Origin of the sequence: Kitasatospora sp. NPDC048545 (genome assembly GCF_040651155.1) — a bacterium.
GTDB lineage: Bacteria > Actinomycetota > Actinomycetes > Streptomycetales > Streptomycetaceae > Kitasatospora.
Window position 1 is genome coordinate 57,672 of sequence record NZ_JBEZIQ010000008.1, and the last position, 56,851, is coordinate 114,522.

Below are 56,851 nucleotides of genomic sequence, written 5' to 3' on the forward strand. Positions count from 1 at the left end.
GCGAGGCGCAGGACGGCGACTCCCGCGAGTCGCGCCGCGACCGCCGCAACCGCCGCGAGCGCGCCGACCGCCCGGGCCAGCAGGGTCAGCAGGGCCAGCAGCAGGGCACCGGCCAGGGCGACCAGCAGGGCCGCCAGGGCCAGCAGACCCAGCAGCCGCCGGTCCAGCAGGGCGGTTACGACGACGACGAGTTCGGCGAGGGACGCCGCGGCCGTCGCGGCCGCTACCGTGACCGCCGGGGCCGTCGTGGCCGCGACGGTTTCGAGGCCGGCCCCGTCGAGACGCCGATCGGCGAGGACGACGTCCTGATCCCGGTCGCGGGCATCCTCGACATCCTCGACAACTACGCGTTCGTGCGGACCTCCGGCTACCTGCCGGGCCAGAACGACGTCTACGTCTCGCTCGCCCAGGTCCGCAAGAACGGCCTGCGCAAGGGTGACGCCATCACCGGTGCGGTGCGCCAGCCGCGCGACGGCGAGCGCCGCGAGAAGTTCAACGCGATGGTGCGCCTGGACTCCGTCAACGGCATGGACCCGGAGAGCGGCCGCGGCCGTCCCGAGTTCAACAAGCTCACCCCGCTCTACCCGCAGGAGCGGCTGCGCCTGGAGACCGACCCGGGCGTGCTGACCACCCGGATCATCGACCTCGTGTCGCCGATCGGCAAGGGCCAGCGCGGTCTGATCGTCGCGCCGCCGAAGACCGGCAAGACGATGGTGCTGCAGGCGGTCGCCAACGCGATCACCCACAACAACCCCGAGTGCCACCTGATGGTCGTCCTGGTCGACGAGCGTCCGGAAGAGGTCACCGACATGCAGCGGTCGGTGAAGGGCGAGGTCATCTCCTCGACCTTCGACCGCCCGGCCGAGGACCACACCACCGTCGCCGAGCTGGCCATCGAGCGCGCCAAGCGCCTGGTGGAGCTGGGCCACGACGTGGTCATCCTGCTGGACTCGATCACCCGCCTGGGCCGCGCCTACAACCTGGCGGCGCCGGCCTCCGGCCGCATCCTGTCCGGTGGTGTCGACTCGACCGCGCTCTACCCGCCGAAGAAGTTCTTCGGCGCCGCGCGCAACATCGAGAACGGCGGCTCGCTGACCATCCTGGCCACCGCGCTGGTCGAGACCGGCTCGCGCATGGACGAGGTGATCTTCGAGGAGTTCAAGGGCACCGGCAACATGGAGCTCAAGCTCGACCGCAAGCTCTCCGACAAGCGCATCTTCCCGGCCGTCGACGTGGACGCCTCCAGCACCCGCAAGGAGGAGATCCTGCTCGGCAGCGAGGAGTTGGCCATCGTCTGGAAGCTGCGCCGGGTGCTGCACGCGCTCGACTCGCAGCAGGCGATCGAGCTGCTCCTGGACAAGATGAAGCAGACCAAGAGCAATGCCGAGTTCCTGATGCAGATCGCCAAGACCACCCCCGGCTCCGGCGACTGACCGTAGCCGGACGGCTGTCGAAGCACGGAACCCCGGATCGCGCGAGCGGTCCGGGGTTCCGTGTGTTCGTGCCCGGGTTGTTCCAGAGTCGGGACAATTCGAGGTCTTTGGATCATGTTGTCCGATTTATTCTGGACCACATGGCCGAGTACAAGAGTGTCCCGAGTCGCCGCCGCACCGTGCTGCGGACGGCCGCCTGCGCGTTCGTCGCACTCGTCGTCCTCGGCGCCGGCGCGGCCGTCTACGCGTACGTGAAGCTCAACGACAACATCAAGAGCGTCGACATCGACGGCCGCCTCGGCGACGCCCGGCCGCCGGCCGCCACCGACGGCTCGTTCAACGTCCTCGTCCTGGGCTCCGACTCGCGCAACGGCGAGAACGGCGACCTGGCCGGCGGGGACACCGGCGACACCGCCCGCTCGGACACCGCGATGGTGCTGCACGTCAACCAGGACCACTCGCGCGCGCAGATCGTCTCGATACCCCGCGACACCCTGGTCGCCCGGCCCGACTGCGTCGACGCGAACGGCAGGACCGTCGCGGGCGCCAAGCGCGCGATGTACAACAGCGCGTTCGAGAGCGGCGGCGCGGCCTGCGCGGTCAAGGCCACCGAGCAGCTCACCGGGCTGCGGATGGACCACTACCTCCAGGTCGACTTCGCCGGCTTCGCCCGGGTCGTGGACGCGATAGGCGGGGCCACCGTGACCACCACGGTGGCCATCCACGACAAGGACAGCGGGCTCGACCTGCCGCCCGGGCAGCACCGCCTGGACGGCCGGCAGGCGCTGGCCTTCGTCCGCACCCGGCACGGCGTCGGTGACGGCAGCGACCTCGGCCGGATCGAGCTGCAGAAGCAGATGGTGAAGTCGCTGCTCCAGCAGGCCGGCGCGGCCGGACTGTTCACCGACCCGGTCAAGCTGTGGTCGCTCGGCGACACCGTGACCAAGAGCATCACCACCGACTCCGCGCTCGGCTCGGTGAACTCCCTGGTGGGACTCGTCCAGGAACTCAAGGGGATCGGGCCGGACCGGCTGGCCATGGTCACCCTGCCGGTGGTGACCGCCCCGGCCGACCCGAACCGGGTGGTCGAGCAGCAGCCGCAGGCCGACCAGCTCTGGGCGGCCCTCAAGGCCGACCGGGAGTTCCCGCAGGCGGTCGTCACCGCGCAGCCGGAGAACCCCGCCCAGGCGGCCCCCGCAGCCGCTCCGTCGGCCCCCGCACGGCCCGCGGGGAGGGCGACCGCCAAGGCCACTGCGGCGCACTGAGCAGGCCCGGAATATCCCGGAACGCGACCCGGTTTGGGAAGATGCGGCCGGTCCTGGCAGACTGGTCCGTCGGTCCCGGTTCACGTGCGGCGCCCCAGCCGCCGACCCGGTGCCCTCCCGAAACCTAGGAGAACCCCTTGAAGCCCAACGTTCACCCCGAGTACGTGGTCACCCGTGTGACCTGCACCTGCGGCGCCGAGTTCACCACCCGCTCGACCGAGACCAGTGGCGAGATCCGCGCCGAGGTCTGCTCGCAGTGCCACCCGTTCTACACCGGCAAGCAGAAGATCCTCGACACCGGTGGCCGCGTGGCCCGCTTCGAGGCCCGCTTCGGCAAGCAGCACAGCGCGAAGGCCTAGCGCTCCCTCGGCGCCGGTTCCCGGTGCCCCCGTACTCGTTGTCGGGGGCGCTGGGGGCCGGCGCCGTTCGCGTCCCCCCGCGCGTCACCAGTCCCACCCCGTTCCGAAACCCCCCAACACGTTCCGAGCCCCCGGGAAGAAGGCCACCCCATGTTCGAGGCAGTCGAAGAGCTCCTCGTCGAGCACGCCGACCTCGAAACGAGGCTGGCCGACCCGTCCGTCCACGCCGACCAGGCGAACGCCCGCAAGCTCGCCAAGCGGTACGCCGAGCTGACCCCGATCACCCGGGTCTACCGGCAGTGGCGGCAGGCCGGCGAGGACATCGAGGCCGCGCGCGAACTCGCCGCCGAGGAGCCGGAGTTCATCGCCGAGGTGAAGGACTCCGAGGCGCGCCGCGACGAGCTCACCGAGGAGCTGCGGCTGCTGCTGGTGCCGCGCGACCCGAGCGACGACAAGGACGTCATCCTGGAGATCAAGGCGGGCGAGGGCGGCGAGGAGTCCGCGCTGTTCGCCGGTGACCTGCTCCGGATGTACCTGCGCTACGCGGAGCGGGTCGGCTGGAAGACCGAGATCATCGACTCCAACGAGTCCGACCTCGGCGGCTACAAGGACGTCTCGGTGGCCGTGAAGACCAAGGGCAACACCGAGCCCGGCCAGGGCGTCTGGGCGCGGCTGAAGTACGAGGGCGGCGTGCACCGCGTGCAGCGCGTCCCCGCCACCGAGTCCCAGGGCCGCATCCACACCTCCGCGGCGGGCGTGCTGGTCACCCCCGAGGCGGAGGAGGTCGAGGTCGAGATCGTCGCCAACGACCTGCGGATCGACGTCTACCGCTCCTCCGGCCCCGGCGGCCAGTCGGTCAACACCACCGACTCCGCGGTCCGGATCACCCACCTGCCGACCGGTATCGTGGCGTCCTGCCAGAACGAGAAGAGCCAGCTGCAGAACAAGGAGCAGGCGATGCGCATCCTGCGTTCGCGGCTGCTGGCCGCCGCGCAGGAGGAGGCCGAGCGCGAGGCCTCGGACGCGCGCCGCAGCCAGGTCCGCACGGTGGACCGCTCCGAGCGGATCCGGACGTACAACTACCCCGAGAACCGCATCTCGGACCACCGCACGGGGTTCAAGTCGTACAACCTGGACCAGGTCCTGGACGGCGAGCTGACCGCGGTGATCCAGTCCTGCGTCGACAAGGACGCGGCGGCCAAGCTCGCCGCGGCCCAAGAGAACTGAGACCGGCGCGCCCCGGCCCACGCGCAGTCCGAGAGCCGGGGCGCAGAAACAAGAGGTCGTACGGATGAACCTGCTGCTCGCCGAGGTGGCCCAGGCCACCCAGCGGCTGGCCGCGGCCGGCGTTCCGTCGCCGCGCTTCGACGCGGAGGAGCTCGCCGCCCACGTCCACAACGTCAAGCGCAGCCAGCTGCACACGGTGAAGGACGCCGACTTCGACGCCCGCTACTGGGAGGCCGTCTCCCGTCGCGAGGCGCGCGAACCGCTGCAGCACATCACCGGCCGGGCGTTCTTCCGTTACCTCGAACTGGCGGTCGGCCCCGGGGTGTTCGTGCCCCGGCCGGAGACCGAGACAGTCGTCGAATGGGCCATAGACGCGGTGCGCGACATGGACGTGGCCGAGCCGCTGGTGGTGGACCTGTGCTCCGGCTCCGGCGCGATCGCGCTCGCCCTGGCCCAGGAGCTGCCGCGCTCGACCGTGCACGCCTTCGAACTGGACGAGGGAGCGCTGGAGTACACCCGGCGCAACATCGAGGCCAGCCCGGACCGCGCCCGCGTCACCCTGCACGCCGGCGACGCCACCAAGGCCTTCGAGGACGACCGCTCCTGGGACGGCCGCTTCGACCTGGTGATCTCCAACCCGCCGTACATCCCGCTCACCGAGTGGGAGTACGTCGCACCGGAGGCCCGCGACCACGACCCGCAGATGTCGCTGTTCTCCGGCGAGGACGGCCTGGACACCATCCGCGGCATCGAGCGGGTGGCCGCACGGCTGCTGCGCCCGGGCGGCGCGGTGGTGATCGAGCACGCCGACCAGCAGGGCGGCCAGGTGCCGTGGATCTTCAACGAGGAACGCGGCTGGACGGACACCGCCGACCACCGCGACCTGAACAACCGGCCGCGCTTCACGACCGCCCGAAGGGTGGGGTCGTGAACAGTCCAGCGCAGTACGACCGCCCGAAGGGTGGGGTCGTGAACAGTCCAGCGCAGTACGACCGCCCGAAGGGTGGGGTCGTGACCACCGAGCGCGGCTCCGCCGCCCGCACGGCCGCGCTGTGACGGCCGTGGTGACCGCCATGAGCCACTCCGGAAGGGGACCGCACCGATGAGCCGCCGCTACGACTGTGCCGATGCCGGGGACCGTGCCACCGGCCTGCGTGAGGCCGCCTCGGCCGTCCGCCGCGGCGAACTCGTCGTGCTGCCCACCGACACCCTGTACGGGGTCGGCGCGGACGCCTTCTCTCCGGAGGCCGTCGGCGAGCTGATGACCGCCCGGGGCCGCGGCCGCGGCACGCCGTCGCCGGTGTTGGTCGGCTCGCCGACCACGCTGCACGGCCTGGTCACGGACTTCTCCGAGCAGGCCTGGGAGCTGGTCGACGCCTTCTGGCCCGGCGGGCTGACCCTGGTCGCCCGGCACCAGCCCTCGCTGCGCTGGGACCTCGGCGAGACCCGCGGCACCGTCGCGGTCCGGATGCCGCTGCACCCGGTGGCCATCGAGCTGCTGAACGCCACCGGCCCGATGGCCGTCTCCAGCGCCAACCGGATCGGCGGCTCGTCGCCGCTGACCTGCGACGAGGCGCAGTCGCAGCTCGGCGACGCGATCTCGGTCTACCTGGACGGCGGGTCGGCCGACCACTCCGCCGCCTCGTCCATCGTCGACGTCACCGGCAAGGTCCCGGTCCTGCTGCGGGCCGGCGCGATCAGCGTCGAGCAGCTGAGGGAGGTCGTCCCCGACCTGGAGGCCGGCAGTTGACGCCCACCGCCTCGCTCCACTCCGGGCCCGGCATAGCGCCGTACCTGAGCGTGGGCCCCAGGCCGCTGGACCACTTCCGGATCCTGTTCGTCTGCACGGGGAACATCTGCCGCTCGCCGATCGCCGAGCGGCTCACCCGGCGTGAGCTGGACACCCGGCTGAGCCCCCGGGTGGCCGGGCGGATCCTGGTGGAGAGCGCCGGCACCTGGGGCCACGAGGGCGCGCCGATGGAGGACCACGCCGCGACCGTGCTCGACGAGTACGGGGCCGACAGCGGTGGTTTCACCGGCCGCGAGCTGCTGGACGAGCACGTGGTCGAGGCCGACCTGGTGCTGACCGCGACCCTGGACCACCGCGCCCAGGTGATCTCGATGGGCCACGAGGCGGGGCTGCGCACCTTCACGCTGAAGGAGTTCACCCGCCTGGTGCGGACGATAGACCCGGGCACGCTGCCCGACCCCCGGCGCGGTGCCGACGTCACCGAGCGGGCCCGGGCGCTGGTCCGGGCGGCCGCCGCGCTGCGCGGCTGGCTGCTGGCCGCCACCCCGGAGTCGGACGAGGTGGACGACCCGTACGGCGCACCGATCGGCATGTTCCGCAACTGCGGCGAGGAGATATTCCACGCGGTCGACCCGGTGGTCACCGCGCTCACGGGCGTGTCGGCGCGCCGCTGACGGCCGAACGGCCCCGTCCCGGCGGGCCGGGCGGCGGTGGCGGTCCTACGCTGGATCCACCTCCCCGGTGTCCGGCCGGAGGTGCCCCCACCCGCAGCGCCCGGGAGTCCCACGATGACCGTCACCGATGCCGCGACCGGCCCGACCGAGACGAAGGGGCGTCCACGGGCGTCCGAGGCCCTGCACCGGGCGGATCCGCAGCTGGCGGACCTGCTGGCCGCGGAGGCCGAGCGGCGGGCCGAGACGATCCAGCTGCTGGCGGGGGAGAACCTCACCACCGCGGCCGTCCTGGCGGCGCTCACCGGCCCGCTGATCGACAAGTACGCCGAGGGCTACCCGGGCCGCCGGCACCACACGGGCTGCGCGCTGGCGGACGCCGCCGAGCTGCTGGCGATCGACCGGGCCCGCGAGCTGTTCGCCGCCCCGCACGCCAACGTCCAGCCCCGGTCGGCGACTTCGGGGATGCTGGCGGCGTACGCGGCGCTGCTGCGGCCCGGTGACGGGGTGCTGGCGATGTCGCTGGAGCACGGCGGCCACCTCAGCTGCGGCTCGCGCGCCAACTTCTCCGGCCGCTGGTTCGCCTTCACCGGCTACGGCGTGCGCGAGGACGACGGCCTGATCGACCTCGACCAGGTGCGCGACCTGGCCCGGCAGCACCGCCCCAAGGCGATCGTGGCGGGCTCGATCTCCCACCCCCGGCACCCGGACTGGGCGGCGTTCCGGGAGATCGCCGACGAGGTGGATGCCTACCTGATCGCCTCCGCCGCGCAGACCACGGGCCTGATCGCGGCCGGGGTGGCGCCGTCCCCGGTGCCGTACGCGGACGTCACCGTCGCGGCGACCCACAAGCTGCTGCGCGGCCCGCGTGGCGGGCTGCTGCTGTGCACGGCGGAGCTGGCCGAGCGGATCGACCGCGCGGTGTTCCCGTTCAGCCAGGGCGGCGCGGCGATGAACGAGGTGGCCGGCAAGGCGGTGGCCCTGGCGGAGGCCTCGACGCCCGCCTACCGGGCGTACGCGGAGCGGACGGTGTCCGGGGCGCGGATGCTCGCCGCGGGGCTCGCAGAGGCCGGTGCGCGCCCTCTGACAGGCGGTACCGACACCCACCTGGTGACGGCCGACGTGAGTCCGCTCGGCGTGACCGGGGCGGAGGCCGAGCGGCGCTGCGCGGCCGCCGGACTGCTGCTCGGCAAGTGCGCACTGCCGTTCGACCCTGCGCCGCCGGCCGAGGCCTCCGGGATCCGGCTCGGGACGGGCACCGTGACCAGCCAGGGGATGGGCGAGGCGGAGCTGTCGGAGATCGCCGCGTTGATCGCACGGGTGCTCGCCGGGGGCGCGGTGGCGCCCGCCGCGGCGCGCGTGCGGGAACTCGCGCTGGCCTTCGCCGAGCGGGGCTGACCGCGATCGGTCCCCGGGCATCGGGACCTCCTACCCGGGAGAGCGAACCGCGATGCACGTACCCGGCGTCCGACTCAATAAGGTGTGTGCCGTGGCGACGCACCTCGAACCCCGGGAAGACAGGGGAGTACCTTCGGTATCTCCCCGTTCGACAGTGATGCAGGAGGCCAGTGGTGCGTGAGTATCTGCTGGTGCTGTTCTGCACCGCCGCCGTCACCTACCTGCTCACCGGCCCGGTCCGGAAGTTCGCCATCGCGGCCGGCGCCATGCCGCCGGTGCGCGCCCGCGACGTGCACCGCGAGCCCACGCCGCGGCTCGGCGGCATCGCGATGTTCGGCGGGCTCTGCGCGGGCATCCTGGTCGCCTCGCAACTCGACAACCTGAGCAAGGTGTTCAACCAGAGCACCGACATCCGCGCGCTGCTGTCCGGCGCCGGGATCATGTGGCTGCTCGGCGTCCTCGACGACAAGTGGGGCGTGGACGCCCTGGTGAAGCTCGGCGGCCAGATGATCGCCGCCGGTGTGATGGTCTGGCAGGGCGTCACGGTGATCACCCTTCCGGTGCCCGGCGTCGGCGCGGTCGCCGTGAGCCCGACCCAGGGCATGGTCATCTCGGTCACCCTGGTCGTCGTCATGGTCAACGCGGTGAACTTCATCGACGGCCTGGACGGCCTGGCCGGCGGCATGGTCTGCATCGCCGCGATCGCGTTCTTCCTGTACAGCTACCGGCTCTGGTACGGCTACGCGATCACCGACGCGGCCCCCGCCGTGCTGTTCAGCGTGCTGCTGATCGGCATGTGCCTGGGCTTCCTGGCGCACAACATGCACCCCGCGCGGATCTTCATGGGCGACTCCGGCTCGATGATGCTGGGCCTGATGCTGGCCGTCGCCGCGATCTCCATCACCGGCCGGGTCGACCCGGACCTGATCAACAACGAGACCGGTTCGCAGACCGCCACGGTGCACGCCCTGGTGCCGATCTACATCCCGCTGCTGCTGCCGCTGACGGTCATCGCGCTGCCGCTGGCCGACCTGCTGCTCGCCGTGGTGCGCCGCACCTGGGCCGGCCAGTCGCCGTTTGCCGCGGACAAGCGCCACCTGCACCACCGCTTGCTGCAGGTCGGCCACTCGCACAGCCGGGCCGTGCTGATCATGTACTTCTGGGCCGCGCTGATCGCCTTCGGCTCGGTGGCCTTCTCGGTCACCAACACCGGCCGCGCCGTGGTCCTGACGCTCGCCGGGCTCTGCCTGCTCGGCCTGGTGGTGCTGCTCACCCCGCGGTTCCGGCCGCGCGCCCCGCGGGCGGTGCAGTCCTTCGTCCCGCCGCGGTACCGCCGCCGTCCCACCGGTCCGATGGCCGAACTGTCGGCGAAGGACAAGCAACTTCTGGGTGAAGCGAGTCGGGACTCCTCCGAGCGTGCCGACCACGGCCCCACCACCGGCGGCCGTCGCTGACAGGGGAGTTGACGATCCGTCAAATGGCCTCACCCATACGGGTGGATTCGCTGCGCCGCTGGTGTGACAGGTGCCACACATTCATGGTAAAGCTCTCATCAAATAGTTTGTGATACCGTTCACGAGTACCGAGAACACGCCGAAAGACCTGACAGGTGGATGACTTCCGTCCCTGTCGGTCTCCCTCGACGGGCCCGCCGTTCCAGCGGGCGGCCCGACGGCGATGCCTCGGTCGGTGTCACTCACCACCGTCTGTGCCCGTCCCCCCGCCACTCGACATGCCGCCGGAGCTGCCGACATGCCGTCCACCGACGCCCGGATCCTCCGAGGCGCCGCGATTCCCACTGCGGCCGCCGGGATCATCGCCATGGCGATCTCGTTCGCCGTCGCCGGTGGGAAGGGGCTGCTCGGCGCCCTCTTCGGCGCTCTGCTCGTGATGGCGTTCTTCAGCTCGGGCCAGGTCGCGCTCGACCGGCTGACCAGGTCGAACCCGCACATCATGATGGCCGCGGCGCTCCTGGTGTACACCACTCAGATCCTGCTGGTCGGCATCGTCCTGGCGGTCTTCAAGGACACCGACCTGTTCAACCGGCAGGCGTTCGCCTTCACGCTGCTGGGCTGCGCGCTGATCTGGACGGGCTTCCAGGTGCGCGGTGCACTCAAGGCCAAGACCTTCTACGTCGACCCCGACGCCTCGGAAAAGAAGGGCGACAAGCCCTCCGACTCTGGACGTCAACAGTGACGAGGCCCGACTGTCCCCCCAACGAGGGGGGCGGTGTTTATGCCGCACTGACGGCCTGCTATCGTCCGTCGCAACAACGGAGTACGGGAAGAGGCCTGGTCTGTCCGGACAGCGGACCGATCGCCCCCCGGACCCGCGCAGTCTTCGATGATCCCGCAGCAGCGCAGCGCGCAGCCGTGCGGGGTCGGCGAGAAACCCATCAAGTTCCAGTGCCGCTCCGTGGCCGCAGGCCACGCCGACACACCGAGGTTGCCGTATCCATGCGTCACGACGAAGGAGTCCGTGGTGAGTGCTGAACTCACGTCCCTCGCCTCAGGCAGTTGCCACTTCGGGGACGCTGGCTGCGGCTTCCCGGCCCCGGGTCTGAACGAATTCGACTTCAAGCCGATCTTCACCATCGGCAGCTTCTACTTCAACAAGCCGATGCTGCTGTCGATGGTCGTCGCGGTGCTGGTGATCGTCTTCTTCTGGGCCGCCTTCGCCAAGCCGCGCCTGGTCCCCGGCAAGCTGCAGCTGGTCGGTGAGATCGGCTACGACTTCGTCAAGCGCTCCATCGTGCTCGAGACGATCGGCAAGAAGGGCGAGAAGTACGTCCCGATGCTGGTCTCGATGTTCTTCTTCATCTGGTTGATGAACATCATGTCGGTCATTCCGTTCGCGCAGTTCCCGGTGACGGCGGCGATCGCGTTCCCGGCCGGCCTCGCGGCGGTCGTGTGGGTCACCTACATGACGCTGACCTTCAAGAAGCACGGCTTCGTCGGCGGTTTCAAGAACCTCTGCTGGCCGTCGGGCATCCCCGGCTGGGTCATGTTCATCCTGGTGCCGATCGAGTTCTTCTCGAACATCTTCGTGCGCCCCTTCACGCTCGCGGTCCGAGCCTTCGCGAACATGTTCGCCGGCCACCTGCTGATCGTGATGTTCTCCATCGCCTCCTGGTACCTGCTCAGCCCGACCCTGGGCGCGCTGTACGGCTCGGCCTCGTTCGTCGTCGCCGTCGCGCTGACCGCCTTCGAGCTGCTGGTCCAGTTCCTGCAGGCCTACATCTTCGTGATGCTGGCCAGCAGCTACATCGCCGGTGCCCTCGAAGAGTCGCACTGAGCCAGGGGGCCCCGGCCCCTCCTGAACCAACCTCCCGGATCGCCCGGTGGCCAATCACCACCGGTTCACCACCCTGCAAAGGACAACGTCAATGAGCATCCTCGCTGAGGGCACTGTCTACGGTTCCGTCGCCTCCATCGGCTACGGCCTCGCCGCCATCGGCCCCGGCATCGGCGTCGGTCTGATCTTCGGCAACGGTGTCCAGGCGATGGCCCGTCAGCCCGAGGCTGCCGGCCTCATCCGTTCCAACATGTTCATCGGCTTCGCGCTGACCGAGGCGCTCGCCCTCATCGGCATCGTCATGCCGTTCGTCTTCGGCAACAAGTAATCCTGCCGCAGACCCTTTCGAGGAAGGTCCAGATATGAGCATCGTGGCTCAGCTCGCGGCCGAGGAGAAGATGAACCCTCTCCTCCCCAACTGGCCCGAGATCATCATCGGCCTGCTCTGCTTCTTCATCGTCTTCGGTCTGCTCGGCAAGAAGCTCCTTCCCAGCATCGAGAAGGTGCTGTCGGAGCGCCGGGACGCCATCGAGGGCGGCATGGAGCGTGCCGAGGCCACTCAGGCCGAGGCCCAGGCCGTGCTTGAGCAGTACCGTGCCGAGCTTTCCGAGGCGCGCCACGAGGCCGCCCGCATCGTCGAGCAGGCTCGCGAGCAGGGCGCTGCCCAGCTGGCGGAGATGCGCGAGGAGGGCCAGCGTCAGCGCGAGGCCATCGTCGCCGCCGGTCACGCCCAGATCGAGGCTGACAAGAAGCAGGCGACTGCCGCCCTGCGCCAGGACGTGGGCTCGCTGGCCACCCAGCTGGCGTCCCGCATCGTGGGTGAGTCCCTGGAGGACCACGCCCGGCAGAGCGGTGTGATCGACCGCTTCCTGGATGAGCTGGAGGCCAAGGCCGCCGTTGCTCAGGGTGCGGCCAAGTGATCGGCGCCAGCCGTGAGGCCCTCGCCGCCGGCCGGCAGAACCTGGAGAGCCTGACCGACTCCACCTCGGTGGACGCGGCCAAGCTCGCCGAGGAGCTCACCGCCGTCACGGCCGTGCTGGACCGTGAGGTGTCGCTGCGCCGCGTCCTGACCGACCCGTCCCGGTCGGGCCAGGACAAGGCCCAGCTGGTCAGCTCGCTGCTGACCGGCCAGGTCTCCGGCGAGGCCGTGGACCTGGTCTCCGGACTGGTCCGCTCCCGCTGGTCGGGCTCGCGCGACCTGGTGGACGCGACCGAGCAGCTCGCCGCGTACGCCGAGATCATCGCCGCGGACCGGACCGGCGCCCTGGACGACGTCGAGGACGAGCTCTTCCGCTTCGGTCGGGTGGTGAGCGGCTCGCACGAGCTGCGCGCCGCGCTGACCGAGCCGAAGGCCGGTGCCGTCGCGAAGGCCGAGCTGATCAAGAAGCTGCTCGGCGGCCGCGCCAACGCCGGCACCGTCCGGCTGGTCACCGCCCTCGTCAACGCGCCGCGTGGCCGTAGCCTGGAGCAGGGCCTCGAGTCCTACTCGAAGCTCGCCGCCGCTCGCCGTGGCCGCGTGGTGGCCCTGGTCACCACCGCGGTGCCGCTGTCGGACACCCAGAAGGAGCGCCTGTCCGGTGCTCTGGGCCGGATGTACGGCCGCCAGGTCCACCTGAACATCGACGTCGACCCCGAGGTCGTCGGCGGCGTCCGGGTGCAGATCGGCGACGAGATCATCAACGGCACCGTGTCGAGCCGCCTTGAGGGCGCTCGCCAGTCGCTCGAAGGCTGAGCACCGAAGCAGCACATCCGACCCTCGGTCGGGAAACCGGCTCCCCAAGGAGCCGGCACATCGTACGGCCGGTTCGGAAGACCCGGCCGAGAGTCGAATACTTGCGGCCCTCAATGGCGGGCCGAGGATCGCAAACTAGGAGAGCAGGGAAGCCTGATGGCGGAGCTTACGATCCGTCCGGAGGAGATCCGGGACGCGCTGGCCGACTTTGTCCAGTCGTACCAGCCGGACGCCGCTTCTGTGGAAGAGGTCGGCACGGTCACTGACGCGGCGGACGGCATCGCGCATGTCGAGGGCCTGCCCTCGGTCATGGCGAACGAGCTGCTGAAGTTCGAGGACGGCACGCTCGGCCTCGCGCTGAACCTCGACACCCGCGAGATCGGTGTCGTCGTCCTCGGTGAGTTCGGCGGCATCGAAGAGGGCCAGACCGTGCGCCGCACCGGCGAGGTCCTCTCGGTTCCGGTCGGCGACGGCTACCTCGGCCGCGTCGTGGACCCGCTGGGCAACCCGATCGACGGCCTCGGCGACATCGCCGCCAGCGGTCGCCGCGCCCTGGAGCTGCAGGCCCCCGGCGTCATGGCCCGCAAGTCGGTCAAGCAGCCGCTGCAGACCGGCATCAAGGCCATCGACGCGATGACCCCGATCGGCCGCGGCCAGCGCCAGCTGATCATCGGCGACCGCCAGACCGGCAAGACCGCGGTGGCCGTCGACACGATCATCAACCAGCGTGACAACTGGCGCTCGGGCGACCCGGAGAAGCAGGTCCGCTGCATCTACGTCGCCGTGGGCCAGAAGGGCTCCACCATCGCGTCCGTCCGCGGCGCCCTGGAGGAGGCCGGCGCGCTGGAGTACACCACCATCGTGGCTGCTCCCGCCTCCGACCCGGCCGGCTTCAAGTACCTCGCCCCGTACACCGGTTCGGCCATCGGCCAGGAGTGGATGTACGACGGCAAGCACGTCCTGATCATCTTCGACGACCTGTCGAAGCAGGCCGAGGCCTACCGCTCCGTCTCCCTGCTGCTGCGCCGCCCGCCGGGCCGCGAGGCCTACCCGGGTGACGTCTTCTACCTGCACTCCCGTCTGCTGGAGCGCTGCGCCAAGCTGAACGACGCCCTCGGCGGCGGCTCGATGACCGGTCTGCCGATCATCGAGACCAAGGCCAACGACGTCTCGGCGTACATCCCGACCAACGTCATCTCGATCACCGACGGCCAGTGCTTCCTGGAGTCCGACCTGTTCAACGCCGGCATCCGCCCGGCCGTGAACGTCGGCATCTCGGTCTCCCGCGTCGGTGGCTCCGCCCAGATCAAGGCCATGCGCTCGGTCGCCGGCCGTCTGCGTCTGGACCTCGCCCAGTACCGTGAGCTGGAGGCCTTCGCCGGCTTCGGCTCCGACCTGGACGCGGCCTCCAAGGCCCAGCTGGAGCGCGGTGCGCGCATGGTCGAGCTGCTGAAGCAGGGCCAGTACCAGCCGTTCCCGGTCGAGGAGCAGGTCGTCTCCATCTGGGCCGGCACCACCGGCAAGCTGGACGACGTCCCGGTCGCCGAGATCCGCCGCTTCGAGCGCGAGTTCCTGGACCACGTCCGCCTGCAGCACAAGGACCTGCTCGCCGGCATCGTCGAGACCGGCCTGCTGGCCGACGGCACCGTCGACGCCCTCACCGGCGCGATCGAGGCCTTCAAGCAGGGTTACCAGACCGCCGACGGCAAGCTGCTCTCCGAGCAGGCCTGAGTCCGGTAGCGAGGGAAAGGACGTAACGACCCATGGGAGCACAGCTTCGGGTCTACAAGCGCCGGATCCGCTCTGTCACCGCGACGAAGAAGATCACCAAGGCGATGGAGATGATCTCCGCGGCGCGCATCGGCAAGGCGCAGCGCGCGGTGGCGGCCTCCGCTCCGTACGCCGATGAGCTCACCCGGGCGGTGACGGCGGTGGCCACCCGGTCCAACGCCAAGCACCCGCTCACCACCGAGAACCCGAACGCCACCCGCGCGGCGGTCCTGCTGATCACGGCGGACCGCGGCCTGGCCGGCGGTTACTCGTCCAACGCCATCAAGGCCTCGCTGACGCTCTCCGAGCGCCTGCGCGGCGAGGGCAAGGACGTCGTGACCTACATCGTCGGTCGGAAGGGTCTGTCGTACTACACCTTCCGCAACCTGGCGGTGGGGAACTCGTGGACGGGCTTCTCGGACAAGCCGACCTACGGCGACGCGAAGACGGTGGCGGCCGAGCTGATCGAGGCCTTCACGGCCGAGGCCGGCGGCGTGGACGAACTCCACGTGGTCTCGACCGAGTTCGTGTCCATGCTGACGCAGGACGCGGTCGCGGCGCGGCTGCTGCCGCTGAAGCTGGACGAGGTCCAGCTCAGCGACCAGACGTCGGCCAAGTCGGAGATCTTCCCGCTGTACGACTTCGAACCGTCGGCGGAGGGCGTGCTCGACGCGCTGCTGCCGCGGTACGTCGAGAGCCGGATCTACAACGCGCTGCTGCAGTCGGCTGCTTCCGAGCACGCCGCCCGCCGCCGCGCGATGAAGAGCGCGACGGACAACGCCGGCGAGCTCATCAAGTCGCTCACGCGGCTTGCCAACTCGGCCCGTCAGGCCGAGATCACCCAGGAAATCAGCGAGATCGTCGGCGGCGCCAACGCCCTCGCCGACGCTAGCCGCGGGAGCGAATGAGTATGACCACCACTGTTGAGCCGACCACGGCGACGGGCCGCGTCGCGCGGGTCATCGGCCCGGTCGTCGACGTGGAGTTCCCCGTCGACGCGATTCCGGACATGTTCAACGCCCTGCACGTCGAGGTGGACAACCCCGACGGCACGGGCAAGAAGACCCTCACCCTCGAGGTCGCCCAGCACCTCGGCGACGGCCTGATCCGCGGCATCTCGATGCAGCCGACCGACGGCCTGGTCCGCGGTTCGCAGGTCACCGACACCGGTTCCGCGATCTCGGTGCCGGTCGGCCAGATCACCAAGGGCAAGGTGTTCAATGCCCTCGGTGACGTGCTGAACGTCGACAAGGCGGAGTTCGACAAGCAGGTCGAGGTCCGCTGGCCGATCCACCGCAAGGCCCCCGAGTTCAAGGACCTCGAGTCCAAGACCGAGATGTTCGAGACTGGCATCAAGGTCATCGACCTGCTCACCCCGTACGTCACGGGTGGCAAGATCGGTCTGTTCGGTGGTGCCGGTGTCGGCAAGACCGTTCTGATCCAGGAGATGATCTACCGCGTCGCCGAGAACTTCGGTGGTGTGTCGGTGTTCGCCGGTGTCGGTGAGCGCACCCGTGAGGGCAACGACCTCATCGACGAGATGGTCGACTCGGGCGTCCTGGACAAGACCGCGCTGGTCTTCGGCCAGATGGACGAGCCGCCGGGCACCCGTCTGCGGGTCGCGCTCTCCGCGCTGACCATGGCGGAGTACTTCCGTGACGTCGAGAAGCAGGACGTGCTCCTCTTCATCGACAACATCTTCCGGTTCACCCAGGCCGGTTCCGAGGTGTCGACCCTGCTCGGCCGCATGCCCTCCGCGGTGGGCTACCAGCCGAACCTGGCCGACGAGATGGGCCTCCTGCAGGAGCGCATCACCTCGACCCGCGGTCACTCGATCACCTCGATGCAGGCGATCTACGTCCCCGCGGACGACCTGACCGACCCGGCGCCGGCCACCACCTTCGCCCACCTGGACGCGACGACCGTTCTGTCGCGCCCGATCTCGGAGAAGGGCATCTACCCGGCCGTCGACCCGCTGGACTCCACGTCCCGCATCCTCGACCCGCGGTACATCACGGCGACCCACTACGAGACGGCCGTCCGTATCAAGGGGATCCTGCAGAAGTACAAGGACCTCCAGGACATCATCGCCATCCTCGGTATGGACGAGCTGTCCGAAGAGGACAAGATCACGGTGCACCGTGCCCGTCGCATCGAGCGCTTCCTCTCGCAGAACACCTACGTGGCGAAGCAGTTCACCGGTGTCGAGGGCTCGACCGTGCCGCTGTCCGAGACCATCGAGGCCTTCAACTCGATCGCGGACGGCAAGTACGACTCCGTCCCGGAGCAGGCCTTCTTCATGTGCGGTGGCATCGAGGACCTCGAGAAGAACGCCGCCGAGCTGGCGAAGAAGTAATCGCGGCCGGTAGCAGCTGAGTGACCGTGAGGGGTGGGCCCCAACCCTGGGACCCACCCCTCGCGTCGCATCGGCTGTGATTCCGGTCAAATCCGCGCCGCCGGTTTCATGCCGGAGGCACGGGGCCGTTATTCTTACCGAAACTCCCGAGTAATCGGGGGTTGCATGAGCCTAGGAGCCCACGTTGGCTGAGCTGCACGTCGAGCTGGTCGCAGCCGACCGCAAGGTGTGGTCCGGTGCGGCCACCATCGTCGTCGCCCGTACGGCCTCCGGTGACACCGGCATCATGCCGGGCCACACCCCGGTGCTGAGCGTGCTGGAGACCGGCCCGGTCACCATCCGCACGGTGGACGGCGGAACCGTCATCGCCGCGGTGCACGGCGGCTTCATCTCCTTCGCCGACAACAAGCTGTCTCTGCTCGCGGAGATCGCCGAGCTGGCGGACGAGATCGACGTCGCGCGCGCCGAGCGCGCACTGGAGCAGGCCAAGTCGGACCTGGACGCGCACGCCGAGCGGCGCGCCGAGATCCGTCTGTTCGCGGCGCGCGGCCTCAAGGCCCACGCCTGAGTGTGCCGGACCCCGGCTTAGCGGGGTCGACCGACGGTCCCGGGGACGCGCGAGCGTGACCCCGGGACTGTCGTCGTAGTTGGTAGGTCAGCGCGGTCGCTTGATACGACCGCTACGGGGAACGCGGGTAGCGAGGAGGTAGGTGAGCATGGTCCTCGCGCTTGTGGTGTGTGCGGCGGTCGTGGCATTGGGTGTGATCGGCCTGGTGGCCTTCGCCGTCCGACGCCGCCTGATCCAGCGGGTCGGCGGCACGTTCGACTGCAGTTACCGGCTCAAAATGCCCGCCGACGCCTCGACGCAGCCCGACCTCGACGAGAACGGCAAACCCACCTCAGCCCCGGTCCCCCCGACCGACGGCAAGGGGTGGGTTTTTGGTATCGGCCGGTACAGCGGCGACTCGATCGAGTGGTTCCGGGTCTTCTCGTACGCCCCCCGTCCGCGCAAGGTGCTGCCGCGCCGGGAGATCGAGGTGCTCGGCCGGCGCTACCCCGAGGGGCAGGAGGAGCTGGCCCTGCTCTCCGGCTCGGTGGTGCTGCGCTGCCTGCACAACGGGGCGCCGCTGGAGCTGGCGATGAGCGAGGACGCGCTGACCGGCTTCCTGGCCTGGCTGGAAGCCGCCCCGCCCGGGCAGAGGGTCAACGTCGCGTAGCGGCGGCCCGCGGGGTGGGGGTACCTCCCGGCCGGAGGCTGGGGGAGGTCAACGTCGCGTAGCGGCGGCCCGCGGGGTTAACGCCGCCTAACCGGCCCGGCTAGGGTGGCCGCATGGTCAATCTGACGCGCATCTACACCCGTACCGGCGACGACGGCACCACCGCGCTCGGCGACATGAGCCGGACCACCAAGACCGATCCGCGGCTGATCGCCTACGCCGACACCAACGAGGCGAACGCGGCGATCGGGGTGGCCCTCGCGGTCGGGCAGCTGTCCGACGACGTGGCGGCGGTGCTGGTGCGGGTCCAGAACGACCTGTTCGACGTCGGTGCCGATCTGTCCACCCCGGTGGTCGAGGACCCGAAGTACCCGCCGCTGCGGGTGCTGCAGTCCTACGTCGACCGGCTGGAGGGGGACTGCGACCACTACCTGGAGCAGGTCGAGAAGCTGCGCAGCTTCATCCTGCCCGGCGGTACGGCCGGCGCGGCCCACCTGCATCTGGCCTGCACGGTGGTGCGGCGGGCCGAGCGCTCGACCTGGGCGGCGATCGCGGAGCACGGGGACACCGTCAACCCGCTGACCGCGAAGTACCTCAACCGGCTCTCCGACCTGCTGTTCATCCTCGCCCGGGTGGCCAACAAGGAGCGCGGCGACGTGCTCTGGGTGCCCGGCGAGAACCGCTAGGACCCGGCGGGTCCGGCCTTCCCCGTGACCGTCCCGGTGGCCTTCTGGCCGCCTTGGTCGTCGGCCTGCTCGCCGCCGTGCTCGACGACCCGGCCGTTCTCGACCGGGACACCGGCCGGCGGCTCCTTGGGCCACAGCGAGTAGCAGCCGGCCACGATCAGGTTGACCACGGCGGCGATGCCCAGCTTGAGGTACCACTGCAGGAACGTGCCGTAGTGCGCGGAGCCCGCGGAGAGCGGCACGAGCAGGGTGATCAGGGTGAGCGTGATCGCGGCGGAGACCACGGTGCGGCCGGCGATCCGCCACTCGTGCGCGGTCCGCTCCGGGCCGTACTTCGGCGAGGGCAGCGGCTTGGGGCCGCCGGCGAAGCGGTGCAGGAAGTGCGCGTCGGCCCAGCGGACCAGCGAGGGGCCGTAGCCGACCGAGAACCCCGTGTAGCTCGCGGCGAGCGCGTGGGTCCAGCTCGCCTCGGCGCCGCCGCGCAGGTCGAGCACGGCCAGCGCGTACAGGGCGAGGTCGACCGCCGGAAGGCCGAACAGCAGCACGGTGCCGGTGCGGCGCCACCGCAGCAGGTAGCGGGCGGAGAGGGCCAGGCCGAGCACGATCCACCAGGAGATCTCGGCCGCGACGATGAGGGTGACGATCACGTTCTGCTCCAGGACGTTCGGCGGTGTGTCCAGCCTCGTGCGCGGGTGCGCCGGTGTCGTCGTCGCGCGGTGCCGTCCGGGTCTGCACCTTTCGATGTAGCGGGCTCCTCCGCGGACCGGAGCCGGGCGGGCCGCCGGGGATGGTGAGATGGGGGTGTGCTCGTTCCGTCCCTCTCCCCGCGCCGGCTCGACCAGCTGATCGCCCTCTGCGGGCTGCTCGGCGGCACCGTGCTCATCGTCTTCCGCGCGTACGAGAACGCCGACCGTGTGCCGCTGTGGGCGGTGGTGCTGCCGATGCTGGTGATGGCCGGGCTGGAGCTGTGCCGGCGCACCAGGCCGGTGCTCGCGGTGTCGCTCGGCGGGGTGGCCTTCGCGGCCAGCCTGTTCACCGGCAGCCTGCTGGCGACCCTGATCATGTACACCGACCTGCTGTACGCGGCGGTGATCTACGGCAGTGCCCGGATGTCGCGGGTGCTGCACCTGACCGGCGGTTCGACCGTCCTGGCGCTCTCCAGCCTGGCCTGGTACGCCGGCGGGACCGCGGCCGGGCTGCTGATCGCGGTGGTCAGTTCGCTGGTCTTCCTGGGGCCGGTGTGGACCGGCGACGTGGTGCGCAAGCACAGGCAGGAGGCGGAGACCGAGCGGCTGCGCGCGGAACAGACCGCGCTGCTCTCGGAGATGGACCGGCGCGAGGCGGTCGGCGCGGAACGGGCGCGGATGGCACGGGAGTTGCACGACGTGGTGGCCAACCACCTGTCGGCGATCGCGATCCACGCCACCGGCGCGCAGTCCGTCGCCAAGCGCCGGAGCCTGCCCGCGGACGATCCGCTGGTGGAGGTGCTGGCGGTGATCCGGGAGAACAGCGTCCAGGGATTGGCCGAAATGCGTCGCATGATCGGACTGCTCCGGGACAGCGGCGGCGGAGAGGTCGACGAGTCGTACGCGGCGCCCGACCTGGCGGCGGTGGACGCCCTGCTGGCCAAGGCCCGGGCGGCCGGCCAGGACGTCGGGCTGGACTTCGAGCTCGCCGAGCACGGCGAGCGCGGGGACGTCCCGGTGCCGGTCGGGCTGGCCGCGTACCGGATCGTCCAGGAGTCGCTGACCAACGCGCTCAAGCACGCCGGGCCCGGACTGGTCCGGCTGCGACTGGAGTTCGGGTCCCAGGAGCTGCGGATCACCGTCGACAGCCCGTACCGCGGCGGGCCGGGCCGCGGCCTTCCCGGCGCCCGGGCCGGTCTGGTGGGCATGGGGGAGCGGGCCGGGCTGCTCGGCGGCAGCTTCGAGGCCGGGCCGAAGGACGGGTACTGGAGCGTGCGCGCGGTGCTGCCGCGGGCACAGGGAAGCGAGGGGCGGGCATGACGATCCGGGTGCTGGTGGCGGAGGACCAGGCGGCGGTACGGGCGGCGCTGGTGATGATCCTGCGGGCCGAGCCCGAGTTCGAGGTGGTCGGGCAGGCCGCCGACGGCGAGGAGGCGGTCCGGCTGGCGTTGGAGCTGCGGCCGGACGTGGTGCTGATGGACGTGCAGATGCCCCGGCTGGACGGCGTCTCGGCGACCCGCGAGGTGGTCGCGGCCGGGGCCGCCCAGGTGCTGGTGCTGACCACCTTCGACCTGGACGAGTACGTCTACGGCGCGATGCGGGCCGGCGCGGCCGGGTTCCTGCTCAAGGACCTGGAGGCGGACACCCTGGTCGAGGGCATCCGGACGGTGGCGCGCGGGGACGGCATGCTGGCGCCCTCGGTGACCAGGCGCCTGATCGGGACCTTCGCCCGCCCGGGGCGGCAGGTCGGGCCGGAGGCCCGGGAGGCGGTGGCCGGGTTGACCGCCCGTGAGCGGGAGGTGCTGGCCTGCATCGGGGCGGGGCTGTCCAACGGGGAGATCGCGGCCCGGCTGGCGATGGCGGAGGCGACCACGAAGACGCACGTCAGCCGGATCCTGGCGAAGCTGCGGCTGCGCAGCCGGGTGCAGGCGGCGATCCTGGCCCAGGACCTCGGTCTGACCGTCTGACCGGCTACTTGGGCAGCTGACCAGGTCGGTTGCAGATCACACTCTCGATTGCTATTGCGTGAGGCACTTGGGCACTAGAGTCCGGCTGAGCGTGCGGAGCGAGTGGACCCATAGAACCGCGCGCTCCGCGAAAGCGGCTGCCGGGCGCGAGCGCGGCAGGAGAATCGAGCGATGCGGCTCAACGGCGGTCACCCCTGCCCTGAGTCGCCTTCAGGGCCCGCCCGCGGGGCGGCGACGGCATCGGGAGACCCAGCCATGAGCAATGCGTCCAGCAAGCAGATCGCCGTGATCGGTGCCGGCCTGATGGGCGCCGGCATCGCCCAGGTGTCCGCGCAGGCCGGCCACCCGGTGGTGCTGCGGGACGTCACCGAGGAAGCGCTGCAGCGTGGCCTCGCGGGCATCCGCGCCTCGTACGACAAGTTCGTCGCCAAGGGCAAGCTGAGCGCCGAGGACGCCGAGGCCGCGCTGGGCCGGATCACCACCACCACCGACCTGGGCGCCGTTGCCGAGGCCGACATCGTGGTCGAGGCCGTGTTCGAGAACCTGGACGTCAAGGAGGGCGTGTTCCGCGAGCTGGACAAGCTCGCCAAGGACGGCGCCGTCCTGGCCTCCAACACCTCCGCCATCCCGATCACCCGGATCGCCGCCGTCACCCAGCGGCCGGAGTCGGTCGTCGGCGTCCACTTCTTCTCGCCCGTCCCGATGATGAAGCTGGTCGAGCTGGTCCGCGGCTACAAGACCAGCGACGAGGCGATGGCCGCCGCCCGTGCCTACGCCGAGGGCGTCGGCAAGGAGGTCGTGGTGGTCAACCGCGACGTGGCCGGCTTCATCACCACCCGCCTGATCACCGCGCTGGTCATCGAGGCCGCCAAGCTGTACGAGTCGGGCGTCGCCACCGCCGAGGACATCGACACCGCCTGCCGCCTGGGCTTCGGCCACGCCATGGGCCCGCTGCAGACCGCCGACCTGACCGGCGTGGACATCCTGCTGCACGCCGCCCGCAACATCTACACCGAGACCCAGGACGAGAAGTTCGCCGCCCCGGAGATCATGGCCCGCATGGTCACCGCCGGTGACCTCGGCCGCAAGAGCGGCCGCGGCTTCTACCCGTACGAAGGCAAGTGACCCGACCGGGTCGAACGGCCCGGCAGGCCGTGCGATCGACGCATCGCACGGCCCGCCGGGCCGGGTGAGTTTCCTCACGCCGGGTGCCGCAGACGGGTGATTTGGGCGGTAATCGAGCGTAGGTGTGGAGACTTCCTGCGTATATTCCCTCGGACGAGTGAAGTTGCTTCAGATCCGGCCGGAACCAGCAACCTGCGGAGCAGGTTCGCCGTCAGATGAGGGAACCCGGCATTCCGACCGGGTCCGGGCGTGGGGCCGCGGCCCGCCCGGACACACACCCCGCTCCCGCACCCGGTACGGCCGGGGCGGACCCACCCCGCACCCGGCCGTCCAGGCGAAGGAGGAGAGCATGCGCATCACCGGCGACCACACGGCGCTGGCCATCGAAGGCCGCCTCGACGTGCGCACCGCCGCCGACGCGCGCGCCCAGCTGCACCAGGCCGTGGACGGCGGCCTCGGCGACCTCGTGCTCGACCTCGCCCGACTGGAGTTCTGGGACGCCACCGGCCTCGGTGTGATCATGGGAACCCACCGGCGGGCGGGCCGGATCGGCCGTCGGCTCGTGCTGCGCTCCGTCCCGGCCCAGCTGCAGCGACTGCTGGTGGCCACCAAGCTGCACCGCATCCTCGCCGTCGACGGCGGCATCGCCGAGCCGTACGGCATCGCCCTGTAACGCCTGGTCAGCGCCCCGGAACGGCTCCCGGCCCCGGACCGCCCTGCACGGGCGGCCCCGGATGTGCAAGAGTCTGCCCGTCAGAAGACGGCCGCCGGGGCAGCCCCAGGACCGCCCGCGGCCGCGACCGGGACGTCAGCCGGTCGGCGCGGGGCGCCGGCGGCCGAGCACGATGCGGAGCAGAACGTGGCACAGCCATCCGGGGAGTTCCGGCAGGAGGCCGCCCGCACCCGCGGCGGCGAACTGGTCTCCGGCGGCCTGCTGGTGGGCGTCGGCGCCCCGGACGGCTCCGAAGCCCGGCCCTGCCCCGACGAGTGGCGGCCCCGCCCGCGTCGGATCGAGCGCAGCGAACCCGCCCGCGGCCCGGTCGGCGGCGTCGGCCGCGCGGTCGGCCCGCTCGCGCTCGGCGCCGGACCCGCCGACATGCCGCTGCTGGACCGCGAGGCGGACATCGCCGAACTGCTCGGCCTGCTCGCCGAGGGCCGCTCGATACGCCTGGTCGGCCAGGCCGGCTCCGGTCGCAGCGCACTGCTGTCGGCCGTCGCCGAGGCCGCCGCCGACCTCGCCCCCGGCGGTGTCGTCCAGCTCTGCGGCCACCGCCGCACCGCCGCCGACCTGCTCCAGGACCTCTTCGCGGCCACCCACCACGCCCCCGGCTACCGCCCCGACCCCGGCCAACTGGCCGCCCACCTCGGCGAGGTCGGCGCGGTCGTGGTGATCGACGCCGCCGAGCACTCCGGCGCCGAACTGGAGCAACTGCTCGCCGCCGCCCCCGGCTGCGCCTTCCTGGTCTCCGTCGCCCCGGACAGCCCGCCGCTGTCGCCCGGCTCCCGGATGCAGGACCACCTCGTCGCCGGGCTCTCCCGCGCCGCCTGCCTCGCCCTCACCGCCCGGCTGGCCGGGCGGCCGCTGGACGTCGCCGAGAAGGCCTGGGCGGTGGACCTCTGGTTCGAGTCCGAAGGCCTGCCGTTGCGCTTCGTCCAGGCCGCCGCGCTGCTGCGCCAGCGGGACGTCGCGGTGGACGCGCTGGTCGCCGCCGAGGACGACCGGATGGACGTCTTCGGCGCGGTCGACGGGCCCGTCCGCGACCCCGACCCGGCGGTCCGCGAGAACGCGCTGCGCCGCACCGTCCCGCTCCCCTCGGTCGCCGAGACCGCCTCACCCGCCGTCAGGCTCGCCGAGGGCCTGAGCGAGCCCGCACAGGCCGTGCTGCGGCTCGCCGTCGCCCTCGGCGGGGAGTGCCCCGCCGCACCGCACCTGCCCGCGCTGATCGACGTCGGCCTCGGCGAGGCCGCCCTCGCCGAACTCGCCGACGCCGGACTGGTGGTGTCCATCGGCGGGCACCACCGGCTGACCGCCGGCGCGCTCGACCTGCTCGTCCCGCACTGGCCGGCCCGCGGCTGTGCGGACGGCGCCGCCCAGCACTTCGCCTGGTGGGTGGGGCACAGTTCGGTGACGCTGGAGCAGATCGCCGCCGAGGCCGAGGTGGTGATCGGCGTCCTGCTCGCCGACCGCACCGCCGGACGCCACGAGGCGGTGGTCCGGCTCGCCCGGGCCGCGGCGCCCGCACTGGCGCTGGCGCTGCGCTGGGGGGCCTGGGAACGGGTGCTGCAGCTCGGCCTGGAAGCGGCCCGCCGGTCCGGCTCGGCGAGCGACCAGGCCTGGTTCCACCACGAGTCGGGCGTGCACGCCTTCTGCGTCCAGCAGCCGTCCCGGGCCGTCGCCGAGCTGGAGACCGCGCTCACCCTGCGGGTGTCCGCGGGCGAGCAGCGCGGGGTCGCCTCGGCGCGCCGGATGCTCGACCTGCTGCGCGCCGAGGGCCGGCAGCTGCCCGCCGCCCCGGCCGCGGCGCCCAGCCGGGCGCCGGTCATCCGCAAGATCGCGGCCCGGGTGCCGGCCCGGCTGAAGTCCAGCCGTCGGCGGCGCGTCCTCGTGGTCTCCACGGTCGTGCTGACCATGGGGGTGCTCGGCACGGCGGTGGCGATGAGCCTCACCGGGCCGGACGAGTACAAGCCGAAGGACCCGCACAGCGGTCGGCTGGACGAGGGCGGCAGCCAGGACGCGCCGTTCCCGCAGCCGTCCGGCAGCACCTCGCCGGGCCCGGCCGGCCCGACGCCGGGCAGCCCGGCGGGACCGAGCGGCAGCCCGGAGCCGACGACGAGCGGCAGCGCGTCGCACTCGGCGAGCGCCTCGCCGTCGAAGAAGCCGAGCTCCTCACCGGGCGCGACCGGGTCCCAGGCCCCGCAGCAGCCGCAGCCGACCGTGCCGGGACAGTCGCCGCCGCCGCAGCCGGGGCCGCCGTCACCGACCCATCAGCCGGGGCCGCAGCCGACGTCGCCCAAGCCGACCACCGGCCCGACCACGCCGAGCCCGACCACCTCGGTGACCGCGACGCCCACGGCCACCGGCGGGCCCAGCCCGTCGGCGTCACCGACGGGCTGACCGGTCAGAACAGCTTGAGCTTGTCGTCGTCGATGCCGCGCAGCTCGTCGTAGTCCAGCACCACGCAGCCGATGCCGCGGTCGGTGGCCAGCACGCGGGCCTGCGGCTTGATCTCCTGCGCGGCGAAGACGCCCTTGACCGGGGCCAACAGCGGGTCCCGGTTGAGGAGTTCGAGGTAGCGGGTGAGCTGTTCGACACCGTCGATCTCGCCGCGGCGCTTGATCTCGACGGCCACCGTGGCGCCGTCGGAGTCGCGGCAGAGGATGTCGACCGGACCGATCGCGGTCGGGTACTCACGGCGGATCAGCGACCAGCCGGCACCGAGCACCTCCATCCGGTCCGCGAGCAGCTCCTGGAGGTGTGCCTCGACGCCGTCCTTGATCAGGCCCGGGTCGACCCCGAGCTCGTGGGACGAGTCGTGCAGCACCTCCTCCAGCGTGATGATGAGCTTCTCGCCGGCCTTGTTCTCCACCGTCCAGACCCCGTCGGCCTCCTTGAGGACGCACGGCGGGGACATCCAGTTGAGCGGCTTGTAGGCGCGGTCGTCGGCGTGGATGCTGACGCTGCCGTCGGCCTTGACCAGGATGAGCCTGGTGGCGGAGGGCAGATGGGCGGAGAGCCGACCGGCATAGTCGACTGAGCAGCGGGCAATTACGAGACGCACGGTCGACCACGCTAGCCCACCGGGGCCAGTTGATGCGATTCCGCGACGGCGGGGTGAAGAAAGCGCGAACCCCGCGAACATTGAGGTCCGGCGGTCCCGTTCCCGCTCGTCGCGGTCTGGCGCCCATCCCATCTGGTCGCTACGTTGTGTGACGGCACGCTTGCGGGATCGCTGTCAACGGGGATGGAGACTTCAGATGAACGATCCGACGGGATCCGGCCAATCTGGTGCACCACGGCGTATTTCCCAAGCAATCCCCAGGAATGACCGGCCTGTTCCGCCGTTGACTGCCACGCTGTTGTGAGCGCGGTCGGTGTTCGGGACGTCACGTCCCGTGCCCGCAGCCGCTGATCGCGAAGGTGCCGGCAACCCCCGTCCCACGGTGTTCCGGACATCACACGCGATGTCGCCCACCCTCACCTGAGCTTGGACTACGCATGACCACCCGGGCGCCGCGCGGGTGGACCGCGAGAGGAGAATCCATGTCGCTCGACGTCTCACCGGCCCTGCTGGAGAAGGCCGAGCGGGGCGAGGTCGACGAGCGGGAATTCGTCGACTGCGTCCGCGTCTCCCTGCCGTACGCCTGGGACCTGATCAGCTCGCTGGTCGCCCAGGCGAAGGTCGACGGCACCGACTTCGCCGACAACCAGGTACCGCCGCCCAGCGAGCAGGCCCGTGGCCAGCTGCTGCGCGCCCTGGCCAGCGATGCCATCCGGGGCGCCCTGCAGCGCCACTTCGGCGTGCGGCTGGCCTTCCAGAACTGTCACCGGGTGGCGGTGTTCCTGCCGTCGGAGGCCAACGAGGCGCGGTTGACGCGCTTCACGTCGGTCCGGGAGCAGCTGCTCAACCAGTCCGAGGAACTGCGGGACTGCTGAGCGGCGGCACCCGCCGCCGCGACGCCGGCCGCCCCCGTCCCCCGGTGCGGGGGGAGGGGCGGCGGCCCGGGCCCGGGGCCCGCGGTTCAGCCCAGCTGGGGCAGGACCTCGGAGCCGAGCCGGGCGATGTTGTGCAGGGTCGCCTCGTGGTCGCCGCTGCCCTCGGCGAGCAGGGCGAACCGGCGGATGCCGGTCCGCTCGGCGGTGGCCAGCAGCCGGTCGGCGCACTGCCGCGGGGTGCCCACCGCGTGCAGGTCGCAGAGGAGTTCGGTGTACTCGCGCGGGTCGCGCATCTTGCGCTCGCGGCCGTCCACGGTGCGGTGGGCACCGAGCCCGTACTCGAACCAGCCGGGCATCGCGGCGAGCAGGGTGGAGCGGGCCGCCGCGGCACGGTCGTCGACCTGGGCCACCCCGGCCGCGACGTGCCGACGGGTGACCCGGCGCAGCTGCTCCTCGCTGCGCCCCGCGGCCAGCCACGCGGTGCGGTACAGCTCCAGCATCCGCAGCTTGTCGTCGTCCCCGGAGTGCATGCCGAGCAGCATCGGCAGGCCGCGTTCGGCGGCCAGCTTCACCCCTCCCGGCGAGGTGCAGGCGACCACCACCGGCGGACCGGCCACCGGCCGCCCGGTGCGGGTGAGTTCCTCGCCGAGGCCCTCGCCCGGGCCGTCCTCGTCCTGGCGCTGGCGCGGGAAGCGCACCGGGCCGGACTGCTCGCCGAGCCCGAGCCAGTTGCTCAGCGCGGGCCGCCGCACCGGTTCACCGGCCCGCGGCACCACCGCCACCTCCGGGAAGCTGAACTGCGGGCCGTCCGCGCCCACCCTGGAGCCGCGCAGCCAGCGCAGCAGCAGGTCCAGCCGCTCCGGGAAGCCGTTCTCGAAGGCGCCCACGCCGTCACCGAACACGTCCAGGTCGATCCACGGCCCGCCGCGGCCGACTCCGAGCGTGAAGCGCCCGCCGGAGGTGAGGTGCAGCAGCGCCGCCTGTTCGCCGAGCGCCACCGGGTGCCGGGTCGACAGCACGCTGACCGCCGTGCCGACGCCGATCCGGCGGGTGCGGCCGAGCAGCATCGCGGCCAGCGTCGCGGCGTCCGGGCAGACCCCGTACGGGACGAAGTGGTGCTCGGCCAGCCACACGCTGTCCAGGCCCGCCCGTTCGGCCTCGACGGCGGACCGGACGGTGCGCTCCAGCGCCTCGCCGTGGCTCTGCCCGGGGAACTGCGCGGACAGCAGGAACAGACCGACCCGCACCGGCGCGGTGTCCGCGGGCAGGGCCCCCGCGCGCTGCGCCGCGGGCAGCGGCTCGCCCGCGACGGCGGTCACCGGGGGGACGGCGGTCAGGGTCGGTCCGGGGGCGGGCGGCCGGACCCCGACGGGTCGACGGGTCTCGGCACGGACGTCGGTCTTGGTCATCCTTGGGCCTCCTGGGGTGCGCGCAGGGTCTGCGTGCCCCGCCTGTTCCCCTTGTGGGTATCCGATGTCATGTGCCAATGGCACGCGGAACCCCGAATTTCCCCGATGATCGGGTGGATCTCGGCAAAAACGCCGGGGCGCCGGGCGGGCCCGTGATAGTGGCCATCCGGAGGGCCGACCGGCCGTAGGCTGGAACGGCCCAGAGCCCCGGAAGAGAGGCAGTCCGCCGTGTCGCCGCGCCGCAACCGGATCAAGAGCGCCGCCCCCCGCGAGAGCGCCGAGCCGGCCGCCCCGCTCGGCGGGTCGCTGCGCCGCACCGAGAGCTACCAGGGCGACGACTGGGTGGTCCAGACGGTCGCCGGGACGGCGGGGCGGGCCTACCGCTGCCCGGGCTGCGACCAGGAGATCCCGCCGGGGGTGGGCCACGTGGTGGCCTGGCCGATGCACGGCGCCGGGGTGGACGACCGGCGGCACTGGCACCGCGCGTGCTGGGGAGCGCGGGAGCGCCGGGCCTCCAACCTCCTGCGGGGCCGCGGCGCTCCGCGGTACTGACGCCCCGGGCGGGGCAGGCGACGGACCGGCTACGCGTCGCGCTTCTTGAGCACCAGCATGCCGCCGAGCAGCGCCGCCGCCGTCCAGGCGAGGCAGATCACGAAGCCGACCCACGGCCCGTACGGCTGGCCGTGCTGCTCGTACACCAGCAGCATCCGCGAGCCCGCGTAGTCCGGGAAGTAGTGCGCCAGGGTCTTGACCTTCGGCACGGCCGAGAGGATCGGCGAGAGCAGGAAGAAGAACGGCACCAGCACGCCGAGGGCGAGCGTCTGGTTGTGCAGCATGGTGGTGACGCCCGCCGAGAACAGGCAGAGCATCGTCAGGTACAGCGCGGCGCCGAACACCGCGCGCAGCACGTGCGGTTCGCCGATCGTGGTGGAGTGCGAGCCGAGCAGCGACTGGCCGACGAAGAAGGTGACGAAGGCGGTCACCAGCGAGACCGCCAGGGCGAGTCCGCCGAGCACCGCCGCCTTGCCGCCGAGCAGGGTGGCGCGCTGCGGGACGGCGGCCAGGGTGACCCGGATCATGCCGGTGCTGTACTCGTTGCCGATCGCCAGCACGCCGAAGACGATGATGGCGAGTTCGCCGAGCATGATGCCGGCGAACGCCGTCCCGGTCGCGTCGAACGGGGACTGCTCGTTGCGGCGGAACTCGGTGAAGTTGTTGTTGGTGAGCAGGGACAGCAGCGCGCCGATGCCGACCGTGACGACGAAGGTCAGCGCGAGCGTCCAGACCGTCGAGCGGACGCTGCGGATCTTCGTCCACTCCGAGCGCAGGATCGCGGGGTAGGACGCCATCTCAGTTCTCCTCCTGCCGTGCCGCGGCGGCCTGCCGGGCGCCGTCCGCCTTCCAGCCGGCGCCCCAGGCACCGGGTGCCCCGGCCGCGTCACGGCCGGGTCCACCGCCCGCGTGGTACTCCACCGAGTCGGCCGTCATCTGCATGAACGCCTCCTCCAGCGAGGCCTGCTGCGGGCTGAGTTCGTGCAGCACCACGCCGTTCGCGGCGGCCAGTTCGCCGAGCCGGGCGACGTCGCCGTCGACCACCTCGTAGGAGCCGTCGGGGCCCGGTTCGGAGCGCAGGCCGGCGCCGGACAGCACGTCGAGCAGCCGCTCGGGCTGGGGGCTGCGCAGCCGTACGGCGGAGCGGGAGTTGCGCCGGATGAACTCCGGCATCGGCAGGTCGGCGAGCAGCCGGCCCTTGCCGATGACCACCAGGTGGTCGGCGGTGACGGCCATCTCGCTCATCAGGTGCGAGGAGACGAGGACCGTCCGGCCCTCGGTGGCGAGGCGCTTCATCAGATTGCGGATCCAGAGGATGCCCTCCGGGTCCAGGCCGTTGACCGGCTCGTCGAACATGACGATCTCCGGGTCGCCGAGCAGCGCGGAGGCGATGCCCAGGCGCTGGCCCATGCCGAGCGAGAAGCCGCGGGCCCGCTTGCGGGCGACCGGGGTGAGGCCCACCAGGGAGAGCACCTCGTCCACCCGGCGCTCCGGGATGCGGTTGCTCTGGGCGAGCCAGAGTAGGTGGTCGCGGGCGGTGCGGCCGGGGTGGACGGCCTTGGCCTCCAGCAGCGCGCCGATGTACTTGAGCGGCTCGCTGAGCTGTCCGTAGCGCCTGCCGTCGATGGTGACCCGGCCGCCGGTCGGGCGGTCGAGGTCGAGGATCATGCGCATGGTGGTGGACTTGCCCGCGCCGTTCGGGCCGAGGAAGCCGGTCACCACACCCCGGGGGACGGTGAAGCTGAGCCGGTCCACCGCGAGCGTCTTGCCGTAACGTTTCGTCAGGTCGTGCAACTCGATCATTCGCGCTCCCTTACTCTCTGTCAGGCTAGGACAAAGCGGATAGCGCGGCCCGCTGAGTGGGCCCGCCGAGCGCACCGGAATACGGTGGCCCCATGAGCGAGCGAAGCGAGCGAATCGTCGAGAGGTGCGCGTCGGGGAACGGGCCTGCCGGGCGAAGCGAGGTGGGTGCGTGACCCTGCTCCCTTCGGCCGTGTCCGTCCGCGAGAGCGGAACCGGAACCCCCCTCGTGCTGCTGCACGCCTTTCCGTTGAACGCCTCGATGTGGTCGGCCCAGCTGGACACGCTGCCCGACCTGACCGGGGACGGAGCCCGGGTGCTCGCCCCCGACCAACGGGGCTTCGGTGGCACCGAGCTGGGCGCCGACGAGCCCTCGCTGGACGCGGTCGCGGACGACCTGGCCCTGCTGCTGGACGCGGCCGGCATCGAGCGCGCGGTGGTCGGCGGAATCTCCATGGGCGGCTACGTCGCGCTGGCCTTCGCCCGCCGCCACCCCGGGCGGCTGTCCGGCCTGCTGCTGGCCAACACCCGCGCCACCGCCGACACCGACGCCGTCCGGGCCAACCGGGAGCGGATCGCGGCCGCCGTCACCGCGCGGGACAGCGTACGGCTGCTGCTGGACGAGCAGGTCGCGGCCAAGCAGCTCGGACCGGACTCGCAGCACCTCGTGGACCGGGTGGAGGCGATGGTCTCCGCCGCCCGGCCGGCCGCCGTCGCCTGGGCCCAGCGGGCCATGGCGGCCCGCCCGGAGGCCCTGGACGTCCTGTCGGGACTGCGGGTGCCGGTGGCGGTGGTCGCGGGCGCCCAGGACCCCCTGGTGGCGCCGGAGGAGGCCGAGCTGATGGTCCGGGCCCGCCCCGACGCCGAACTGACCGTCATCCCCGGAGCGGGCCACCTGAGCGCCCTGGAGGCACCCGAGGCCTTCGACGCCGCCGTCCGCGCCCTGCTGCGCCGGGTGACCGCCGGATGAGCGAGGACGCGGCCGCCTGGGACTTCTCGGCCCTGGAGGTGACCGGCCGGATGCCCGTGACCAACCGGGGCGAGGGACTGGTGGAGCTCACCCTGGAACCGCTCGGCGAGGACTACTGGATGCGCCCGGGGGAGACCTTCATCGTCACCTCGTACGGCGACTACGGGTCCGGCCACCCCTTCGAGGTGCAGTACTGGCCCGACTCGGTGTCGGTCTGGTGCACCTCCTGGTTCGGCACCGTCTCGGACGACGACGGCAACCAGCTCAGCAGCGGCTACCAGCGGCCCGACGGGGCCTACCCCCGGTAGAACCGCCCGGGATGATGACGGCGCGACGACCGACAGGCCCTCACCCGGGCGGGTGAGGGCCTGTCGTGTGTTCTCCGCGCTCGTCGCCGCGGCGTCGCGTCAGCGCGACTGCTGGGCGGGCACGCCCATGGTGTCGTCGTTCGGCAGCGAGGCGGCGGCCACGGCCGCGCCGGTCAGCGTCGCCAGCATCTCGCGGACGTTGGTCAGCTGGGCGTTGATGCTGTCGCGGCGGTTGGTGAGCGCCGCCAGCTCGCGCTCGGACTCGCTGCGGATGCGGTCGGCCTTGGCGTTGGCGTCCGCCACGATGTCCTCGGACTGGCGCTGAGCCGTCTCGACGGTCTGGCGGGCCCGGCGCTCGGCGTCGGTGCGCAGCTTCTCGGCCTCCAGGCGCAGCTGCTCGGCCCGGTGCTCGATCTCGGCCAGGCGCTTCTCGGCCTTGGCCTGACGGGCGGCCAGGTCGCGCTCGGACTGCTCGCGGCGCTTGGCCAGGTTGGTCTCGAACTCCAGCGCGGCCTGGGCGGCCTTGGTGCGGGTCTCCTCGAAGAGGGCGTCCGCCTCCTCGCGCTTGTTCTGGGCGTCCTTGTTGGCCTCGGCGCGCAGCTGGGCGGCGTCGCTCTTGGCCTTGTCGACGATCCGCAGGCCCTCGTCCTCGGCCTTGGCCTTGCGGTCCTTGGCGTAGTTCTCGGCCTCGGTGCGGACCTGCTGGGCGGCGGCCTCGGCGAGCTCGCGGTGCTGCTCGGCGGCGCGGTGCGCCTCGTCGCGCAGGTCCTTGGCCTCCTCCTCGGCGAGACGCAGGATCTTCTCGACGCGGGCGCCGAGACCGGCGTACGAGGGCTCCTGCTCGACGACCGCCGCCTGAGCGGTCTGGGTCTCCAGGTGGAGCTCCTCGATGCGCTTCTCCAGCGCACTGATCCGGGTCAAGGCACTGTCACGGTCGGCCACCAGCTTGGTGATCCGCTCGTCGACCTGGGCGCGCTCGTACCCACGGCGCACCAGGTCGAAGCCGTGAGGGGAATGACTGTCGCTCATGGGGTTCTGGGCTTCCTGTCGTCAAACCGCTGAGGTGGTTGAGGGAATCCTGACACGGTACCGGAGTGTCGACGGCGAAATGCCGTTGTCCCGCGGACAATGTCCGCTCAATCGGGTGGTGCGCTCTTGGAGCGATTGCCACCCGACCGGGGGGAGCCAACTCCGGCACCGGCCTTGGCGCCCCCGTCCTTCTTGGTGCTGCTTCCCCCGTTGGTCTGGGCGACCGGTGACGGTGCCTCGAACGCCTCCAGCGCGGACAGCACGTCCTGCACCCTGGAGATCTCGGTGTTGATGTCCTTGCGACGGCGCACCAGCTCGTCCAGCTCGCGCCGACCCTCGTCCGTGACGCGCTTCGCCTCGGCCTTCGCCTCGGCGAGCAGCCGCTCGGCCTCCGCCTTCGCCAGCTCGACCTGCTCGTCCGCGGCCTCGTCGGCGTCCCGCAGGCGCTTCTCCGCCTCGGTCGCCGCCCGGTCCAGCCGCTCCTCGGCCTCGGCCTCGGCGGACTGCAGCTTCGCCTCGGCCTTCTCGATGAGCGCCTCGGCGCGGTCGGTGGAGGTGGCGAGCTTGGTCTCCGCCTCCTTGAGCAGGCCCTCGGCCTTGCGGACCGCCGAGAGGCGCACCTTGCTCGCCTCGGCGGACGCCTCCGACGTGAGCTCGCCCGCGCGGTCCTCGGCGGCGGCGACCAGGGCCGCGGCGCGGTCCTCGGCCTCCGCGACGGTGGCCACCGCCTGCTCCTCGGCCTCGGTCAGTTGCTCCTGCGCGGCCGTCACCAGCGCGTCCACCCGCTCGCCGGCCGACTTCATGGCCGCCGCGTTCTCCTTGCGGGCGCGCTCGTGCAGCGCCTCCACCTCGGCGTCGGTGCGCTCGCGCAGCTCCTCGGCGCGCTCGCGGATCGCGGTGGCGTCGCGACGGGCCTCGGCGAGCAGCGCGTCCGCGTCGGAACGGCCCTTCTCGACCTCGCGCTGGCCGGCCGCCTCGCCGGCCGCGACCAGCCGGTCGGCCTCCTTGCGGGCGGCGGCGACCATCGCGTCCGCCTGCTCCTCGGCGGCGGCAGTGGTCGCCAGCGCGGTGGTCTGGGCGTCCTCGCCGAGCGACTCGGCGTCGGCGAAGGCCTTCTCCAGGACGGACTTGGCGTGGTCGCGGGTGCCCTTGTCGAACTGCTCGGCGGCCTCCCGGGTCTCCGCGTCGTAGGCGTCGGCGCGGGCGCGGGTGGCGCCGTCGTACTCGTCGGCCAGGGTGCGGGTGGCGAGGGCGTACTCCTCGGCCTCGGCGTGCAGCCCCGCGGCCAGCTCCTCGGCGTCGGCGAGCGAGCGGGCGCCCCGGGCCTCCGCCTCGGCCACCGTGCGGGCGGCCTGCGCCCCGGCGTCGGCGCGCAGCTGCTCGGCGGTCTCCTGGGCGGCACGCAGCTCGGCCTCGGCGTCCGCGCGCAGCTGCTCGTCGTAGACCTGGGCCTCGGCGCGCTGCCGGGCGAGCTCGGCCTCGGCGGCCTCGCGTTCGGCGGCCAGCTCCAGCTCGGTCTGCTCACGCAGCGCGGTGGTCTCGGCCTCGGTCCTGGCCCGCAGGTCGGCCGTCTCGCGGTCGGCCAGCTCGCGCTGCTCGGCGGTCTCGCGGTCGGCCAGGTCGTGGACCTCGGCGGCGTACGCGTCGGCGGCGGCGCGCTGCTCGGCGGTCTCGCGGTCGGCCAGCTCGCGCAGCTCGGCCGCGTCCTGCTCGGCGGCCTCGCGGACCTCGGCGGCCTCCTGACCGGCGGCGGTCCTGAGCGTGGCGATCTGCTCGGCGGCGGCCTCGTACATGCCGGCCACCGACTGGCGGACCTCGGCGGCCTCCTCCTCGGCGGCGGCGACCAGCTCGGCGCCCTCGGCCTTCGCGGCGGCGATCAGCTCGGCGCGGTCGGCCCTGGCCTGCTCCAGCTCGGCCCCGGCCTCGGCGCGGATGCCGTCGGCGGTGGCCCGGGCCTCGGACAGCTCGCGGCCGGCCTCGGCGCGGACCGTCTCGGCCTGCTCGTTCGCCAGCGCCAGTTCGGCGGCGGCCTTCTCGCGGGTGGCCTTGGCGTCCTTGGCGGCGTCCGCCCGGCGCTGCTCGGCGGTGGCCTCGGCGCGCTGCAGCAGTTCGTCGGCGGCCTCGCGCTGTTCGGCGGCGTAGCTGTCGGCGGTCTCGCGCTGTTCGGCGGCGTAGGCGTCGGCGGTGGTGCGGACCTCGGTGGTCTCGGTCGCGGTGCGTTCGGTGAGGTCCGCGGCGTGCTGTTCGGCCTCGGTGCGGACGCGGTCGGCGTAGGCCTCGGCGGTCTCGCGCTGCTGGGTGGTCTCGCGCTGGGTGAGGGCCCGCAGCTCGCCGGCGGCCTGTTCGGCCTCGGCCCGCACCCCGGCGGCGTAGGCGTCGGCGGTCTCGCGCTGTTCGGCGGCGTAGGCGTCGGCGGTGGTGCGGACCTCGGTGGTCTCGGTCGCGGTGCGTTCGGTGAGGTCCGCGGCGTGCTGTTCGGCCTCGGTGCGGACGCGGTCGGCGTAGGCCTCGGCGGTCTCGCGCTGCTGGGTGGTCTCGCGCTGGGTGAGGGCCCGCAGCTCGGCGGCGGCCTGTTCGGCCTGCAGACGGGCGGCCTGGGCGGCGGCCAGCTGGTCGGCAGTCTCCTCGCGCTCGTGGCGCAGCCCGGCGGCGGCCTCCTCGCGCTCGCGGCGGCTCTCCTCGCGCAGCGCCTCGGCGGCCGCCCCGGCGTCGGCCCGGGTGCGGGCGGCCTCGGTGTCGGCCTCGGTGCGCACCCGCTCGGCGTCGGCCACCGCGGCGTCTCGCACCGCGCTCGCCCCGGCCTGCGCCTCGGTGTTCAGCGCCTCCGCGGCGGCGGTCGCCTCGGACCGCACCCGCTGGTCGAACTCGGTTGCCTCGCGGCGGATTTCGGCGGTCTCGCGCTCGGCGGCGGTGCGGTTCTCGGCGGCTGCGGCCTTGGCGGCGGAGAGCGCGTCCTGGCCCTGCTGCTCGGCGGTGGCGGTGATCTTCCCGGCCTCGGCGCGGGCCCGGGCCAGGGTCTGCTCGGCCCGGCCCTGGGTCTCGGCGGCCTGCTCCTGGGCCTGCTCGCGCAGCCGGTCGATCTCGGCCGCGGCGCCCGCGCGCAGTTCGTCCGCGTCGGCCTTGGCCCTGGTGAGCAGTTCCTCGGCGTTCTTCGCCGACTCCTCGATCTGCAGCACCGCCTGGCGGCGGGCCTCGCCGCGGACCCGGTCGGCCTCGGCGGCGGCCTGGGCGCGCAGCTCCTCGGCCTCGGCGCGCAGCCGCGCCGCCTCGTCCTGCATCTGCTCGATCCGCTCGCGGATCGCGGCGGCGTCGTCCAGGGCGGCGTTCTGGGCCTGCTCGACGGCGGCCTGGGCCTGCTCGCGCAGGCGCTGCGCCTCGGCGGCGGCCTCGGCGCGGATCCGTTCGGCCTCGGCGGAGGCCTCGTTCCGGGCGGTCTCGGCGTCCTGGTTGGCCCGGCCGAGCACCTCCTCGGCGGTCTTGGCGGCCTTGGCGAGGTGGACGGTGGCGTCCTTGGCGCCGGCTGCCCGGCCCTCCTCCTCGGCCTCGCTGCGCAGCCGCAGGGCCTCGGCCTCGGCCTGGGCCCGCAGCTCGGCGACGTCCCGTTCGGCGCGGGCGCGCAGTTCGGCGATCGCGGCCTCGGCCTCGCCGCGCAGTTCGGCGGCGACCGACTCGGCGGTGGCCCGCAGCCGCTCGCTCTCCTCGGCGGCGGCGGCCTTGGCGGCGTCGGCCTCGGCCTGCCGGGTGGCGGCGGCGGTCCGTACGGCCTCGGCCTCGGCGCGGATCGCGTCGGCTTCCTTGGTGGCCTGGGCCACCATCCGGGCGACCTCGGCCTTGGCGGTCTGCGAGCGCTGCTCGTTGGCGGCCTCGCCGTCGGCGACCTTGCGCTCGGCGGCGGCCTCGGCGTCGGCCTGGAGCTGCTCGGCGGCCTGCTCGGCCTGGGCGCGCAGTGCGGCGGCTTCGTGTCGGGTGCGCTCCGCCTCGGCGATGGCCTCGGCGCGCAGCCGGTCTATCTCGGCCTTGGCGGCGGAGAGTTGCTGCTCGGCCCGGGCCTGTTCGGCGGCGGCCTGCGCCTTGAGCCGGCCGATCTCGGCCTGCGCGGCGGTGAGCTGGTGTTCGGCGGCGGCGTGGGCGGCGGCCAGCTGCTGCTGGGCCTCGCCACGCGCGGCGTCCACGTCGGCGGCGGCCTGGGCACCGGCCTGCTGGGCCTGCTCGGAGGCGGCGCGCAGCAGGCGCTCGGCGTCGTTCTGGGCGCGCTGGAGGGCGGCCTCGGCGGCGGCGTGGGCCTCGCCGCGGGCGGCGTCCACGTCGGCGGCGGTCTGGGCGCGGGCCTGGTCGGAGAGGGCGACGGCCTCCGCGCGGGCGGCGGCGACCATCCGTTCGGCCTCGGCGCGGGCCTCCTGGAGGACGCGCTGGGCCTCCTGCTCGGAGCCGGCCCGGCTCTGCTCGGCCCAGCCGTTGACGTGCTGCTCGGCGGAGCGGCGCAGCTCGGCGAGCTCGTCCTCCAGCTGGCGGCGGCGGGCGGTGAGCTCGGCCTCCAGCCGGGCGGTGCGCTCGGCGGCCTCGGCCATGATCCGCTGGGTCGCGGCCTGGGAGTCGCGCAGCTGGCGCTCCGCGTCGGCCCGCAGCTGCTGGGCCTGCATCTCGGCGGTGCGGAGCATCTGCTCGGCCTGGCCGGAGACGGCGTCGAAGGCGCGCGGCTGGGCGAGCATCCGGCGGGACTCGTGCAGCTTCGCCCGCAGCACCTCCACCTGGTAGGCGAGGTCTTCGGCATGCTCGGCTGCCTTGTCCCGCTCCTTCCGAGTCCGACCCATCTCGGCCTCGAACTGGGAGAGGTGATCGTCAGCCTCGTAGCGGTCGTTGCCCCGCACTCCGCGGTCCCATCCATCTCCTGGTCGCGTCCTCGACCCGGCCGGTTCCTGGCTCCCGTTTCCCGGGCGCCGGTCCGACTGGTCCTTGCATCCGCAGCAGGTGGACGACCCCTCGCCAATCCGGGGCCGCCCGCCGCGGTCGTCGGAGTCCGGGGCGCGGGAGCGCGGGGGTACCGCGTTCCCCCGTCCGAGTGGACTCCTGGGCGAACTCTTGCCTTGTGGAGAATGGTGACAGATCCGTTGCGACTGTTCAGCCGTGCCCGCGTAATGGACTCCCCTTGCGACGGGCCGACCGCCGGCGGGCGGACGGGCCTGTCTTCGGCCGTGCCCGTCGCCTCCGTCCCCCGGAGTCTTCGCGCACCTGGGCATTGTAGTGGGAGCGCACCGCGGGGGAATGGCCGCATGGGGGTTTTCCGGCTCTTCCGTCCAGGTTACTGACGGGTCATGGCCGACGGACCGTCGGGTGCCGCCGGGACGCGCGGCACCCTGGGGGACGGTCCGTGGACGATCAGTGCTCCTCGCGGGCGCTCTGCGCGGAGGTGACCAGCTCGGTCAGCACGCCGCCGCAGTCCTTGGGGTGCAGGAAGGTGATCCGCGAACCCATCGAGCCGATCCGGGGCTCGTCGTAGAGGACCCGGACGCCCTTGGCGCCGATGGCCGCGGCGTCGCCGTCCACGTCGGCGGTGCCGAAGGCGATGTGGTGCACGCCCTCGCCGTTCTTCTCCAGCCACTTGGCGACGGTGGAGTCGGGCCGGGTGGGCTCCAGCAGCTGGAGGTAGGAGGCGCCGCCGTCGTCGGTTCCGTTGATCCTGAGCATGGCCTCGCGGACGCCCTGCTCCTCGTTGACCTCGGAGTGGAAGACCTCGAAGCCGTAGGTGGCGCGGTAGAACTCGACCGTCTTGTCGAGGTCTCGGCAGGCGATGCCGATGTGGTCGATACGGGTCAGCACGGCGACCTCCGGGTGATGGGGGGACAAGGGTGGCACCAAGTGCAGCGCATGGCCCGCGACGGACGCCAGTGCCGGACGTGCGAGCCTGCTCACACGCGGCAGGGTTCACCCGGACCGCTCCGGCACGGTGTTGACTGGAGGGTGCCAGTGCGCTCGATCACACCGTCGCTCCGGTGACGGGCGGGTACCAGGTCAGTACATTGAGCGCATCCTCACCTGGCCACGACGTGCGAAGGGGCCCGTCCCATGACCAACACCACCTCTGTGATCGTTGCCGGTGCGCGGACCCCGATGGGTCGCCTGCTCGGTTCCCTCAAGGGATTCTCCGGTGCCGACCTCGGCGGCGTCGCCATCAAGGCCGCGCTGGAGCGGGCCGGCATCACGGGTGACCAGGTCCAGTACGTGATCATGGGCCAGGTGCTGCAGGCCGGCGCCGGCCAGATCCCGGCCCGCCAGGCCGCCGTCAAGGCCGGCATCCCGATGAACGTGCCGGCGCTGACCATCAACAAGGTCTGCCTCTCCGGCCTGGACGCCATCGCGCTGGCCGACCAGCTGATCCGCGCCGGCGAGTTCGACATCGTCGTCGCCGGCGGCCAGGAGTCGATGACCAACGCCCCGCACCTGCTGCCGAAGTCCCGCGAGGGCTTCAAGTACGGCGCGATCGGGATGCTGGACGCCATGGCGCACGACGGCCTCACCGACGCCTACGAGAACATCCCGATGGGCGAGTCCACCGAGAAGCACAACACCCGCCTGGGCATCCCGCGCGAGGCGCAGGACGAGATCGCCGCAGCCTCCCACCAGCGGGCCGCCAAGGCGCAGGCCGACGGCGTCTTCGAGGCCGAGATCGTCCCGGTCGCCATCCCGCAGCGCAAGGGCGAGCCGGTCCTGTTCGGCCAGGACGAGGGCATCCGCGCGGACACCACCGTCGAGGGCCTGGCCAAGCTGCGCCCGGCCTTCGCCAAGGACGGCACGATCACCGCCGGCACCTCCTCGCAGATCTCCGACGGCGCCGCCGCGGTGGTCGTGATGAGCAAGGCCAAGGCCGAGGAGCTGGGCCTGACCTGGATCGCCGAGATCGGCGCCCACGGCAACGTGGCCGGCCCGGACAACTCGCTGCAGTCGCAGCCGTCCAACGCGATCAAGCACGCGCTGGCCAAGGACGGCCTGGAGGTCGCCGACCTCGACCTGATCGAGATCAACGAGGCGTTCGCCGCGGTCGCGTACCAGTCCATGAAGGACCTGGGCGTCTCCTCGGACATCGTCAACGTCAACGGCGGCGCGATCGCGCTCGGCCACCCGATCGGCATGTCCGGCGCCCGCGTGGTGCTGACCCTGGCGCTGGAGCTGCAGCGCCGCGGCGGCGGGATCGGCGCGGCCGCGCTGTGCGGCGGCGGTGGCCAGGGTGACGCGCTCATCGTGCGCGTCCCGAAGGCCTGATCAGCTGATCTGATCTTCGGGGCTGCGGACCGCCACAAGCGGTCCGCAGCCCCTTCGGCGTACGCACCCGTGCGAGGAGTTCCTGATGATCGATGTCGCCACGCTGGTCGAGCAGGCCCGGGAGGGCAGGCCGCGGGCCGTCGCCCGACTGATCACGCTGGTCGAGAACGCCGCCCCGCAGCTGCGGGAGGTGATGGCCGCACTCGCGCCGTACACCGGCCAGGCCTACACCGTCGGGCTGACCGGCTCGCCCGGAGTCGGCAAGTCCACCTCCACCTCGGCGCTGGTCTCCGCCTACCGGCGGCTCGGCAAACGGGTCGGGGTGCTGGCCGTCGACCCGTCCTCGCCGTTCTCCGGCGGCGCGCTGCTGGGCGACCGGGTCCGGATGCAGGACCACGCGACCGACCCCGAGGTGTTCATCCGCTCGATGGCCACCCGCGGCCACCTCGGCGGGCTCTCCTGGACCGCGCCGCAGGCGCTGCGGGTGCTGGACGCGGCCGGCTGCGAGGTGATCCTGGTCGAGACCGTCGGCGTGGGCCAGTCCGAGGTCGAGATCGCCGCCCAGGCCGACACCACCGTGGTGCTGCTGGCCCCCGGGATGGGCGACGGCATCCAGGCCGCCAAGGCCGGGATCCTGGAGATCGGCGACGTCTTCGTGGTCAACAAGGCCGACCGGGACGGTGCCGACGCCACCGCACGGGAGCTCAACCACATGCTCGGCCTCGGCGAGGCCCGGGAGGCGGGGGACTGGCGGCCGCCGATCGTGAAGACCGTCGCGGCCCGCGGCGAGGGCGTGGACGAGGTGGTCGAGGCGCTGGAGAAGCACCGCGCCTGGCTGGAGGAGCACGGCGAGCTCGCACAGCGCCGCCGGCGCCGGGCCGCCGAGGAGATCGAGGCCATCGCGCTCGCCGAGTTGCGGGCCCGGATCGGGGACCTGCGCGGGGACCGGCACCTGGCGGCCCTCGCCGAGCGGGTGGCCGGGGGCCGGCTGGACCCGTACGGCGCGGCCGACCAACTCGTCGCCGGGCTGACCCGGGGCTGACCCGGGCTGCCGGGCCCGGACGCGCGGAAGGGCCGGTCCTCGGGCCGGCCCTTCCGTCGTACCGCGGGCGGGCGCCCGGGGCGACTACGGGCGGCCGCGCAGGCCGCGCAGGTGCTCGGCGATCGGTGCGAGCGCCTCGAACATGGCGTCCAGCTGCTCCGGGGTGAAGCGGTCGATGAAGTGGGCCCGGACGCTGCGCACGTGGTCCGGGGCGACCTGCTGCATGGTCTCCCAGCCCTGCTCGGTGAGGTGCGCGTAGAGGCCGCGGCGGTCGCCGGGGCACTCCTGGCGGAGCACCAGGCCGGCGTTCTCCATCCGGGTGATCTGGTGCGAGAGCCGGCTCTTGGACTGCAGCGTGGCGGTCGCGAGGTCAGTCATCCGCATCCGGCGGTCCGGAGCCTCGGAGAGCACGACCAGGATCTCGTAGTCGTTGATCGCCAGGTTGTGGGGCTGGAGCTCGCGGCTGAGCTGGTACTCCAGCAGCTTGGCGACCTCCAGATGGGCGCGCCACATCCGCTGCTCCCTGACGGTCAGCCAGGGAGTCTCCTCCCCGGGCTGCGACGGAGGGTTGTCCGCAGTGTCGATCGTGTGCGTGTCCATGGGATCCAGCATACTCGATTTAGTTCAATCTTGTACAAGTTTACAGGCCGAAACGCCGACCGAGGTCGCCCAGGTTACCGAGCCCCGGCAGGTTGGGGTTGCCGCCGCCGTGCCCGGCCGAGCCCGGCTGGGACGGCACCCCGCCCATCGGGACGCCCGCCTCGGCGCCCACCTGCCCGACCGACCGCTCCGCCATCAGCTTCTCGCTGGACTGCAGCAGCACCTGCCCGGCGCCGATGAACTCGAACTGGTGCTCCTCGCCGGAGGCGCCGCCGAGGCCGGTCAGCCGCCGGATGCCGCCGATCAGCCCGTGCATGTAGTCGTGGTCGTAGTGGTGGCACGGCGCCGGGCAGTCCGCCCAGCCGACCAGCGCCTGCGGGTCCACCCGGATCGGCGGCTCGACGAAGTGCACCGGCCCGTTGGAGGCGGCGACGAAGCGGCCGGTGCCGATCAGGGTCAGGAACCCCGGGATGATCGACTGCTTGAGCCGCAGCGTCGGGTCGAAGGCGAGCAGGTTGCCGGAGCGGACGGTCAGGTTGCCGTCTTCCAGGTCGTACGAATTGAGGTCGAACGCCCGGTCGGCCAGCAGCAGCTTGCCGCGGCCCTCGGCGACCACCCAGTCCGACGCGTGCATCGGCGAGTTGAAGTGCTGGCCGAGCATCCGGTCGACCATCCCGGCGCCGACGCCCTTGAAGGTGATGTCGCCGTAGTAGGCGACCATCTTGCCCTTCTGGAGGAAGTAGGACCCGTTCAGCTCAACCGAGAAGGCGTACGGGTTGACGTTGTCGTTGACCGGCAGGCTGTGGACGTCGTGGACCACCGGGCCGGTGCCGTCCTGGGCGGTCGGCAGGGGGGCGATCGGGCCGCCGAACTGCTCCTGGGCGTACGGCTGCTGGGGCGGCGAGGGCTGGTGCGGCTGCCCGGGCGGGGGCGTCCGGTACCCGCCCTGCTGGGGGTAGCCGCCCTGCGGCGGGTACCCCTGCTGCGGGCCGTGGTTCGGAGGGGGCGGCGGTACGACGAAGCCGGGCTGGGTCGGCTGGTCGTGCGGAGAGCCGTACGGGGGCTGCGGCGGGTAGGACATCAGAGCTTCTCCTCGCTCGCCTGGACGTACACCGTGCCCTGCCCGGACAGCTCCAGCTGGAACGCCTCGCCCGAACCGCGGCCGATCATGTCGCGCCAGCCGAGCGCGGTGGACAGCTTGTTGCGCACGTCGCCGCGGTGCGCCACGTACGCCTGCGGGTCGACGTGCACCTCCTGGCCGGGGACGATCGGCAGCTCGAAGACGCCGCCGTGGGCCATCACCGCGACCGAGCCGTGGCCCTCCAGCTTGGTGGTGAACAGGCCCTGCCCGGTGACCTGGCCGCGGACCATGCCCATCACCCCGCCCTGCGAGCCCATGAACATGGTGGACTGCCGCAGCGTGCCCTCGAAGGCGAGCAGCCGGTCCGCCTCGACGTACAGGGTGTCGCCGAACAGGTCGATCACGTGGACGTGGTGGCCGCCGTGGCCGAACATCACCCGGCCCTGGCCCTCGACCGTCATCAGCGGGGTGTCCTCGTTGGCCACCCGGCGGCCGATCATCGACATCACGCCGCCCTGGCCGCCGGTGATGTTCGGCGTGAAGCGGACGTCGCCGCTGTACGCGAGCATCGCGCCGCGCTGGCTGAACAGCCGCTGCCCGGGAACCACCTGGGCCTCGACCATCTTGCCGTTGATCTTCGTGAAGCCCATCAGACGTCACCCCCGATGGTGACCTTCTCGGACGGCTGCACGTACACCAGGCCGTCGCCGCTGAACTCGACCTGGACGGCCTCGCCGCCGCCCTCGCCGATCACCGTGGTCCAGCCCGCGCCGGACTTCAGGCTGCGGTGCAGGTTGCCGGTGTGCGCCACGTACGCGCCCGGGTCGACGCGCAGCGGCATGCTCTTGTCGACCCGCAGGATGATGGCGGGTCCGTTGGAGGTGAGGGCGGCCCAGCCGTGGCCCTCCACCTTGGTGGTGAAGAGGCCGTTGCCGGAGGACATGCCGTTGAGGCCGGTGAAGCTGGTGCCGGTGTGCAGGGTGGACTCCGTGCAGAGCAGGTTGTCCGCCTCGACGTACAGCGCCTCGCCGTTCAACCGGACCAGATTGATCTCGGTGGCCTTGTCGGCGAAGTAGCAGGTGCCCTGGCCCTTCACCTCCATCACCGTCATCTTCTCGCCGGTCAGCCGGCGGGCGACCATGCCGCGCAGGCCGTCACCGCCACCGGTCAGCTTCTTGAAGGTCATCTGCCCGGTGTAGGCGACCATCGAGCCGTGTCTGGCCTTGACGGCGTCCCCGCCCAAGTCGACGGCGAGCACTCGCGATCCCTGGAGTCTGAACTGTGCCACGGCCGCAATCTAGCCGCTGCGGCCGTGGCACGGGGAGGGTGCGGGCCCGGACTGGTACCGGGCTGGGACAAAAGCGCCGGTCAGCTGCGCGCGTGCGCCCCGTGTCCGTGTCCGTGTCCGGGGTGCGGTACCGTGCCGGCGGCCTGCTCGACCTCCAGCAGCGAGGCCGAGTGGCGCTCCGCCTCGAAGGCCACCACGCCGCCGCGCAGTCCGAACAGGCGCTTGGAGAGCATGATCCAGAGGACCGCCGCGATGTTCAGCACCAGGGTGCAGATCTTCACCGCGCTGACGTGGTGGCTCAGCTCGTAGCCCTCCAGCGGCAGGAAGGCCGCGGTGGCGACCACCGTCAGGTACTCGGCCCAGCGCTTGTTCAGCCAGAGGCCGACCGCTTCGACGATCTCGATCACGGCGTAGGCCAGCAGGGCGCCCGCGGCGACCAGCAGGGTGCTCTTCTTGAAGTCGAAGGTCTTGCGGATCGTCTCGACGATCGGGGCGTGTTCGAGGTCCCAGTGGAAGTGCTCCGTGACCGGCCTGAAGACCGTCAGGTTCTCGTCGAAGACCCGGTGCACCGCGTCCTGGCTGTTGGAGAACTTCCACACGGCCCAGGCGATCACGATGATCAGCAGTCCGCGCAGCACCCGCTCGACGGCGAGGAAGCGCAGGATGAAGAGGTCCCGCAGCGCCTTGCCGCGCGGTACCAGCGGCGCGTCCGCGGCGGGGCCGGAGCCGTGCGGGGCGCCCAGCGCGAAGTCGCCGCAGCGCAGGCAGCGCCAGGCGTCGCCGAGGGCGGTGGCGGCGTGCAGCCGGGAGGCCAGCTCGGGCTCGGCCGGCGCGTAGGTGATGTGCCCGCGCTTGGCGCAGGTCCTGCGGTCCCAGTCGCGCTTGAACATGTGGTGACTACCCCCGTGGCGTGGTGCTTCCGGCGCCCGGATCGGTGGACGCGCGGGCAGCAGGATAGGGGGTCCCGGTGACGGGTGGTCGCGCTCGGTCGCGTTCCGGCACACAGCTGTGACAACGCGGGCGGGCTCGGGGAGGCGGCTGCGGGCGGGGACTGTGAGATCGGGCACGGAGCCCACCCCCGGCCGGGGGCCCGCACGTGTGCTCGGTGATAATGGCCGGAAGGCTTGTGAGTCGCTTCACAAGCGTGCCAGCGCCTCCGACCCCCGTATTGAGGTACCCAACGTGAACAGCAGCGCCGTCCACCGCCTGCGCCTGGTCTCCGGCCCCGAAGGGGTCTCGTTCGTCCTGCTGCTGATCTGCTCGGTGCTGAAGCGGACCACCTCGTTCGACGCCGTCCCGGTGATGGGCATGGTCCACGGGATCCTGTTCATCCTCTACGTGGTCTTCTGGATCCAGGCCTGGCAGGTGCAGAAGTGGGACGCCAAGCGCGGCGTCCTGCTGTTCGTCCTCTCGGTGGTGCCCACCGGCGGCTTCTTCGCCGAGCGGATGCTCGGCCAGGAGGAGCGGGGCGAGCTGGAGCCCGCCACCGCCTGACCCCCTGCGCGGACGGTCGACAGGCTGCCGCGGCCTCCTCTCCCAAAGGGCCGCGGCAGCCTGTCGCCGTTTCTTACCGGGGGTGGCTCTCGTTCTTACCGAGGGTGGCTCTCGCCGGGTGCGGCTAGTTGACGTTCACGCCGCTCCAGGCCGCCGCGACCGCCTTGTACTCGGTGCTGGTCGCGCCGTACAGGTCGGTGGCGGCCTTCAGGGTCGCCGTGCGGGCGGCCTTGTAGTTGGTGGTGGAGGTCATGTAGACGGTCAGCGCGCGGTACCAGACGGCCGCCGCCTTGGTCCGGCCGATGCCGGTGACCGTCGAGCCGTTGGAGGTCGGGCTGTTGTAGCTGACCCCGTTGATGACCTTCGCGCCGCTGCCCTCGGACAGCAGGTAGAAGAAGTGGTTGGCCACGCCCGAGGAGTAGTGGACGTCCTTGTTGCCGACGGTGGAGGACCAGTAGTCGGCCGAGGCGCCGTCCTTGGAGGGCTTGTCCATGTAGCGCAGCGGGGTGCCGTTGCCGTTGATGTTGAGCTTCTCGCCGATCAGGTAGTCCGGCGGGTCGGAGGGCAGGTTGGCCGACCACTCGACCATGGTGCCGAAGATGTCCGAGGTCGCCTCGTTGAGGCCGCCGGACTCGCCCGAGTAGTTCAGGTTGGCCGTGGCGGAGGTGACGCCGTGGCTCATCTCGTGGCCGGAGACGTCGATGGCGGTCAGCGGGTGGGTGTTGCCGGAGCCGTCGCCGTAGGTCATGCAGAAGCAGCTGTCGTCCCAGAACGCGTTGACGTAGTTGGTGCTGTAGTGGACCCGGCTCGCGGCGCCGACGCCGTTGTTCTTGATGCCGTTGCGGCCGAAGGTGTTCTTGTAGAAGTCCCAGGTGGCCGCGGCGCCGAACTGGGCGTCCACGGCGGCGGACTCGCGGTTGGACGGCAGTCCGTTGCCCCAGGAGTTGGTGGTCTTGCTGAAGAGCGTGCCGCTGCCCGAGGTGCCGCCCTTGAGGTCGGTGGTCGACTGGTTGCCCCGGCTGGCGTCCTTGAGCTGGTAGTTCGAGCCGCTCTGGGTGGTGGTCAGCGTGACGGTGCCGACGTTGACGCCCTTGCCGGTGCCGGTCGCGGTCTGGACGTGCTCCTGGCTGGACAGCACCTGGCCGGTGGCGGCGTCGGTGACGACCTCCTGGCGGCTCGGGGTGCCGTCCGCCCGCTCGCCGGTGACCACCGTGCGCTGGGCCAGGCGCGGGGCGCCGTCGGCCGCCCAGACGACCAGTTCGGTCGCGCCGGCGCCGTCGACCCGGCTGAGCGCGGCCTCGTCCTCGTCGGCGGCGATGCCGACCGTCGCGCGGACCGCGGCGGTGGCCCGTTCGGCGGCCTGGCCGGCGGCGACGCCCGGGGTCAGGGTGGGCACGGACAGCTGTCCGGCGAAGGCGCGGTCGACCGAGCCCACCGAGCCGTCGGCCTTCTGGTGGACGACCAGGTCGCCGCCGATCACCGGCAGGCCGGCGTAGGTCCGCTCGTACCGGAGGTGCCGGGTGCCGTCCCGGTCGACCACGACGTCCTTGGGGACGAGCTTCTCCTGGCCGCCGAGGGCGAGGGCCTGCGCCACCGGGGCGCTCTGCCCGGCGGCCAGCGCGAGCAGCGCGGACTGCTGCTGCTCCGGCGCGGGGGCGGCGGCCTGGGCGGCGGGGACGGCGGCGATCTGGACGACGCCGGCCAGCAGGGCGGTGGCGGAGAGTACGGCTCCGACAGTCAGCTTTCGCTTCACGGACGGGGGTTCCTTCCACGAGACCCGCGGGTGCGTGCGGGTGCGCCGCGTACCGGGGCGCCGGGGTTGACGCCGTGGGGCGGTAGGGCGCGGACGTGCTGCTCCCGTGCGGTTCCTGACGCTCCGCCGGATGGGGTGGGGGTGGCGGAGGTCGGACGGGGCTTGGTCAGAAGCATGACAATCGCAGGCAGGGATGGACAGGTCGCGTACGGGGATTGGCCAGGAATCGCCAGTCCGGGGTGCGGGTGGTTCGGTTGCTGCCGGTTGTCCGGTACGGATGGGTTCGTCCCGCTGGCGGGACTCCGCCAGCGGGCGGCCTTGACGCCCGGCGGACGTGCCCGGCTCCCGGCCCGGCGGACGTGCCCGCCTCCCGGCCCGGAAGACGGGCGGACGCCCGGGGCCTGCCCTCCGCGGGCCCCGGGCGTCCGGATCGGGTGCGCCGTGCGTCAGTTGACGTTGACGGCGGTCCAGGTCGCCGCGACCGCGTTGTACTCGGCGCTGTTGGCGCCGTACAGGTCGGTGGCGGCCTTGAGGGTCGCCGTGCGGGCGCCCGCGTAGTCGGTGGTCGAGGTCATGTAGGTGGTCAGCGCCTTGTACCAGACCTGGGCGGCCTTGTCCCGGCCGATGCCGGCGAGGGTCGAGTTGTTGTAGGTCGGGCTGTTGTAGCTGACGCCGTTGATGGTCTTGGCGCCGCTGCCCTCGGCGAGCAGGTAGAAGAAGTGGTTGGCCACGCCCGAGGAGTAGTGGACGTCCTTGTTGCCGACGGTGGAGGACCAGTAGTCGGCCGAGGCACCGTCCTTGGACGGCTGGTCCATGTAGCGCAGCGGCTTGCCGTCACCGTTGATGTCGATCAGCTCGCCGATCAGGTAGTCCGGCTTGTCGGCGGGCAGGTTGGCGTAGAACTCGACCATGGTGCCGAAGATGTCCGAGGTGGCCTCGTTGAGGCCGCCGGACTCGCCCGAGTAGTTCAGGTTGGCGGTGGCGGAGGTGACGCCGTGGCTCATCTCGTGGCCGGCCACGTCCAGCTCGGTCAGCGGGTGGGTGTTGCTGGTGCCGTCGCCGTAGGTCATGCAGAAGCAGCTGTCGTCCCAGAATGCGTTGACGTAGTTGCGCCCGTAGTGGACCCGGCTCGCGGCGCCGACGCCGTTGTTCTTGATGCCGTTGCGGCCGAAGGTGTTCTTGTAGAAGTCCCAGGTGGCGGCGGCACCGAACTGGGCGTCCACGGCGGCGGACTCCGCGTTGGAGGACAGGCCGTTGCCGAAGCTGTCGGTCGAGTTGGCGACCAGGGTGCCGGACCCGGAGGTCTTGCCCTTCAGGGTGTAGGTGGCCTGGCCGCCGCGGCTCGCGTCCTTCAGCGAGAAGGTCGAGCCGCTCTGGGTGGTGGTCAGCGGGACGGTGCCGACGAAGACGCCCTTGCCGGTACCGGCGGCGGTCTGCACCTCCTCGTGGGTGGAGAGCACCTGGCCGCTCGCCGCGTCGGTGACCAGCAGCTGACGGCTCGGGGTGCCGTCGGCGCGCTCGCCCTCGACGGTGGTGCGGTACGCCAGGCGCGGGTTGCCGTCGGTGGCCCAGACGACCAGCTCGGCCTGGCCGGTCTGGTGCACGGCCGTCAGCGGGGCCTCGTCCTTGTCGGCGGTGACGCCGACGGTGGACTGCACGGCGCCGGTCGCCTGGGCGGCGGCCTTGTCGGCGGGGATCTGCGGGGTGAGGCTCGGCAGGGCGATCGTCGCGCCGGTGGCCTTGTCCACGGAGGTGGTCGAGCCGTCCGCCTTCTGGTGCACCACGAGGTCGCCGCCCAGGACCGGGAGCCCGGCGAAGGTGCGCTCGTAGCGGAAGTGACGGGTGCCGTCGGCGTCCACCAGGGCGTCCTTGGCGACGAGCTGCTCCTGGCCGCCCAGGGCCAGGGCGTGCGCCACCTTGGCCGCCTGGCCGTTGGCCAGGGCGATCAGGTCGGCGGTCCGGGAGTGCGGGGCCGGGTCCGCGACGGCCACGGTGCTGACCTGGACGACGCCCGTGAGCAGGGCGGTGGCGGAGAGTACGGCGACTGCGGCGAGCTTTCGCTTCACGGACGAGTCCTTCCGGGAAACCGCGTGTGGGCGCGGTCGCACCACGTCCCGGGGGCCGGGGTCGGCACCTGAGGGGCGGGACGGGCGCTGACGTGCAGGGGCCCCGAGCGGTCGAGCGGCTGGCCACCGGTGGGTGGGGGTGGTGGCCGCCGGACGGGGTTGGCGGAAAGCATGACAATCGAGCAAATCAAATGACAGGTCTTCCTCATGAATTGGCCAAGTCCCGCCAGGAGTTGGCAATGTGAACAGAGGGACGAATGGGATCAATCGCCCCGGCCTCCGATGGGTTGCCGTCCGAACCGGGGCCCGAATCACCGGTGTTGGCGCGATCCGGGGCGAACAGCGTTTCGCCGCAACCGTGTTGCGGTCCGTTCACGCCGTCGCAATGTCCAGGTATGGACCTGGCCGCCCGATTGGCGGGATCCCGCCACGCGTCGCGCTTGTCCACCATCAGGACGGCTGGTAGCGCCCGTCCCGGCCGCCGGTACGGTAAGGAGGTGGCCAAGCCCCTCGCTCTCGACTTCGACCCGATCGCCCGCGCCGACGAGCTGTGGACCCGCCGTTGGGGCGCTGTCCCCTCGATGGCGGCGATCACCTCGATCATGCGCGCCCACCAGATCCTGCTGTCCCGCGTGGATGCGGTGCTCAAGCCGTACGGGCTGACCTTCGCCCGCTACGAGGCGCTGGTGCTGCTGACCTTCAGCAGGACCGGGGAGCTCTCGCTCTCCAAGATCGGCGAGCGGCTCATGGTCCACCCGACCAGCGTCACCAACACCGTCGACCGCCTGGAGCGGGCCGGCCTGGTCGCCCGCCGCCCCAACCCGCTGGACGGCCGCGGCGTGCTGGCCGCGATCACCGGGCGCGGCCGCGAGGTGGTCGAGGAGGCCACCCGGGAACTCATGGCGATGGAGTTCGGGCTGGAGGAGTACGGCCCCGGGCAGTGCCGCCAGGTCTTCGAGCTGCTCAAGCCGCTGCGGATCGCGGCCGGTGACTTCTCCGAGCCGGAGGAGGGGGCTGCGCAGGGGGAGGCGTGAGGGCGGCTACCCTCGTGGGAGCGGTGCGCGGATCCGGGCGTACCGGCCGAAAATGCCGAGCGAGGCGAGGAAGAGTATGAAGGCGACCCCCCTGCTGGGCTGGTACCGGGGCCTGGCTGTTGCGACCGGTGTGGCACTGCTGGTGTTCTGCGGCTTCATGGTCGCGAAGTACGGCTTCGGCACGGCCGAGGAACTGACCATGTACGTCGCGATGCTGCACGGCTACCTGTACATCGGGTACTTCGTGGTGACCTTCCTGCTCGGGCAGAAGCTGAAGTGGCCGCTCGGCCGCCTGGTGCTGACCCTGGCGGCGGGCTGCATCCCGTTCCTCTCCTTCGTCTTCGAGCGCAAGGTGGCCCGCGAGGCCGCCGAGCAGATCCCGGCGGGCGCCGGCGCCCGCCAGCCGGCCGGCGTCTGAGCCGCGAGCCCGCACGAGGGCCCCTTCCCCGCCCCGGGGGAGGGGCCCTCCGCGTTGCCCGCATGTTTCCGTCGACAAGTACTAGGACGTCCGAGTAAATTAGTAGGACGTCCTAATAGCTGTGCCGCCCCGTCGCCGTGGCGGCCGTACGGAGCGGAGTTCGGGGTCATGGACGCCGAGGAGATCGAGCGCGGACGGCAGCGCTGGCAGCAGCGGTACGACAAGGCCCGCAAGCGGGACGCGGACTTCACCACCCTCTCCGGCGACGAGGTCGAGCCGGTCTACGGCCCGCCTGCCGGGCAGGCCCAGGAGGGCTTCGAGCGGATCGGCTGGCCGGGCGAGTACCCGTACACCCGCGGCCTCCACCCGACCGGCTACCGGGGCCGTACCTGGACCATCCGCCAGTTCGCCGGCTTCGGCAACGCGCAGCAGACCAACGAGCGCTACCGGATGATCCTGGACGCGGGCGGCGGCGGCCTCTCGGTCGCCTTCGACATGCCCACCCTGATGGGCTACGACTCGGACGACCCCAAGTCGCTCGGCGAGGTCGGCCACTGCGGCGTGGCCATCGACTCGGCCGCCGACATGGAGGTGCTGTTCGCCGGCATCCCGCTCGGCGAGGTCACCACCTCGATGACGATCAGCGGCCCGGCCGTCCCGATCTTCTGCATGTACCTGGTCGCCGCCGAACGGCAGGGCGTCGACCCGGCGGTGCTCAACGGCACCCTGCAGACGGACATCTTCAAGGAGTACATCGCACAGAAGGAGTGGCTCTTCGCCCCCGAGCCGCACCTGCGCCTGATCGGCGACCTGATGGCCTACTGCGCCGAGGGCATCCCCGCGTACAAGCCGCTGTCCGTCTCCGGCTACCACATCCGCGAGGCCGGGGCGACGGCCGCGCAGGAGCTGGCGTACACCCTCGCGGACGGCTTCGGCTACGTCGAGCTGGGCCTGTCCCGCGGCCTGGACGTGGACGTCTTCGCGCCCGGCCTGTCTTTCTTCTTCGACGCCCACCTGGACTTCTTCGAGGAGATCGCCAAGTTCCGCGCCGCGCGCCGGATCTGGGCCCGCTGGATGCGCGACCGCTTCGGCGCCAAGACCGACAAGGCGCAGTGGCTGCGCTTCCACACCCAGACCGCAGGCGTCTCGCTCACCGCGCAGCAGCCGTACAACAACGTGGTCCGCACCGCCGTCGAGGCGCTGGCCGCGGTGCTCGGCGGCACCAACTCGCTGCACACCAACGCCCTGGACGAGACCCTGGCGCTGCCCTCCGAGCAGGCCGCCGAGATCGCCCTGCGCACCCAGCAGGTGCTGATGGAGGAGACCGGCGTCGCCAACGTGGCCGACCCGCTGGGCGGTTCCTGGTACGTCGAGGCGCTGACCGACCGGATCGAGCAGCAGGCCGAGGCGATCTTCCAGCGGATCCTGGACAGGGGCCGCGAGGACCACGAGATCGGCCCGATCACCTCCGGCATCCTGCGCGGCATCGAGGAGGGCTGGTTCACCGGCGAGATCGCCGAGGCGGCCTTCCAGTACCAGCAGTCGGTGGAGAAGGGCGAGAAGCGCGTGGTCGGCGTCAACTGCCACCCGCGCAGCGTCACCCCGGAGCTGGAGATCCTGCGGGTCAGCCACGAGGTCGAGCGCGAGCAGGTCCGCGTGCTGGGCGAGCGCAAGGCGGCGCGGGACGAGGCGGCGGTGCGGGCCGGGCTGGACGCCATGCTGGCGGCGGCGCGCTCGGGCGAGTCGATGATCCCGCCGATGCTGGACGCGGTGCGCGCCGAGGCGACGCTGGGCGAGATCTGCAACGCGCTGCGGCAGGAGTGGGGGACGTACCAGGAGAACGCGACGTTCTGACCGCGCCGGTCCTCCGGCCGCGCCGCTCCTCCGAGTGCGGCCGAGCGGCCGCCGGGGCGGACAGCCGCCCGTACGGGGTTCCGTACGGGCGGCTCCGTCGTGCCCTCAGCAGGTGGTGAGCGGTCCCAGCAGCAGGTCGGTGAAGCGGCGGGTCCACGCGGGGGTGATCGGCTCGCCGCTGACCAGGACGCGGTGCTCGACCGTGCCCGCGATGGTGTCGAAGATGATGTCGACCTCCTCGTGGGCGGACGCGGCGTCGAGGTCCGCCTCGAGTTCGCCGCGGGCCTGGGCGGCTGCCCGGCCCTGGCGGACCAGCCGCTTCTGCGGGTCCACGATGGCCTCGCGGATCCGGCGGTGCAGCTGCCGGTCGCGGATGCCCTCGGCGAACAGCGCGAGCAGCGCGGCCTGGGTCTCGGGGCGGGCCAGCAGGTCGGCGAACTGGGCGACCACGGCCTCGATGTCGGCCCGCAGGCTGCCGAGGTCGGGCATCACCAGGTCGTCGAAGAGGGTGGCGACGGCGTCGACCACGAGTTCGTTCTTGGAGGGCCAGCGCCGGTAGAGGGTGGTCTTGGCGACCCCGGCGCGGCTCGCCACGTGGCCCATGGTCAGTCCGCCCCAGCCGAGTTCGGCGAGGGCTTCGCGGGTGGCGTCGAGGATCGCGCGGTCGGCGGCGGCGCTGCGCGGGCGGCCCTTGGCGCGGGCGGCGTTGGCGGCCTCCGGGACCGTGCTCGCCGGGATCGGGCACACCGGTCGGGTGCGGTCCGGGCTCGCGGGGGGCTGGGCGGCCGGCACCGGGCCTCCTTGCGCTTTACTGGTAAGTAACTTGGGTGGGGCTGGTAACGGTAGCGACTGTTCGCCGATTCGGGGAGCCGGGCCGCCCGGGAAAGTGGGGCAGGTCACGTCCCCGAACCGCCGGTGGGGCTTGCGGCCGGGGCACCGCCTCCAGTTACGCTACGACTCGTAGCGAAAGCAGTGACAACCAGGCGCCGCACCCGTGGGACGGGAGCGGCGCGGGCGCGGGTGGGGATCCGCGCCGAACGGTCCAGGCTACCGGGGGAGGGGCGCGGAGCCCGGGAACCCGCGCCGCGCGGCCCGCGCGGGGCGACTTTCCCGAGGTTGGTGCCCGACAGCGGCGCGAACGGGGGAGGATGGTGCCATGCAGCCACGGAATTCGCGTCTCAACAGCTCCGCCCTGCGCGGCGCGGTCGACCTCGCCGCAGTGAAGGCGGCCGGCGAGGCCGCCCAGAAGGCCGAGCAGGCCCGGGCCGAGCGGGCCCGTCAGACGGCCGCCGCCGAAGCGGCCGGGACCGTCCCCGCCGAGTCCGCCCACCGGCTCGTCATCGACGTCACCGAGGACACCTTCGAGGTCGAGGTCGTCCAGCGCTCCACCGAGGTGCCGGTCGTCATCGACTTCTGGGCCGAGTGGTGCGGCCCCTGCAAGCAGCTCAGCCCGGTCCTGGAGGGCCTGGTCGAGGAGTACGCGGGCCGCTTCGTGCTCGCCAAGATCGACGTGGACTCCAACCAGCTGCTCGCCCAGCAGTTCGGCATCCAGGGCATCCCGGCCGTGATGGCCGTGGTGGCCGGCCAGCTGGTCCCGTTGTTCCAGGGCGCGGAGAGCGCCGCCAACATCCGCAAGGTGCTGGACCAGCTGATCCTGGTCGCCGAGCAGCGCTTCGGCGTGGGTGGCGGCGCGGCCGTCCCGGGCGAGGCCCCGGCTGCCGCCCCGCAGCGTCCCGAGGACCCGGCGCTGTCCGCCGCGCACGACGCGCTGGACGCCGGCGACCTGGGCGGCGCCGTCCGGGCGTACCGGAACGTGCTGGTCGACCAGCCGGGCAACACCGAGGCCAAGCTGGGCCTGGCCCAGGCCGAACTCCTGCAGCGGGTCGAGGGCTTGGACCTGCAGGCCGTCCGGGCGGCGGCCGCGGCGGACCCGAAGGACGTCGGGATCCAGCTCCAGGCGGCCGACCTGGACCTGGTCGGCGGTCACGTCGAGGACGCCTTCGGGCGCCTGGTGGACACCGTCGGCCGGACGGCGGGCGAGGACCGGGACACCGCCCGGCTGCGTCTGCTGGAGCTGTTCGAGGTGATCGGGTCGGAGGACCCGCGGGTCGCCGCGGCCCGTACGGCGCTGGCGCGCGTGCTGTTCTGAGGCCCGTTCGGGTCCGCTCCGGGCTCGCCCGGGGCCTGGCTCCGGTCCGGTCCGGACCGGGTTCGGGACCGCTCCGGAACCGTCGGCTGGCACGGCGGATGACCTGCGGTGTCGCCAGGTGATTTGGCGACAATCCGGTCAACCGGACAGAGGTTTACCAAATCTTGATTTCACCCGTGGGTGGTCACTATGCGTGACCACCCACGGGTGTTTCGCTGGCGTTTCCGGCAGATTTCGCCGTCACGTTTCCTTCAAGGCGTCACGCACGGTGTAGATCGCTCCGATTTCATGATCGACACCACCGGATGTTGCATTACCCGTCAGTAAGGCACCCCTTGTGCTTCGCCCGGGATTCAAGCAGCATCGGCGTCGCCCGGTCCCGGACTCCACACCCCGACAACCCGTCGGTCACGCGGAGTGCGGGATCCCCACCGGGCGATCCGCCGACCCCGGTCGGCGGTAGGGAGGGCAGGGGGGTATCCGCGGTCCCACGGCGGTTCCTGTCCTTCGACCGGCCGCGCGGCCCTGCGCGGTCGCTGGTTGTCGCTCGGGGGTGATCGCCGATGTCGTCGGTCCTGCCCGCCGCCCCACAAGGTCGGCCGGTGCTTGGCCGGGAGGGCCGCTTCATGCGGGCCGCTCCCGCGTCCGACGACGCTCAAGGCGCTCTCCGCTACCGAGGACGTAGCTCTCTCCCATCCCAGGCCCCCACCGGCGCGGGAAGCGCCGCCGGGGAGCCGGAGATGTACGTCCTAGAAGGAGGACTCGCATGTCCAAGACCTACGGCAAGACCCGCTGGAAGCGCTTCGCCCTGGTGATGGTGCCGAGCGTCGCGGCCACCGCGATGGTCGGCGTCTCGATCGCCAACAGCGCGCTCGCCGCCTCGTTCAGCATTTCCGGCCAGCAGTTCAAGGTCAGCACTTCGCACCTTGAGGGCAAGAACTTCGCCCAGTTCGGCACCGTCGACATCGAAGCCAAGGGCACGCCGCACCCGGTTGCCGTCTCGGCCTTCGACTCGGCCGACATCACCAACCTGTGCCAGTCCGTGGTGACCGACCTGTCGGCGTTCGGCCTCGGCAAGATCACCCTCCAGCTGAACGCCGGTGGCCCGGGCAGCAAGCCGGTGCACGCCGACAACCTGCTCATCGACCTGGAGCAGC

The 56,851-nt window shown here is 72.1% G+C and carries 54 protein-coding genes (2 of these 54 only partly in view); 38 read left to right on the forward strand and 16 right to left on the reverse strand.

Features of this window, described 5'->3' with window-relative positions; genetic code table 11:
• The 21 genes from rho to AB0D10_RS10515 form a co-directional block, all read left to right on the forward strand.
• On the forward strand, positions 1–1,433 hold the 3' portion of the coding sequence (rho, locus tag AB0D10_RS10415; protein ID WP_360253983.1) for a transcription termination factor Rho. 694 nt of this gene lie to the left of the window's left edge; 1,433 of the gene's 2,127 nt are visible here — the last part of the coding sequence; the start codon falls outside the window, past its left edge; its stop codon occupies positions 1,431–1,433.
• Between the two features lie 140 nt (positions 1,434–1,573).
• Complete coding sequence (locus tag AB0D10_RS10420; RefSeq protein WP_360253985.1) at positions 1,574–2,698, forward strand: LCP family protein; 1,125 nt, start codon at positions 1,574–1,576, stop codon at positions 2,696–2,698.
• 137 nt (positions 2,699–2,835) lie between these two features.
• Positions 2,836–3,057, forward strand: a complete 222-nt coding sequence (gene rpmE / locus AB0D10_RS10425; protein ID WP_030057539.1) for a 50S ribosomal protein L31 — start codon at positions 2,836–2,838, stop codon at positions 3,055–3,057.
• A gap of 150 nt (positions 3,058–3,207) precedes the next feature.
• Positions 3,208–4,284 (forward strand): peptide chain release factor 1, encoded by a 1,077-nt coding sequence (gene prfA, locus AB0D10_RS10430; protein ID WP_360253987.1) that lies wholly within the window; start codon positions 3,208–3,210, stop codon positions 4,282–4,284.
• Positions 4,285–4,348: 64 nt separating this feature from the next.
• Complete coding sequence (prmC, locus tag AB0D10_RS10435) at positions 4,349–5,215, forward strand: peptide chain release factor N(5)-glutamine methyltransferase (protein WP_360253989.1); 867 nt, start codon at positions 4,349–4,351, stop codon at positions 5,213–5,215.
• Positions 5,212–5,340, forward strand: a complete 129-nt coding sequence (locus tag AB0D10_RS10440) for a hypothetical protein (RefSeq protein ID WP_360253991.1) — start codon at positions 5,212–5,214, stop codon at positions 5,338–5,340. Before prmC ends, AB0D10_RS10440 begins: the two co-directional genes overlap by 4 nt.
• Positions 5,341–5,386: 46 nt before the next feature.
• Positions 5,387–6,034, forward strand: a complete 648-nt coding sequence (locus AB0D10_RS10445; RefSeq protein ID WP_360253993.1) for an L-threonylcarbamoyladenylate synthase — start codon at positions 5,387–5,389, stop codon at positions 6,032–6,034.
• Between the two features lie 32 nt (positions 6,035–6,066).
• Positions 6,067–6,708: a protein-tyrosine-phosphatase gene (locus tag AB0D10_RS10450; RefSeq protein WP_360254203.1), complete on the forward strand. Its 642-nt coding sequence runs from the start codon at positions 6,067–6,069 to the stop codon at positions 6,706–6,708.
• Between the two features lie 114 nt (positions 6,709–6,822).
• Complete coding sequence (locus tag AB0D10_RS10455) at positions 6,823–8,103, forward strand: serine hydroxymethyltransferase (protein ID WP_360253995.1); 1,281 nt, start codon at positions 6,823–6,825, stop codon at positions 8,101–8,103.
• 173 nt (positions 8,104–8,276) lie between these two features.
• Positions 8,277–9,557 carry an MraY family glycosyltransferase gene (locus AB0D10_RS10460; protein WP_360253997.1) on the forward strand — a complete coding sequence of 427 codons (1,281 nt, stop codon included), beginning with the start codon at positions 8,277–8,279 and terminating at the stop codon, positions 9,555–9,557.
• Between the two features lie 298 nt (positions 9,558–9,855).
• Positions 9,856–10,299 carry a hypothetical protein gene (locus AB0D10_RS10465; protein WP_360253999.1) on the forward strand — a complete coding sequence of 148 codons (444 nt, stop codon included), beginning with the start codon at positions 9,856–9,858 and terminating at the stop codon, positions 10,297–10,299.
• 285 nt (positions 10,300–10,584) lie between these two features.
• Positions 10,585–11,397 carry a F0F1 ATP synthase subunit A gene (atpB, locus tag AB0D10_RS10470; protein WP_360254001.1) on the forward strand — a complete coding sequence of 271 codons (813 nt, stop codon included), beginning with the start codon at positions 10,585–10,587 and terminating at the stop codon, positions 11,395–11,397.
• 91 nt (positions 11,398–11,488) lie between these two features.
• Entirely contained in the window at positions 11,489–11,725 is a 237-nt protein-coding gene (atpE, locus tag AB0D10_RS10475) for an ATP synthase F0 subunit C (RefSeq protein WP_030282059.1), read from the forward strand.
• 34 nt (positions 11,726–11,759) lie between these two features.
• Positions 11,760–12,317, forward strand: coding sequence for a F0F1 ATP synthase subunit B (locus AB0D10_RS10480; protein WP_360254003.1), 558 nt, complete (start codon positions 11,760–11,762; stop codon positions 12,315–12,317).
• Positions 12,314–13,129, forward strand: coding sequence for a F0F1 ATP synthase subunit delta (locus tag AB0D10_RS10485; protein ID WP_360254005.1), 816 nt, complete (start codon positions 12,314–12,316; stop codon positions 13,127–13,129). The genes AB0D10_RS10480 and AB0D10_RS10485 overlap by 4 nt, the downstream gene beginning before the upstream one ends.
• A gap of 156 nt (positions 13,130–13,285) precedes the next feature.
• The gene (gene atpA / locus AB0D10_RS10490; RefSeq protein WP_360254007.1) at positions 13,286–14,860 is read left to right on the forward strand and encodes a F0F1 ATP synthase subunit alpha; all 1,575 of its coding nucleotides are present in this window, start codon (positions 13,286–13,288) and stop codon (positions 14,858–14,860) included.
• Positions 14,861–14,892: 32 nt separating this feature from the next.
• On the forward strand, positions 14,893–15,807 hold the full coding sequence (locus AB0D10_RS10495) for a F0F1 ATP synthase subunit gamma (protein WP_360254009.1): 915 nt from the start codon (positions 14,893–14,895) through the stop codon (positions 15,805–15,807).
• 2 nt (positions 15,808–15,809) lie between these two features.
• Positions 15,810–17,255 (forward strand): F0F1 ATP synthase subunit beta, encoded by a 1,446-nt coding sequence (gene atpD / locus AB0D10_RS10500; RefSeq protein WP_360254011.1) that lies wholly within the window; start codon positions 15,810–15,812, stop codon positions 17,253–17,255.
• Positions 17,256–17,439: 184 nt separating this feature from the next.
• Positions 17,440–17,823 (forward strand): F0F1 ATP synthase subunit epsilon, encoded by a 384-nt coding sequence (locus AB0D10_RS10505; protein WP_360254013.1) that lies wholly within the window; start codon positions 17,440–17,442, stop codon positions 17,821–17,823.
• A gap of 148 nt (positions 17,824–17,971) precedes the next feature.
• Entirely contained in the window at positions 17,972–18,472 is a 501-nt protein-coding gene (locus AB0D10_RS10510) for a DUF2550 domain-containing protein (protein WP_350633459.1), read from the forward strand.
• 113 nt (positions 18,473–18,585) lie between these two features.
• Positions 18,586–19,158 carry a cob(I)yrinic acid a,c-diamide adenosyltransferase gene (locus tag AB0D10_RS10515; RefSeq protein WP_360254015.1) on the forward strand — a complete coding sequence of 191 codons (573 nt, stop codon included), beginning with the start codon at positions 18,586–18,588 and terminating at the stop codon, positions 19,156–19,158.
• On the opposite strand, the gene AB0D10_RS10520 is transcribed toward AB0D10_RS10515, so the two are convergent.
• Complete coding sequence (locus AB0D10_RS10520; protein WP_360254017.1) at positions 19,155–19,805, reverse strand: hypothetical protein; 651 nt, start codon at positions 19,803–19,805, stop codon at positions 19,155–19,157. The two genes, AB0D10_RS10515 and AB0D10_RS10520, sit on opposite strands and share 4 nt — an antisense overlap.
• Positions 19,806–19,961: 156 nt before the next feature.
• On the opposite strand from AB0D10_RS10520, the gene AB0D10_RS10525 reads away from it, so the two are divergent.
• The 5 genes from AB0D10_RS10525 (at position 19,962) to AB0D10_RS10545 (ending at position 26,051) form a co-directional block, all read left to right on the forward strand.
• Positions 19,962–21,164 carry a histidine kinase gene (locus AB0D10_RS10525; protein WP_360254019.1) on the forward strand — a complete coding sequence of 401 codons (1,203 nt, stop codon included), beginning with the start codon at positions 19,962–19,964 and terminating at the stop codon, positions 21,162–21,164.
• Positions 21,161–21,811: a response regulator transcription factor gene (locus AB0D10_RS10530; protein ID WP_360254021.1), complete on the forward strand. Its 651-nt coding sequence runs from the start codon at positions 21,161–21,163 to the stop codon at positions 21,809–21,811. The genes AB0D10_RS10525 and AB0D10_RS10530 overlap by 4 nt, the downstream gene beginning before the upstream one ends.
• A 255-nt stretch (positions 21,812–22,066) precedes the next feature.
• Positions 22,067–22,936 carry a 3-hydroxyacyl-CoA dehydrogenase family protein gene (locus AB0D10_RS10535; RefSeq protein ID WP_360254023.1) on the forward strand — a complete coding sequence of 290 codons (870 nt, stop codon included), beginning with the start codon at positions 22,067–22,069 and terminating at the stop codon, positions 22,934–22,936.
• A 349-nt stretch (positions 22,937–23,285) separates the two neighbouring features.
• Positions 23,286–23,609, forward strand: a complete 324-nt coding sequence (locus AB0D10_RS10540; protein WP_360254025.1) for an STAS domain-containing protein — start codon at positions 23,286–23,288, stop codon at positions 23,607–23,609.
• Positions 23,610–23,795: 186 nt separating this feature from the next.
• The gene (locus AB0D10_RS10545) at positions 23,796–26,051 is read left to right on the forward strand and encodes an ATP-binding protein (protein ID WP_360254027.1); all 2,256 of its coding nucleotides are present in this window, start codon (positions 23,796–23,798) and stop codon (positions 26,049–26,051) included.
• A 4-nt stretch (positions 26,052–26,055) separates the two neighbouring features.
• Here the strand turns inward: AB0D10_RS10545 and nucS are convergent, their stop codons facing one another.
• A complete protein-coding gene (gene nucS, locus AB0D10_RS10550) occupies positions 26,056–26,715 on the reverse strand; it encodes an endonuclease NucS (protein WP_355252708.1) in 660 nt (219 codons plus the stop codon).
• Between the two features lie 482 nt (positions 26,716–27,197).
• Between nucS and AB0D10_RS10555 the strand changes: the two genes are divergently transcribed.
• The gene (locus AB0D10_RS10555) at positions 27,198–27,590 is read left to right on the forward strand and encodes an SCO5389 family protein (protein WP_360254029.1); all 393 of its coding nucleotides are present in this window, start codon (positions 27,198–27,200) and stop codon (positions 27,588–27,590) included.
• Between the two features lie 86 nt (positions 27,591–27,676).
• Here the strand turns inward: AB0D10_RS10555 and AB0D10_RS10560 are convergent, their stop codons facing one another.
• A complete protein-coding gene (locus AB0D10_RS10560) occupies positions 27,677–28,837 on the reverse strand; it encodes an LLM class flavin-dependent oxidoreductase (protein WP_360254205.1) in 1,161 nt (386 codons plus the stop codon).
• A 390-nt stretch (positions 28,838–29,227) separates the two neighbouring features.
• On the opposite strand from AB0D10_RS10560, the gene AB0D10_RS10565 reads away from it, so the two are divergent.
• The gene (locus AB0D10_RS10565; protein ID WP_360254031.1) at positions 29,228–29,551 is read left to right on the forward strand and encodes an ATP/GTP-binding protein; all 324 of its coding nucleotides are present in this window, start codon (positions 29,228–29,230) and stop codon (positions 29,549–29,551) included.
• A 29-nt stretch (positions 29,552–29,580) separates the two neighbouring features.
• On the opposite strand, the gene AB0D10_RS10570 is transcribed toward AB0D10_RS10565, so the two are convergent.
• Together AB0D10_RS10570 and AB0D10_RS10575 are read right to left on the reverse strand one after the other, a co-directional pair.
• A complete protein-coding gene (locus AB0D10_RS10570; RefSeq protein WP_360254033.1) occupies positions 29,581–30,348 on the reverse strand; it encodes an ABC transporter permease subunit in 768 nt (255 codons plus the stop codon).
• A 1-nt stretch (position 30,349) separates the two neighbouring features.
• Positions 30,350–31,354 carry an ABC transporter ATP-binding protein gene (locus AB0D10_RS10575; protein WP_360254034.1) on the reverse strand — a complete coding sequence of 335 codons (1,005 nt, stop codon included), beginning with the start codon at positions 31,352–31,354 and terminating at the stop codon, positions 30,350–30,352.
• 169 nt (positions 31,355–31,523) lie between these two features.
• Between AB0D10_RS10575 and AB0D10_RS10580 the strand changes: the two genes are divergently transcribed.
• Together AB0D10_RS10580 and AB0D10_RS10585 are read left to right on the forward strand one after the other, a co-directional pair.
• Entirely contained in the window at positions 31,524–32,321 is a 798-nt protein-coding gene (locus AB0D10_RS10580) for an alpha/beta hydrolase (protein ID WP_360254035.1), read from the forward strand.
• On the forward strand, positions 32,318–32,629 hold the full coding sequence (locus tag AB0D10_RS10585; RefSeq protein WP_360254036.1) for a hypothetical protein: 312 nt from the start codon (positions 32,318–32,320) through the stop codon (positions 32,627–32,629). Before AB0D10_RS10580 ends, AB0D10_RS10585 begins: the two co-directional genes overlap by 4 nt.
• A 99-nt stretch (positions 32,630–32,728) precedes the next feature.
• On the opposite strand, the gene AB0D10_RS10590 is transcribed toward AB0D10_RS10585, so the two are convergent.
• From AB0D10_RS10590 to mce, 3 genes are all read right to left on the reverse strand, one after another.
• Complete coding sequence (locus AB0D10_RS10590) at positions 32,729–33,658, reverse strand: cellulose-binding protein (protein WP_030057505.1); 930 nt, start codon at positions 33,656–33,658, stop codon at positions 32,729–32,731.
• A gap of 107 nt (positions 33,659–33,765) precedes the next feature.
• Positions 33,766–38,526 carry a hypothetical protein gene (locus AB0D10_RS10595; RefSeq protein WP_360254038.1) on the reverse strand — a complete coding sequence of 1,587 codons (4,761 nt, stop codon included), beginning with the start codon at positions 38,524–38,526 and terminating at the stop codon, positions 33,766–33,768.
• Positions 38,527–39,034: 508 nt separating this feature from the next.
• The gene (mce, locus tag AB0D10_RS10600) at positions 39,035–39,475 is read right to left on the reverse strand and encodes a methylmalonyl-CoA epimerase (protein WP_360254207.1); all 441 of its coding nucleotides are present in this window, start codon (positions 39,473–39,475) and stop codon (positions 39,035–39,037) included.
• A gap of 246 nt (positions 39,476–39,721) precedes the next feature.
• Here mce and AB0D10_RS10605 point away from each other — a divergent pair, with 246 nt between their 5' ends.
• Entirely contained in the window at positions 39,722–40,915 is a 1,194-nt protein-coding gene (locus tag AB0D10_RS10605; RefSeq protein ID WP_360254040.1) for an acetyl-CoA C-acetyltransferase, read from the forward strand.
• A gap of 85 nt (positions 40,916–41,000) precedes the next feature.
• Positions 41,001–41,957, forward strand: a complete 957-nt coding sequence (gene meaB / locus AB0D10_RS10610) for a methylmalonyl Co-A mutase-associated GTPase MeaB (protein WP_360254042.1) — start codon at positions 41,001–41,003, stop codon at positions 41,955–41,957.
• An 84-nt stretch (positions 41,958–42,041) separates the two neighbouring features.
• Here the strand turns inward: meaB and AB0D10_RS10615 are convergent, their stop codons facing one another.
• The 5 genes from AB0D10_RS10615 to AB0D10_RS10635 all read right to left on the reverse strand — a co-directional run bounded on the left by AB0D10_RS10615 (position 42,042) and on the right by AB0D10_RS10635 (position 45,816).
• On the reverse strand, positions 42,042–42,557 hold the full coding sequence (locus AB0D10_RS10615; RefSeq protein WP_360254044.1) for a MarR family transcriptional regulator: 516 nt from the start codon (positions 42,555–42,557) through the stop codon (positions 42,042–42,044).
• Between the two features lie 40 nt (positions 42,558–42,597).
• A complete protein-coding gene (locus AB0D10_RS10620) occupies positions 42,598–43,407 on the reverse strand; it encodes an AIM24 family protein (RefSeq protein ID WP_360254209.1) in 810 nt (269 codons plus the stop codon).
• A gap of 230 nt (positions 43,408–43,637) precedes the next feature.
• A complete protein-coding gene (locus AB0D10_RS10625; protein ID WP_360254046.1) occupies positions 43,638–44,288 on the reverse strand; it encodes an AIM24 family protein in 651 nt (216 codons plus the stop codon).
• Complete coding sequence (locus AB0D10_RS10630) at positions 44,288–44,926, reverse strand: AIM24 family protein (protein ID WP_360254048.1); 639 nt, start codon at positions 44,924–44,926, stop codon at positions 44,288–44,290. Before AB0D10_RS10630 ends, AB0D10_RS10625 begins: the two co-directional genes overlap by 1 nt.
• 80 nt (positions 44,927–45,006) lie before the next feature.
• Positions 45,007–45,816, reverse strand: a complete 810-nt coding sequence (locus tag AB0D10_RS10635; protein ID WP_360254050.1) for a DUF2127 domain-containing protein — start codon at positions 45,814–45,816, stop codon at positions 45,007–45,009.
• Positions 45,817–46,108: 292 nt separating this feature from the next.
• On the opposite strand from AB0D10_RS10635, the gene AB0D10_RS10640 reads away from it, so the two are divergent.
• Complete coding sequence (locus tag AB0D10_RS10640; protein WP_360254052.1) at positions 46,109–46,420, forward strand: DUF3817 domain-containing protein; 312 nt, start codon at positions 46,109–46,111, stop codon at positions 46,418–46,420.
• A 124-nt stretch (positions 46,421–46,544) separates the two neighbouring features.
• Here AB0D10_RS10640 and AB0D10_RS10645 read toward each other — a convergent pair whose 3' ends face one another.
• Together AB0D10_RS10645 and AB0D10_RS10650 are read right to left on the reverse strand one after the other, a co-directional pair.
• Positions 46,545–48,173, reverse strand: a complete 1,629-nt coding sequence (locus AB0D10_RS10645) for a M4 family metallopeptidase (protein WP_360254054.1) — start codon at positions 48,171–48,173, stop codon at positions 46,545–46,547.
• Positions 48,174–48,619: 446 nt separating this feature from the next.
• On the reverse strand, positions 48,620–50,239 hold the full coding sequence (locus AB0D10_RS10650) for a M4 family metallopeptidase (RefSeq protein ID WP_360254056.1): 1,620 nt from the start codon (positions 50,237–50,239) through the stop codon (positions 48,620–48,622).
• Positions 50,240–50,736: 497 nt separating this feature from the next.
• Between AB0D10_RS10650 and AB0D10_RS10655 the strand changes: the two genes are divergently transcribed.
• From AB0D10_RS10655 to AB0D10_RS10665, 3 genes are all read left to right on the forward strand, one after another.
• The gene (locus AB0D10_RS10655; protein WP_360254058.1) at positions 50,737–51,273 is read left to right on the forward strand and encodes a MarR family transcriptional regulator; all 537 of its coding nucleotides are present in this window, start codon (positions 50,737–50,739) and stop codon (positions 51,271–51,273) included.
• 76 nt (positions 51,274–51,349) lie between these two features.
• Positions 51,350–51,691 carry a DUF3817 domain-containing protein gene (locus tag AB0D10_RS10660; RefSeq protein WP_360254060.1) on the forward strand — a complete coding sequence of 114 codons (342 nt, stop codon included), beginning with the start codon at positions 51,350–51,352 and terminating at the stop codon, positions 51,689–51,691.
• A 168-nt stretch (positions 51,692–51,859) separates the two neighbouring features.
• On the forward strand, positions 51,860–53,545 hold the full coding sequence (locus AB0D10_RS10665) for a methylmalonyl-CoA mutase family protein (RefSeq protein ID WP_360254062.1): 1,686 nt from the start codon (positions 51,860–51,862) through the stop codon (positions 53,543–53,545).
• Between the two features lie 105 nt (positions 53,546–53,650).
• Here the strand turns inward: AB0D10_RS10665 and AB0D10_RS10670 are convergent, their stop codons facing one another.
• Positions 53,651–54,283: a TetR/AcrR family transcriptional regulator gene (locus tag AB0D10_RS10670; protein ID WP_360254211.1), complete on the reverse strand. Its 633-nt coding sequence runs from the start codon at positions 54,281–54,283 to the stop codon at positions 53,651–53,653.
• A 418-nt stretch (positions 54,284–54,701) separates the two neighbouring features.
• Here AB0D10_RS10670 and AB0D10_RS10675 point away from each other — a divergent pair, with 418 nt between their 5' ends.
• On the forward strand, positions 54,702–55,694 hold the full coding sequence (locus AB0D10_RS10675) for a tetratricopeptide repeat protein (protein ID WP_360254064.1): 993 nt from the start codon (positions 54,702–54,704) through the stop codon (positions 55,692–55,694).
• Positions 55,695–56,460: 766 nt separating this feature from the next.
• Positions 56,461–56,851, forward strand: partial view of a DUF6230 family protein gene (locus AB0D10_RS10680; RefSeq protein WP_360254066.1) — the 5' portion only. It continues 281 nt past the right edge of the window; only the first 391 of its 672 coding nucleotides appear in the window; the start codon lies at positions 56,461–56,463; the stop codon falls past the right edge of the window.

Coding starts and splice junctions, on each gene's coding strand:
- atpA (WP_360254007.1), top strand. CDS start 13,286: ATGGCGGAGCTTACGATCCGTCCGGAGGAGATCCGGGACGCGCTGGCC.
- AB0D10_RS10465 (WP_360253999.1), top strand. CDS start 9,856: ATGCCGTCCACCGACGCCCGGATCCTCCGAGGCGCCGCGATTCCCACT.
- AB0D10_RS10445 (WP_360253993.1), top strand. CDS start 5,387: ATGAGCCGCCGCTACGACTGTGCCGATGCCGGGGACCGTGCCACCGGC.
- AB0D10_RS10665 (WP_360254062.1), top strand. CDS start 51,860: ATGGACGCCGAGGAGATCGAGCGCGGACGGCAGCGCTGGCAGCAGCGG.
- AB0D10_RS10495 (WP_360254009.1), top strand. CDS start 14,893: ATGGGAGCACAGCTTCGGGTCTACAAGCGCCGGATCCGCTCTGTCACC.
- AB0D10_RS10515 (WP_360254015.1), top strand. CDS start 18,586: ATGGTCAATCTGACGCGCATCTACACCCGTACCGGCGACGACGGCACC.
- AB0D10_RS10615 (WP_360254044.1), bottom strand. CDS start 42,557: ATGGACACGCACACGATCGACACTGCGGACAACCCTCCGTCGCAGCCC.
- AB0D10_RS10535 (WP_360254023.1), top strand. CDS start 22,067: ATGAGCAATGCGTCCAGCAAGCAGATCGCCGTGATCGGTGCCGGCCTG.
- prfA (WP_360253987.1), top strand. CDS start 3,208: ATGTTCGAGGCAGTCGAAGAGCTCCTCGTCGAGCACGCCGACCTCGAA.
- AB0D10_RS10510 (WP_350633459.1), top strand. CDS start 17,972: ATGGTCCTCGCGCTTGTGGTGTGTGCGGCGGTCGTGGCATTGGGTGTG.
- AB0D10_RS10555 (WP_360254029.1), top strand. CDS start 27,198: ATGTCGCTCGACGTCTCACCGGCCCTGCTGGAGAAGGCCGAGCGGGGC.
- AB0D10_RS10660 (WP_360254060.1), top strand. CDS start 51,350: ATGAAGGCGACCCCCCTGCTGGGCTGGTACCGGGGCCTGGCTGTTGCG.
- atpE (WP_030282059.1), top strand. CDS start 11,489: ATGAGCATCCTCGCTGAGGGCACTGTCTACGGTTCCGTCGCCTCCATC.
- AB0D10_RS10540 (WP_360254025.1), top strand. CDS start 23,286: ATGCGCATCACCGGCGACCACACGGCGCTGGCCATCGAAGGCCGCCTC.
- AB0D10_RS10575 (WP_360254034.1), bottom strand. CDS start 31,354: ATGATCGAGTTGCACGACCTGACGAAACGTTACGGCAAGACGCTCGCG.
- AB0D10_RS10585 (WP_360254036.1), top strand. CDS start 32,318: ATGAGCGAGGACGCGGCCGCCTGGGACTTCTCGGCCCTGGAGGTGACC.
- AB0D10_RS10480 (WP_360254003.1), top strand. CDS start 11,760: ATGAGCATCGTGGCTCAGCTCGCGGCCGAGGAGAAGATGAACCCTCTC.
- AB0D10_RS10570 (WP_360254033.1), bottom strand. CDS start 30,348: ATGGCGTCCTACCCCGCGATCCTGCGCTCGGAGTGGACGAAGATCCGC.
- AB0D10_RS10455 (WP_360253995.1), top strand. CDS start 6,823: ATGACCGTCACCGATGCCGCGACCGGCCCGACCGAGACGAAGGGGCGT.
- AB0D10_RS10420 (WP_360253985.1), top strand. CDS start 1,574: ATGGCCGAGTACAAGAGTGTCCCGAGTCGCCGCCGCACCGTGCTGCGG.
- AB0D10_RS10635 (WP_360254050.1), bottom strand. CDS start 45,816: ATGTTCAAGCGCGACTGGGACCGCAGGACCTGCGCCAAGCGCGGGCAC.
- AB0D10_RS10590 (WP_030057505.1), bottom strand. CDS start 33,658: ATGAGCGACAGTCATTCCCCTCACGGCTTCGACCTGGTGCGCCGTGGG.
- meaB (WP_360254042.1), top strand. CDS start 41,001: ATGATCGATGTCGCCACGCTGGTCGAGCAGGCCCGGGAGGGCAGGCCG.
- AB0D10_RS10530 (WP_360254021.1), top strand. CDS start 21,161: ATGACGATCCGGGTGCTGGTGGCGGAGGACCAGGCGGCGGTACGGGCG.
- AB0D10_RS10605 (WP_360254040.1), top strand. CDS start 39,722: ATGACCAACACCACCTCTGTGATCGTTGCCGGTGCGCGGACCCCGATG.
- atpD (WP_360254011.1), top strand. CDS start 15,810: ATGACCACCACTGTTGAGCCGACCACGGCGACGGGCCGCGTCGCGCGG.
- AB0D10_RS10675 (WP_360254064.1), top strand. CDS start 54,702: ATGCAGCCACGGAATTCGCGTCTCAACAGCTCCGCCCTGCGCGGCGCG.
- AB0D10_RS10625 (WP_360254046.1), bottom strand. CDS start 44,288: ATGGGCTTCACGAAGATCAACGGCAAGATGGTCGAGGCCCAGGTGGTT.
- prmC (WP_360253989.1), top strand. CDS start 4,349: ATGAACCTGCTGCTCGCCGAGGTGGCCCAGGCCACCCAGCGGCTGGCC.